This is a genomic window from Streptomyces sp. Wb2n-11 (assembly GCF_001049855.1).
In the GTDB taxonomy this organism is placed as follows: domain Bacteria; phylum Actinomycetota; class Actinomycetes; order Streptomycetales; family Streptomycetaceae; genus Streptomyces; species Streptomyces altiplanensis.
Map to the genome: position 1 here is coordinate 1 of NZ_CVPB01000001.1, position 57,671 is coordinate 57,671.

Annotated in this window: 14 protein-coding genes and 4 pseudogenes (1 of these 18 running past the window's edge); 4 read left to right on the forward strand and 14 right to left on the reverse strand. The window is 73.0% G+C overall.

Annotation, left to right across the window (positions count from 1 at the left end; all coding sequences use genetic code 11):
* Positions 1–74: 74 nt before the first annotated feature.
* The 6 genes and pseudogenes from BN1555_RS00005 to BN1555_RS00030 form a co-directional block, all read right to left on the reverse strand.
* The gene (locus BN1555_RS00005) at positions 75–224 is read right to left on the reverse strand and encodes a hotdog family protein (protein ID WP_176709888.1); all 150 of its coding nucleotides are present in this window, start codon (positions 222–224) and stop codon (positions 75–77) included.
* A gap of 226 nt (positions 225–450) precedes the next feature.
* Complete coding sequence (locus BN1555_RS37715; RefSeq protein WP_107081045.1) at positions 451–1,185, reverse strand: acyltransferase domain-containing protein; 735 nt, start codon at positions 1,183–1,185, stop codon at positions 451–453.
* A gap of 430 nt (positions 1,186–1,615) precedes the next feature.
* Positions 1,616–3,047 (reverse strand): annotated as a pseudogene (locus tag BN1555_RS41410) (beta-ketoacyl synthase N-terminal-like domain-containing protein).
* A 59-nt stretch (positions 3,048–3,106) separates the two neighbouring features.
* Positions 3,107–14,446: a type I polyketide synthase gene (locus BN1555_RS00020; protein WP_093796780.1), complete on the reverse strand. Its 11,340-nt coding sequence runs from the start codon at positions 14,444–14,446 to the stop codon at positions 3,107–3,109.
* An 89-nt stretch (positions 14,447–14,535) separates the two neighbouring features.
* Complete coding sequence (locus tag BN1555_RS39795) at positions 14,536–24,096, reverse strand: type I polyketide synthase (RefSeq protein WP_255305785.1); 9,561 nt, start codon at positions 24,094–24,096, stop codon at positions 14,536–14,538.
* Between the two features lie 43 nt (positions 24,097–24,139).
* Positions 24,140–28,264, reverse strand: a complete 4,125-nt coding sequence (locus BN1555_RS00030; protein ID WP_255305786.1) for a type I polyketide synthase — start codon at positions 28,262–28,264, stop codon at positions 24,140–24,142.
* Positions 28,265–28,473: 209 nt separating this feature from the next.
* On the opposite strand from BN1555_RS00030, the gene BN1555_RS00035 reads away from it, so the two are divergent.
* The 4 genes from BN1555_RS00035 (at position 28,474) to BN1555_RS00050 (ending at position 32,430) form a co-directional block, all read left to right on the forward strand.
* On the forward strand, positions 28,474–29,877 hold the full coding sequence (locus tag BN1555_RS00035) for a glycosyltransferase (RefSeq protein ID WP_093796784.1): 1,404 nt from the start codon (positions 28,474–28,476) through the stop codon (positions 29,875–29,877).
* Positions 29,878–29,889: 12 nt separating this feature from the next.
* Positions 29,890–30,945 carry a DegT/DnrJ/EryC1/StrS family aminotransferase gene (locus BN1555_RS00040; RefSeq protein ID WP_093796786.1) on the forward strand — a complete coding sequence of 352 codons (1,056 nt, stop codon included), beginning with the start codon at positions 29,890–29,892 and terminating at the stop codon, positions 30,943–30,945.
* 30 nt (positions 30,946–30,975) lie between these two features.
* Positions 30,976–32,151, forward strand: coding sequence for a cytochrome P450 (locus BN1555_RS00045; RefSeq protein ID WP_093796788.1), 1,176 nt, complete (start codon positions 30,976–30,978; stop codon positions 32,149–32,151).
* An 84-nt stretch (positions 32,152–32,235) separates the two neighbouring features.
* Positions 32,236–32,430: a ferredoxin gene (locus tag BN1555_RS00050; protein WP_093796790.1), complete on the forward strand. Its 195-nt coding sequence runs from the start codon at positions 32,236–32,238 to the stop codon at positions 32,428–32,430.
* A gap of 91 nt (positions 32,431–32,521) precedes the next feature.
* Here the strand turns inward: BN1555_RS00050 and BN1555_RS00055 are convergent, their stop codons facing one another.
* From BN1555_RS00055 to BN1555_RS00070, 8 genes and pseudogenes are all read right to left on the reverse strand, one after another.
* Positions 32,522–33,706 carry a cytochrome P450 gene (locus BN1555_RS00055; RefSeq protein WP_093796792.1) on the reverse strand — a complete coding sequence of 395 codons (1,185 nt, stop codon included), beginning with the start codon at positions 33,704–33,706 and terminating at the stop codon, positions 32,522–32,524.
* Between the two features lie 112 nt (positions 33,707–33,818).
* Entirely contained in the window at positions 33,819–39,980 is a 6,162-nt protein-coding gene (locus BN1555_RS00060) for a type I polyketide synthase (protein ID WP_107081046.1), read from the reverse strand.
* 50 nt (positions 39,981–40,030) lie between these two features.
* Positions 40,031–42,850: a type I polyketide synthase gene (locus tag BN1555_RS41415; RefSeq protein WP_369689019.1), complete on the reverse strand. Its 2,820-nt coding sequence runs from the start codon at positions 42,848–42,850 to the stop codon at positions 40,031–40,033.
* A gap of 12 nt (positions 42,851–42,862) precedes the next feature.
* Positions 42,863–51,204 (reverse strand): annotated as a pseudogene (locus tag BN1555_RS00065) (type I polyketide synthase); the annotation flags it as partial.
* 86 nt (positions 51,205–51,290) lie between these two features.
* Positions 51,291–51,713, reverse strand: a pseudogene (locus tag BN1555_RS38700) (zinc-binding dehydrogenase); the annotation flags it as partial.
* Between the two features lie 26 nt (positions 51,714–51,739).
* A complete protein-coding gene (locus tag BN1555_RS41420; protein WP_369689020.1) occupies positions 51,740–52,222 on the reverse strand; it encodes an alcohol dehydrogenase catalytic domain-containing protein in 483 nt (160 codons plus the stop codon).
* A pseudogene (locus tag BN1555_RS38710) lies at positions 52,202–56,423 on the reverse strand (type I polyketide synthase); the annotation flags it as partial. The pseudogene BN1555_RS38710 and the gene BN1555_RS41420, both read right to left, overlap by 21 nt.
* Before the next feature lie 7 nt (positions 56,424–56,430).
* Positions 56,431–57,671 carry the 3' end of a type I polyketide synthase gene (locus tag BN1555_RS00070; protein ID WP_093796797.1) on the reverse strand. The gene runs 27,223 nt beyond the window's last position, so 1,241 of the gene's 28,464 nt are visible here — the last part of the coding sequence; its start codon lies off the right edge, out of view; it ends in the stop codon at positions 56,431–56,433.

Here is a 57,671-nt window from a genome sequence, read left to right on the forward strand (position 1 = left end):
GGACCGCGCCGTGTTCCGGAAGAGCGAGCGGCGCAGCCAGCGTCAGCTCCTCGACGTGATCGCAGCCGACCTCGTCACCGGCCCGGATCGCCAGCTTCCAGCAAAGCCGTGCCCGGCACCAAGGACCCGGCCATCACCGCATGATCGGCCAGCCACGGATGCGACTGCACCCCCAGACGACTGGTGAAAAGCAGCACACCGTCGTCCTCAGCCAGCTCCACCACACCATTCAGCAGAGGATGACCGCCGACACCAGCCCGACCGCCACCGCATCATCAGCACCACCCCGCAGACTCCGAGGCCAGAACACCTGACGCTCGAAGGCGTACGTCGGAACATCCCACCCGCGACGCCCCGGTCCCCGCGAAGAACCGCCCCAGTCCACCACCGCACCACACACCATGCAACTGGGACACAGCCGCGACAACCGACAACTCCTCAGGCCGATTCTTACGGAGGACGGGCACGGTGACGGCCTCGTCCGGTACCGACTTCGCGTGCCATGGCGGAGAGGACCCCGTCCGGACCCAGCTCCAGGAACGTCGTCACGCCCTGTTCCGCGAGGGTGCGGATGCCGTCGGCGAAGCGCACGGCCTCACGGACGTGACGCACCCAGTACCCGGCCGAGCACAGCTCCTCGGCCGACGCCACACCACCGGTCAGGTTCGGACCACCGGAATGACCGGCTCGGCGTACGACAGGCTCTCCGCGACCGCCCGGAACTCCTCCAGCATCGGATCCATCAACGGCGAATGGAACGCGTGCGAGACCCGCAGCCAGGTGGCCTTGCGGCTGTTCCTCCAGCCGCGCCGCGACCTCCAGGACCACGTCCTCGTGACCGGAGATCAACCACCGACGACGGGCCGTTGACCGCCGCGATCGAAACCTGGCCCTCCGCTCGACCAGCAGCGGCAGGACCTCGTCTCCGTCGCCTGCACCGCGACCATCGCTCCACCGGACGGCAACGCCTGCATCAACCGGCCCGCGCCACCACCAGACGGACCGCGTCCTCCAGCGAGAACACCCCGCCACATGCGCCGCCGCGATTTCACCGATGGAGTGTCCGGCCACGAAGTCGGGCCTGATCTCCCACGACTCCACCAGACGGAACAACGCCACCTCGATGGCGAACAACGCGGCTGGGTGAAACCCGTCTCGTTCAGCAGGTCGACGTCCTCGCCCCACATCACCTCACGCAGCGGGAGCCCCAGCAGCGGTCCAGTACAGCGAGTACCGAATCCAACGCCTCCGCGAACACCGGGAACCGGCCGTACAACTCCCGGCCCATCCCCAACCGCTGCGAACCTGACCCGAGAACAACACGCCGAACGGCCACCGACCACCACACCCGACACCACCGACGCATCGGCTCGCCGACCGCCAGTGCTGCCAGCGCGCGCATCGTCTCGGCACGCTCGCCGGTCGGTAACCACGCGCGGTGCTCGAACTTCGACCGGCCCGTCGCCAGCGAGTACCCGACATCCACCGGCCCAGCTCCGGCCGACCCTCCATCGAGGCCAGCAGCTTGGCGGCCTGGCCACGCAGCGCCTCCGGCGTCCTGCCGGACAGCACCCACGGCACCACACCAGCTCCACCGCAGGAGCCTCGGACCCCGTCACCACCGTTCCCTGGATGACGTTCGCCGGCTGCTCCAGGATGACGTGCGCGTTCGTACCGCTGATCCCGAACGACGACACACCCGCACGCCGGACACGACCGGCCTCCGGCCACGGCGTCGACTCGGTCAGCAGCTCCACCGCGCCCGCCGACCAGTCCACATGCGAGGACGGGGCGTCGACGTGCAGCGTCGTCTGCGGCAGCACACCGTGGCGCATCGCCATGACCATCTTGATGACACCCGCCACACCCGCGGCCGCCTGCGTGTGGCCGATGTTCGACTTCACCGAACCCAGCAGCAGCGGACGCTCCGGATCGCGATCGCGCCCATACGTCGCAGCAGCGCCTGCGCCTCGATCGGGTCACCGAGCGTGGTACCGGTGCCGTGCGCCTCGACCACGTCCACGTCCTCGGCCGACAGCCCGCCACTGGCCAGCGCCTGGCGGATCACCCGCTGCTGCGACGGGCCGTTGGGCGCCGTCAGACCATTGGACGCACCGTCCTGGTTGACCGCACTGCCCCGCACCACGGCCAGGATCTCGTGACCGTTGCGCAACGCGTCCGACCGCCGCTCCAGGAGGAGCATGCCGATGCCCTCGGACCAGCCGACGCCGTCGGCGGACTCGGAGAACGGCTTGGAGCGTCCGTCGGGGCCAGGCCCCGCTGACGGGAGAATTCCACGAAGGTGTCGGGGACCGACATCACGGTGACGCCGCCGGCCAGCGCCAGCGAGCACTCACCGCTGCGCAGGGCCTGCGCGGCCAGGTGCATCGCGACCAGCGACGACGAGCACGCGGTGTCCACCGTCACCGCCGGGCCTTCGAAACCGAAGGTGTACGAGACCCGGCCGGAGGCGACGCTCAGCGCGCTGCCCTGGCCCTGGAAGCCCTCGAATTCCTTGCCGCTCAAGTTGGTGTTGTAGCCGCCGTACATCACACCGGCGAACACGGCGGTCTGGCTCTCGCGCAGCGACACCGGGTCGATGCCCGCCCGCTCGATCGCCTCCCACGACGCTTCGAGCAGCAACCGCTGCTGCGAGTCCGTCGCCATCGCCTCACGCGGCGACATCCCGAAGAACTCCGGGTCGAACTCGCCCGCGTCGTGCAGGAATCCGCCCTGCCGCGTGTAGGACGTGCCCATGTGCTCGGGGTCGGGGTTGTAGAGCCGTCGACGTCCCAGCCGCGGTTGTCCGGGAAGTCCGTGACGACGTCGGCGCCTTCGGTGACCACGCGCCACAGATCTTCCGGCGAGCCGATGCCGCCGGGGAAGCGGCAGCTCATGCCCACGATGACCACCGGATCGTCGTCCAGCATGGCCTGGGAGAGCGCCGGTACGGCCGTCGTCGCGTCGGTGTCTGCGGCCTCCGGACCGACGAGTCCGTCGAGCAGGTGGTCCGCCAGTGCCTCGACGGTCGGGTAGTCGAAGACCATCGTCGCGGGCAGCCGCAGTCCGGTCGTCGTGTTCAGCCGGTTGCGCAGTTCCACCGCTGTCAGCGAGTCGAAGCCCAGGTCGCGGAAGGCCCGTTTCGGGTCGACCCGTCGCCGCTCGTGTGGCCGAGCACGAGGGCCGCCTGGTCCCGTACCAGGGTGAGCAGCGTCTCGTACCGTTCGGCACGCTCAAGCTTGCTGAGTCGCTCGGCGAGGCCCGCGTCCGTACGCGTTCCAGGACCCGGGACCGCCGTACGTCGCACGCCCGGCCGGACCAGGCCGCGCAGCAGCGGCGTGACGGCGCCCTGGGCGCGCAGTACGGACAGGTCCAGCCGTACGGGTGCAACCGCGGCCTGGCCGGTGGCCAGCGCGGCGTCGAACAGTGCGATGCCCTGGTCGACCGAGAGCAGGGGCATGCCCGCCTCGGCGGCCCGGCGAAGATCGGCTTCGCCGAGACCGCTCGTCATGCCGGCGCCCTGGTTCCAGGCGCCCCAGGCGAGCGAGACTCCCGGCAGGCCCTCGGCCTGCCGGTGGGCGGCGAGCGCGTCCAGGAAGGCGTTGCCCGCCGCGTAGTTGGCCTGCCCCGCGCCACCGATGACTCCGGAGACCGAGGAGTAGAGGACGAAGGCGGCGAGGTCGAGGTCCCGGGTCAGCTCGTGCAGGTTCCACGCAGCGTCCACCTTCGGACGCAACACCCCCGCCAACCGCTCCGCACTCAACGAACCGATCACACCGTCATCCAGCACACCCGCCGTATGCACCACCGCCGTCAACGGAAACTCAACCGGCACCGACGCCAACAAGCCGGCCAGCGCCTCACGATCAGCCACATCACACGCCGCCACCTCAACCCGCGCACCCAACGCCCGCAACTCATCCGCCAGCTCAACCGCCCCCGGCGCCTCCACCCCACGCCGACTGGTCAACACCAAATGCCGCACCCCACGCTCCGCCACCAAATGACGCGCCAGCACCCCACCCAGACCACCCGTACCACCCGTCACCAACACCGTGCCCCGCGCATCCCACACCCGCGGCATCGACAACACGATCTTGCCCACATGCCGCGCCAGACTCATGAACCGAAACGCCTCCCGCGCCCGGCGCACATCCCACACCCGCACCGGCAACGGCTCCAAAACCCCGCGCCCGAACCACTCCACCACCACAGCCAGCATCCGCTGGATCCCCACCGGATCCACCCAGCCCAAGTCGAACGCCCGGTACTCCACCCCCACCGGAACATCCCCCGCCGCCCGCACATCGGTCTTGCCCATCTCCAGGAAACGCCCACCCGCACCCACCAAACGCAACGACGCATCCACGAACTCACCCGCCAACGAGTTCAGGACAACATCCACACCCCCACCACTGACACCCCGGAACGCCGCCTCGAACTCCGTCGACCGCGACGACGCAATGTGATCGTCCGCCACCCCCAACGACCGCAGCACATCCCACTTGCCCTCACTCGCCGTCGCGAAGACCTCCGCACCCAGATGACGCGCCACCTGAACCGCCGCCATACCCACACCACCCGCACCGGCATGGATCAGCACCTTCTCCCCCGGCCGCACCCCACCCAACTCCACCAACGCGTGATACGCCGTCAAGAACACCAACGGCACCGACGCCGCAACCTCCCACGACCACCCCTCGGGCAGTCGGGCGAGCAGCCGGGCGTCGCCGACCACGAGGGAGCCGAAGCCACCGGACACCAGGCCCATGACCGAGTCGCCGGGCGTCAGCCCGGTCACCTCGGGGCCCACTTCGGTCACCACGCCCGCGGCCTCGCGCCCCATGCGCCCGGCGTCGCCGGGGTACATGTCGAGCGCCTTGAGGACGTCGCGGAAGTTGACACCGGCGGCGCGGACCTCGATCCGCACCTCGTGTCCGGTCAGCGGCTCAAGGACCTCGGGGAAGGGCGCCAGGGTCAGCCCGTCCAGGCTGCCCTTCGTCTCGCTGTCCAGCCGCCACGGCACTCCGGCCGGCGGCACGAGCCCTGTTCCGGACTCCAGCCGGGCGAGGCGGCCCGCTCGAATTCCGTTGTCGCGGATGACCAGTTGGGGCTCGTCGGCGGTCAGTGCCTGGGCCATTTGCACGAAGGCGTCCTCGGCGACACCGAGGTCCACCAAGCCGAAGCAGCCGGGGTTCTCCGTCTGCGCGGACCGCACGAGGCCCCAGACCGAAGCGGCGGCGACGTCCGTGACGTCCTCGTCGCCGGACGCCATCGCGCCACGGGTGACGAACACCAGCCGCGAGCCGACGAACCGCTCATCGGCAAGCCACTGCTGAGTGAACGTCAGGGCTTCGGAGGTCAGAGCGTGAGCCGACTCCACGACACCGTCCCGGACCGTGCCGGTGACGCTCACCAGTACGGTGCCCGGCACCGGGGCGTCACAGGCCGTCAGGGATGCCAGATCGGCGTACGTCTCGACGCTCGACCCCACTCCCGTGAGCCCGTCGGCCAGCCCGAACGGGTCGGGTCCCACCAGTGCGACGGCTTCGGGCACCTCGGCACCCGACTGCACGGAAACCCAGTCGAGGCCGAACAGCGCGTCCCTGGCCAGCGCGGCGTCCGCGCTCAGCTCTTCGTTCGACACCGCGCGTACGAGCAGGGAGTCGACCGAGGCAACCGGCGCCCCGGACAGGTCGGTCACAGAGATCGACACCGCGTCCCGGCCGTCGACCGGAGCGATCCGCACCCGCAGCGCGGCAGCACCCGACGCGACGAGCGACACGCCCTCCCACGAGAACGGCAGACCACCACCGCTTTCGCCGCTTGCCTCACCGGCGAGCAGAGAAGCGTGCAGTGCCGAGTCCAGCAGAGCCGGGTGCAGACCGAACGCGGCCGCATCCCCCTGCGCACTCTCCGGCAGACCCACCTCGGCGAAAACCTCGCCGTCGCGCCGCCAGACGGCCCGCAGACCCTGGAACACCGGACCATAAGCAAAGCCCAGCTCCGCGAACCGCTCATAGCAGCCCTCGACCTCCAGCGCCTCCGCGCCCGCAGGCGGCCACACCGTCGCATCGAAGTCATCAACGGACGCCCGGCCACCGGCCGTCAGCACACCCGAGGCATGCTGCGTCCACGGCTGCTCGTCGGCGCCGTCGAGCCGGGAGTGCACGGTGACCGGATGCCGGTCCGTGTCGTCCGAGGCCCCGATGCGCACCTGCACCTGGACCGCGCCGTCTTCCGGCAGCACCATGGGGGCCGCGAGCGTGAGCTCCTCGACCCGGTCGCAGCCGACCTCGTCACCGGCGCGGAACGCCAGCTCCAGCAGCGCGGTGCCCGGCACCAGGACCCGGCCCATGACCGCGTGATCGGCGAGCCAGGGGTGCGACTGGACGGACAGCCGTCCCGTCACCAACGCGCCCTCGCGCTCAGCGAGTTCGACGGTCGCTCCAAGCAAGGGGTGCCCGGCCGCTTCCAGCCCGGCGGCGCGTACGTCACCGGCGGCGTCGGCCTGCGAACCGGCCGGCCAGATCCACTGGTGCTGGAAGGGGTACGTGGGCAGGTCGACCCGCGACGCATCCGTTCCGGCGAACACGGCGAGCCAGTCCACGGGAACACCCCGGGTGTGCAGCTGAGCAAGGGCCGCGAGGGCTGCGGGCTCCTCGGCCCGGTCCTTGCGCAGTGCCGGTACGGTCACGGCTCCCTCGGACACGGACTCCTGCGCCATGGCGGAGAGCACCCCGTCCGGACCCAGCTCCAGGAACGTCATCACGCCCCGGTCGGCGAGGGTCTGCACACCGTCGGCGAAGCGCACGGCCTCGCGGACGTGGCGCACCCAGTACTCGGCCGAGCACAGCTCCTCGGCCGACGCCACACCACCGGTCAGGTTCGACACCACCGGAATGACCGGCTCGGCGTACGACAGGCCCTCCGCGACCGTGCGGAACTCCTCCAGCATCGGATCCATCAACGGCGAATGGAAGGCGTGCGACACGCGCAGACGCGTCGTCTTACGGCCCAGCTCCACGAGCTGGGCAGCAACCTTCAAGACCGCCTGCTCGCCTCCGGAAACCACCACCGACGACGGCCCGTTGACGGCCGCGATCGACACACCGTCGACCAGCAGCGGCAGAACCTCGACCTCCGTCGCCTGCACCGCGACCATCGCTCCACCGGACGGCAACGCCTGCATCAACCGCGCCCGCGCCACCACCAGACGGACCGCATCCTCCAGCGAGAACACCCCCGCCACATGCGCCGCCGCGATCTCACCGATCGAATGACCCGCCACGAAGTCCGGGGACACACCCCACGACTCCACCAGCCGGAACAACGCCACCTCGATGGCGAACAACGCCGGCTGAGTGAAACCCGTCTCGTTCAGCAGCTCCGCGTCCCCGCCCCACATCACCTCACTCAACGGGCGCCCCAGCAGCGGATCCAGTACAGCGAGCACCGAATCCAGCGCCTCCGCGAACACCGGGAACCGGCCGTACAACTCCCGACCCATCCCCAACCGCTGCGAACCCTGACCCGAGAACAACACCGCCGAACGGCCACCGACCACCACACCCGACACCACCGACGCATCAGGAACACCGGACGCCAAGGCCGTCAGTGCGCGCACAGTGCCGGCGGAGTCACCCGCCAGGACCACCGCACGGTGGTCGAACAGCGACCGGCTCGTCACCAGCGAATACCCGACATCCACCGGGCGGGGCGCCGTCTCCCCGTCCACCACCGACAGCAGCCGCGCCGCCTGGGCCGCCAGCGCCTCCGACGTCCTGCCGGACAGCACCCACGGCACCATGCCCGCCTCGTGCACCGTGGGCGCGCCTTCGGTGACCACGGACCCGCGGATGACGTTCGGCGACTGCTCCAGGATGACGTGCGCGTTCGTACCGCTGATCCCGAACGACGACACACCCGCACGCCGGACACGACCGGCCTCCGGCCACGGCGTCGACTCGGTCAGCAGCTCCACCGCGCCCGCCGACCAGTCCACATGCGAGGACGGGGCGTCGACGTGCAGCGTCTGCGGCAGCACACCGTGGCGCATCGCCATGACCATCTTGATGACACCCGCCACACCGGCCGCAGCCTGCGTGTGGCCGATGTTCGACTTCACCGAACCCAGCAGCAACGGACGCTCCGGATCGCGATCGCGCCCATACGTCGCCAACAGCGCCTGCGCCTCGATCGGATCACCCAGCGTGGTACCGGTGCCGTGCGCCTCGACCACGTCCACGTCCTCGGCCGACAGCCCGCCACTGGCCAGCGCCTGGCGGATCACCCGCTGCTGCGACGGGCCGTTGGGCGCCGTCAGACCATTGGACGCACCGTCCTGGTTGACCGCACTGCCCCGCACCACGGCCAGGATCTCGTGGCCGTTGCGCCGTGCGTCGGAGAGGCGCTCCAGCACGATCATGCCGACGCCTTCCGACCAGGCGACGCCGTCGGCCGACTCGGAGAACGCCTTGGACCGGCCGTCGGGGGCCAGGCCGCGTGCGCGGGAGAACTCGACGAAGGTGCTCGGGGTGGACATGACGGTGACACCGCCGGCCAGGGCCAGCGAGCACTCACCGCTCCGCAGGGCCTGGGCGGCGAGGTGCATGCCGACCAGGGAGGAGGAGCACGCCGTGTCCACCGTCACCGCCGGACCCTCCAGGCCAAGGGTGTACGACACCCTGCCGGAGGCCACGCTCGGTGCGCTGCCGTTGCCCCGGAAGGCTTCGTACTCCTCGCCCGTGAGCAGCGGCCCGTAGTCGTTGTACATGACACCGGCGAATACGCCGGTGGCGCTGCCCTTGAGCGTGGCCGGGTCGATCCCGGCCCGCTCGATCGCCTCCCACGAGGTCTCCAGCAGCAGCCGCTGCTGGGAGTCCGTCGCCATCGCCTCGCGGGGCGACATTCCGAAGAACGCCGGGTCGAAGTCGCCCGCCGTGTGCAGGAATCCGCCTTCGCGGACGTGGGTCCGGCCGGGGTGGTCGGGGTCCGGGTCGTAGAGGCCGTCGAGGTCCCAGCCTCGGTTGGCGGGGAAGCCGGAGATGGCGTCGCCGCCCTCCGTGACGAGTCGCCAGAGGTCCTCGGGCGAGGTCACTCCGCCCGGGTAGCGGCAGGCCATCCCGACGATCGCGATCGGGTCGTCGCCGCCCGGGGGCAGGGCGACGGCAGTCGGCGCCGCCGGTGCCTCTTCCGCGGCGCCGAGCAGTTCGTCGCGCATGTGGTCGGCGAGGGCGCTCGGGGTCGGGTAGTCGAAGACCATGGTCGCGGGGAGCCGCAGGCCGGTCACGGTGTTGAGGCCGTTGCGCAGTTCGACGGCGGTCAGGGAGTCGAAGCCCAGGTCCTGGAACTGGCGGGACGCCTCGACGTCCGTCGCGTCGGCGTGTCCCAGTACCCGGGCGATCTGGCCACGGACCAGGTCGAGGAGGACGTCGCGGCGTTCGGCGGCGTTCAGTCCGGCGAGGCGCTCGGTGAGGCCGCCGGCGGTCTGGGAGATCTGGGCGGCGGCGCGGCGGCCCAGGGAGCGGATGAGACCGCGCAGCAGGGGCGGGATGTCGCCCTGGGCGCGCAGGACGGGCAGGTCGAGACGTACGGGTGCGAGGGCCGCGACGTCCGAGCCGAGGGCGGCGTCGAACAGCGCCAGGCCCTGAGGGACGGTCAGGGGCGGCATGCCGGAGCGCGCGATGCGCTCGACGTCGATGTCGGTGAGTGTGCCGGTCATGCCGACGCTCTGGGTCCAGGGGCCCCAGGCGAGGGAGTGGCCCGGCAGTCCGTGCTTCTGCCGGTGGGTGGCGAGGGCGTCCAGGAAGGCGTTGCCTGCCGCGTAGTTGGCCTGTCCGGGGCTGCCGAGGGTGGCCGCGACGGAGGAGAAGAGGACGAACGCGGCCAGGTCGAGGTCCCGCGTCAGTTCGTGGAGGTGCCATGCGGCGTCGGCCTTCGGGCGTAGCACACCGTCGAGCCGCTGCGGGGTGAGCGAGCCGATCACGCCGTCGTCGACGACTCCGGCGGTGTGTACCACGGCGGTGAGCGGGTGGTCGGCGGGGACGGTCTCGAGCAGGTCCGCGAGTGCGGTCCGGTCGGTGACGTCGCAGGGTGCGACGGTCACCCGGGCGCCCTGTGCGGTGAGTTCGGCCCGGAGTTCGTCGGCGCCTTCGGCGGCGAGGCCGCGGCGGCTGACGAGCAGCAGGTGGCGTACGCCGTGCTCGGTGACCAGGTGGCGGGCGAGTACGCCGCCGAGGCCGCCGGTGCCGCCGGTGATGAGGACGGTGCCGTCGGTGTCCCAGGCGGGCCGCCCGGTGGGGGCCTGGACGCGGGTCAGGCGGGCGGCGAGGAGCTGTGTGCCGCGTACCGCGAGGTCGGGCTCCTCGGCCGCGGCCGCGAGTGCGGAGCGCAGGAGGGCCGGCACGGCCTCCAGGGGGAGTGAGGCCGTGCCGGGGTCGATGTCCAGGAGGCCGAGGCGTCCCGGGTTCTCGGTCCTGGCGGTTCGTACGAGGCCGTGGACCGAGGCGGCTGCGAGGTCGTCGCCGGTGTGTGCGCCCCGGGTGACGAAGATCAGGCGGGCGTCGGCGAAGCGGTCCTCGTCGAGCCAGTGGTGGAGGTGTCCGAGGACGGTGGCGCCCAGGGTGTGGGTGGCCGCCACGACGCCGTCGTCCGTGGTGCCGGGTTCGCCGTTCGCGGCGATGAGGACCACGGCGGGGACGGGCTGGTCCGAGGCGGCGAGTTCGTCCAGGCCGGGGTGGGCCGTCACCGGGAGTCCCGCGGTGCGCAGGTGGGCGGCCAGGCCGAGGGGGTCGGGGCCGATCACGGCGACCGTGTCGGGTGCGGCGGTGGCCGGGTTCTTCGTCTCGGTCCAGTCCACGCGGAACAGTGAGTCGCGGTGGACGGGGCCGGTGTCGTCGAGGTCGGCGGTGGGGACCGTGCGGGAGACGAGGGAGTCCACGGACAGGACCGGGCCGCCCGCGGTGTCGTAGATCGCGATGGAGACGGTGTCGTCGCCCGCGGGGGCGAGGCGGGCGCGTACCGCCGTGGCGCCGGAGGCGGTCAGTGACACGCCCTCCCACGCGAACGGCAGGCCGCCGCGGCTGATGGCGCCGAGGTCGGTGAAGGCGGCCGCGTGCTGGGCGGCGTCGAGCAGGGCCGGGTGCAGGCCGAAGGCGCTCGCGTCGGTGCCGGAGTCCTCGGGGAGCGTGACGTCGGCGTACACCTCGTCGCCGAGCCGCCAGGCGGCGCGCAGTCCGCGGAAGGAGGGGCCGTAGTCGAAGCCGAGTGCGGCGAGCCGGTCGTAGCAGCCGTCGAGGTCGACGGGGTCGGCGCCGGGGGGCGGCCACACGGTGGCGTCGAAGCCGGGGCCGGGGGCCGGCGCGCCGGGTGCGACGAATCCGCTGGCGTGCTGGGACCAGGGGAGGTCGAAGCCGTCCTCGGCGCGGGAGTAGATGCCGAGCGGGCGGCGTCCGGCGGCGTCGGCCGCGCCCACGCGTACCTGGAGCTGGACGGCGCCGTGTTCGGGGAGGGCCAGGGGCGCGGCGAGGGCGAGTTCCTCGACGCGATCGCAGTCGACCTCGTCGCCGGCGCGGATGGCCAGTTCGACGAAGGCGGTGCCGGGCAGCAGGGCGCGGCCGCGTACGCCGTGGTCGGCGAGCCAGGGGTGGGTCCGCAGGGACAGCCTGCTGGTGAACAGCGCGCCCTCGCCGTCGGCGAGTTCGACGGCGGCGCCGAGCAGGGGGTGTCCGGCGGAGCCCAGGCCGGCGGCGCGCATGTCGCCGGAGGCGTCGAGGGCGGCGGCGGGCCAGAAGCGGCGGCGCTGGAACGGGTAGGTGGGCAGGTCGACGCGCTGGGCGCCGGAGCCTTCGTAGAGGCCGGACCAGCGGACGGTGGCGCCGCGTACGTGCACCCGTGCGAGGGCGGTGACCGCGGTGAGTTCCTCCGGGCGGTCCTTGCGCAGCAGCGGCACGATCTGCGCCTGCTCGGTCAGCGAGTCCTGGGCCATGGCGGAGAGCACTCCGTCGGGGCCCAGCTCCAGCAGGGTGGTGACGCCGCGTTCGGTGAGGGTGTGGACGCCGTCGGCGAACCGTACGGCTTCGCGCACGTGCCGTACCCAGTAGGCGGCGGAGCACAGTTCCTCGACGTCGGCGATCCGGCCGGTCACGTTCGACACGACGGGGATGCGGGGCTCGGCGTAGGCCAGGCTCTGCGCGACGGCGCGGAACTCGTCGAGCATCGGGTCCATGAGCGGCGAGTGGAAGGCGTGCGAGACGCGCAGGCGCGTCGTCTTGCGGCCCTGCGCCTCGAAGTGCGCGGCGATGTCCTGTACGGCGCTCTCGTCGCCGGAGATCACCACGGAGGTGGGTCCGTTGACGGCGGCGATGGAGACCCGCTCGGTGAGCAGCGGAGTGATCTCGTCCTCGGTGGCACGGACGGCGGTCATGACGCCGCCGGCGGGCAGGGCGGCCATCAGTGAGGCGCGGGCGGCGACGAGGCGGCAGGCGTCCTCCAGGGAGAAGACGCCCGCCACGTGGGCGGCGGCTATCTCGCCGATGGAGTGACCTCCGACGAAGTCGGGCGTGAGGCCGAGGGAGGTGACGAGGCGGTACAGGGCGACCTCGACGGCGAAGAGCGCGGGCTGGGTCCAGCCGGTCTCGTCGAGCGGTCCGGGGTCGGTTCCCCAGACGATGTCGCGCAGCGGGCGGTCGAGGTGGGGGTCGAGTGCGTCGGCTGCGGCGTCGAAGGCCTGGGCGAACACCGGGAATCTGGCGTGGAGTTCGTGTCCCATGCCCAGGCGCTGGGAGCCCTGGCCGGAGAACAGGACGGCGAGCAGGCCCTCGTCGGCCACGCCCTCGGCGATCTGCGTGGGTTCGGGGGCGCCGGGCAGCAGGACGGAGCGGTACTCGAAGGCGGAGCGGCCGGCGGCGAGGGAGTGACCGATGTCGACGGGCCGTACTCCGGGGTTGCGCTCGATGAAGGAGAGCAGCCGGGTGCGCTGCTCGGCCAGGGCGGCGGCGGACCGGCCCGAGAGGACCCAGGGGGTGACGGCGGGGGTGGCGGTGTCGTCGGCGGGGGCGGTCTCGGGGAGGGCCGGAGCCTGTTCGAGGATGACGTGGGCGTTGGTTCCGCTGACGCCGAACGAGGAGACGGCGGCGCGCCGGGCGCGGCCCGTCTCGGGCCACCGGACGGGCTGGTCGAGGAGTTCGACCGAGCCGGTCGTCCAGTCCACGTCGTGGGAGGGTTCGCCCGCGTGCAGACTGCGCGGCATCAGGCCGTGCCGCAACGCCATGATCATCTTGATGACGCCGGCGGCGCCGGAGGCGGCCATCGTGTGGCCGATGTTCGACTTGACCGATCCCAGCCGCAGGGGGTGCTCGCGGTCCTGTCCGTAGGTGGCCAGCAGCGCCTGGGCCTCGATGGGGTCGCCGAGCGTGGTGCCCGTACCGTGCGCCTCGACGAGGTCGACGTCGGCGGGTGTCAGCCGGGCGTTCTCCAGGGCCGCGCGAATGACGCGGCGCTGGGAGGGGCCGTGGGGTGCGGACAGGCCGTTGGAGGCGCCGTCCTGGTTGATCGAGCTGCCGCGCAGCACGGCCAGCACGGGGTGTCCGGCGCGCTGGGCGTCGGAGAGCCGCTCCAGTACGAGGACGGCCGCGCCCTCGCCCCAGCCGGTGCCGTCGGCGTCCTGGGAGAAGGACTTGCAACGGCCGTCGGCGGCCATTCCGCTCTGGGCGGTGAAGGAGACGAAGGGGCCGGGCGTCGCCATCACGGAGGCACCGCCCGCCAGGGCCATGCTGCATTCGCCGTTGCGCAGGGACTGCGCCGCCCAGTGCAGGGCGACCAGGGAGGAGGAGCAGGCGGTGTCGACGGTGACGGCGGGGCCCTCGGCCCCGAGGGTGTAGGAGAGCCGTCCCGAGATGACGCTCGCGGCGTGCCCGGTGGTCGAGAACTGCTCCGCGTCCTCGCTGGAGGCGTTGATGACCGCAGCGTAGTCCTGCCCGGCGGTGCCGACGAACACGCCGGCCCGGCTGCCGCGCAGGGTCAGCGGGTCGATGCCGGCGCGCTCCAGGGCCTCCCAGGCGACCTCCAGCAGCAGTCGCTGCTGGGGGTCCATGGCGACGGCCTCACGGGGTGAGATCCCGAAGAACCCGGGGTCGAAGTCCGCCATGTCGTAGAGGAAGGCGCCCTCGCGGGCGAGGCTGTGGCCGGGGCCGTCCCCGGCGAGGCGCTCCAGGTCCCAGCCCCGGTCGGCGGGGAAGTCCCCCATGACGTCGCGGCCCTCGGTGACCAGGTCCCACAGGTCCTCGGGGGAGGTCACACCGCCGGGGTAGCGGCAGCCGATTCCGACGACGGCGATGGGCTCCTCGGCGGCCGCCACCAGCTGCTGGTTCTGCTGACGGAGCCGCTCGATCTCCTTCAGCGACGACCGCAGGGCCTCGACGTACTTGTTGGGGGACGTGCTCATCGAACTCTCCAGGTCTCTTTCGGTTTGCAGATGCCGCACAGTCGGTGACGTCCGTCCGGCGCGGCCGGGCGGATGTCACCGGGGGGCCGCTACATGTCGGTGACGAGCCGCAGCAGGCTTTCGGCATCCATGTCGTCGAGGTCCTCGATCGGGTCCTCGCCGTCGAGAGGCCCGGTGGTCGCCTCGGCGGCGTCGGCGGTGGCGAGTTTGAGCACCATGTCCAGAAGTCCTGCTTTTCGGAGTCTGCTGATGGGAACGGAGGCGAGCACGTGGCGGATCTCGGCGTCGGGATCGTCGGCCCGGTCGTCGACGGTGTGCCCGGGGGCGGCGCCGAAGAGCAGGGAGCCGATGTGCCGGGCGAGGGCGGCCGGGGTGGGGTGGTCGAAGGCCAAGGCCGCCGGCAGCGGCAGGCCCAGGGCCGCCCGCAGCCGGTTGCGCAGCTCGACGGCCGTCACCGAGTCGAAGCCGACGTCGCGGAACGCTCGGGTGGCGGGGATGGCGTCGGTCGCGTCGTGACCCAGGGTCGCGGACGCTTCGGCGCGTACCGCCTCCAGCAGGGCCCGTTCGCGTTCGGCGGTGGGCAGGGCGTCGAGCCGCTTCCTGAGGGGCGGGGTGGCGGAGCCGTCGTCGGCGGGTGCTTCCTCGCCCGCCGACAGGGCCCGGCCGGCCTCGGGGATGCCGGCGAGCAGCGGGCTGGGCCGGGTCGCGGTGAAGCTGGGGGTGAAGCGTTCCCAGTCCATCAGCGTCACGGTGAGCGCCGTGTCGTCGTCCTCCAGCATCTGCTGGAGCGCCGCGATGGCCAGCGGCGGCTCCATCGGCATGACGCCCTGGCGCCGCAGCCGCTCGTGGACCTCGTCGGCCGTGGCCATGCCGACCGCGGCCCAGGTGCCCCAGGCGACGGAGGCGGCGGTCAGGCCCTCGGTCCTGCGGTGCTCGGCCAGGGCGTCGAGGAACGCGTTGGCCGCCGCGTAGCCGGGCTGGCCGCCACTGCCCCAGGTGGCCGCGCCCGACGAGAACAGCACGAACGCGTCCAGGTCGAGGTCGCGGGTCAGTTCGTGCAGGTGCAGGGCGGCGGTGAGCTTGGACCGCATCAGGGCGTCCAGCTGTTCCAGGGTCAGCGATTCCACGGAGGCGTCGCCGTCGGCGACGCCGGCGGCGTGGAAGACCGAGGCGAGGGGGAACTCGGCGGGGATCGCGGCCAGTACGCCGGTCAGCGCGTCGCGGTCGGCGGCGTCGCAGGCGGCGATGGTGACGCGGGCGCCGAGACCCTCCAGTTCGGCGCGGAGCGCGGCCGCGCCGGGCGCGTCCTCGCCGCGGCGGCTGGTCAGCACCACGTGTCCGGCGCCGCGCTCGATCATCCAGCGGGCGACCCGGCCGCCGATCCCGCCGGTGCCGCCGGTGATCAGGGCGGTGCCCCGGCCCTGCCAGCGGCGCTCAGGGCTGTCCGCGGTGGGCGCCGCGTGGGTGAGGCGGCGGCCGTAGATCCCGGTCGGGCGGACCGCGATCTGGTCCTCCCCGTCCAGGCCCGCCAGTACGGCGGTCAGCCGGGCTCCGGATCGGGCGTCCAGGGTCTCCGGGAGGTCGACGAGACCGCCCCAGCGGTCCGGGTGCTCCAGCGCGATCACCCGGCCCAGGCCCCACAGGGCGCCTTGCACGGGCCGGGTGAGACGGTCGTCCCTGCCCACGGACACCGCACCGCGGGTGGCGCACCACAGGGGGGCGCGCAGTTCCGCGTCGCCCAGGGCCTGGACGAGGGTGAGCGTCAGGGCCAGTCCCGCGGGTACGGACGTGTGGTTCGGGTGGCGCTCCTCGACGGGCGCAAGCAGGGACAGTACGCCGGTGAACTCCGTTCCGTCGGCGGTCAGTTCCTTGAGGCGCTTGGCCCAGGCGGCGCGGCCTGCGCCGTCGCTGCCCTCCGCCTCCAGCCGGACCGTGTCCGGGCCGAGCAGGGCCAGTACGGCGGTGATCCAGGCGCCGTCGGCCCGGTCCGCCGGTACCACGGCGAGCCAGCGGCCCGCGGGTGCGGTGGTGCCGGGCTCGTTCAGCCGGGTCCAGTCGACCCGGTAGCGCCAGGCGTTGACGGCCGAGCGCTCCCGCGACTTGGCGCGCCACGCCGACAGGGTGGGCAGTACGTCGCCGAGCGAGGAGCGTGCTCCGCCCTCGGCGACACCGAGTTCGTCGGCCAGGGACTCCAGGTCTTCGCTCTCGACGAGGTCCCAGAAGGCGCTGTCCGTGGCGCCGCCGTCACCGGGGGCCGCGGCGCCGGCCGTGGCCGCCGCGGGCTCGGGCCAGTACTTGCGGTGCTGGAAGGCGTAGGTCGGCAGGTCGACGGGGACGGCGGCGCCGGCCGGGAACGCCGTGCGCCAGTCCACGGCGGTGCCGTGCGCGTGGGCCTCGGCGAGGGAGGCCAGGAAGCGCCGGAGGTCGCCCTCGTCGCGGCGCAGGGTGCCCAGCACCACGGCGGAGTCGGCGACGGCCTCCTCCACCGTCTCCTGGGTCTCCTGGATCGGGGCGGCCAGCACCGGGTGCGGGCTCATCTCGATGAAGACGCGGTGTCCGTCCGCGAGGAGCGCGCGGGTGGCCTCCTCCATCCGTACGGTCGTGCGCAGGTTGGTGTACCAGTACGCGCCGTCGAAGGCGGCGTCCGTCAGCCGGGCGCCGGTGACCGTCGAGTAGAACGGAACGCGCGGGCTCGCGGAGACGACCGGAGCCAGGACGCGTGAGAGGTCGTCGCGCACGGCTTCGACGTGGGCGCTGTGCGAGGCGTAGTCCACGGACACCTTGCGGGCGCGGACGCCCTGCTGTCCGCAGGCGGCGAGCAGTTCGTCCAGCGCCCCGGCGTCGCCGGAGACGACGACCGACGAGGGCCCGTTGACGGCCGCCACGGACAGCAGCTCGCCCCAGGGCTCCAGCAGGGCGCTCACCCGCTCGACCGGCGCGGCCACCGACATCATGCCGCCGAGCCCGGAGAGGCGGGGCAGCGCCTGGCTGCGCAGGGCCACGACCGCGGCGGCGTCCGCCAGGGTCAGCGCGCCGGCCACGTACGCGGCGGCGATCTCGCCCTGCGAATGGCCGACGACGGCCGACGGCTCGACTCCGTACGAGCGCCAGAGCGCGCTCAGCGCCACCATCATGGAGAACAGCGCGGGCTGGACGACGTCCACCCGTTCGAGCAGCGTCGGGTCTCCTTCGCCGGCCAGTACCTCGTGCAGGGACCAGTCGATGTACGGGGCGAGCGCGTCGGCGCACTCGTCCACGGCGGTGCGGAACACCTCGGAGTGGGCGAGCAGTTCGCGGCCCATCCCCCACCACTGGGAGCCCTGGCCGGGGAAGACGAACACCGGTCCCCTGGCGCCCTCGCCGACGGCGCCCTGTACGACGCCTGCCGCGGCGCGTCCCGCGGCCAGTGCTTCGAGGGAGCGCAAGAAGTCGTCGCGGGTGCGGCCGATGACGACCGCCCGGTGGTCGAAGGACGCGCGGGTGGTCGCCAGCGACCAGCCCACTCGTGCGGGCGACAGGCCGGGGTCGGCGTCGGCGAGGGCGAGCAGCCGGGCCGCCTGGTCGCGCAGCGCCGCCCCGGACTTGGCGGAGACCGGCCACGGCACGACCTGCTCGTCCGCGGGGTCCTGCGCGGCGTCGGCGTCCGCCGTCCCGATTTCGGCGAGGGGCGCCTGCTCCAGGATCAGGTGGGCGTTGGTGCCGCTGATCCCGAAGGACGACACTCCGGCGCGCCTGGGCCGGTCGGTGTCCGGCCACGGGGTCTGACCGGTCAGTAGTTCCACCGCGCCGGACGTCCAGTCGACGTGCGTGGAGGGGGTGCCGGTGTGCAGGGTTCCGGGCAGGACGCCCTCGTGCATGGCCATGACCATCTTGATGACGCCGGCGACTCCGGCGGCGGCCTGGGTGTGACCGATGTTGGACTTCAGCGAGCCGAGCCACAGCGGGCGCTCGGGGTCGCGGCCCTGGCCGTACGTGGCGAGCACGGCCTGCGCCTCGATGGGGTCGCCGAGCCTGGTGCCGGTGCCGTGCGCCTCCACCGTGTCCACGTCCGCGCCGGTGATCGCCGCGTTGGCGAGGGCCTGGCGGATGACCTGCTGCTGGGCGGGCCCGTTGGGGGCGGTGAGCCCGTTGGACGCGCCGTCCTGGTTGATCGCCGAGCCGCGGATCACCGCGAGGACGCGGTGGCCGTTGCGCCGGGCGTCCGACAAACGCTCCAGCAGGACCAGACCGACGCCCTCCGCCAGGGTCATGCCGTCTGCGGCGTCGGAGAACGGCTTGCAGCGGCCGTCGAGCGCGAGCGCCCGCTGCCTGCTGAAGCCCACGAAGGCGTGCGGGGTGCCCATCACGGCCGCGCCGCCCGCCAGCGCGAGGGTGCTCTCGCCGCTGCGCAGCGACTGGCAGGCCAGGTGCATGGCGACCAGCGAGGACGAGCAGGCGGTGTCGACGGTGACGGCCGGGCCCTCGAACCCGTACAGGTACGACACGCGGCCGGACAGCACACTGGCCGCCGTGCCGGTGACCATGTGCACCTCGGAGCCCTCGGCGCCGTTGTGCGCGGTTGTCGCGTAGTCCTGGTGGCTGGCGCCGATGAAGGTGCCCGCAGTGGTGCCCCGCAGCGAGTCCAGGTCGATCCCGGCCCGCTCGAAGGCCTCCCAGGAGGTCTCCAGCAGCAGGCGCTGCTGCGGGTCCATCGACACGGCCTCACGCGGCGAGATGCCGAAGAACGCGGGGTCGAAGTCCGCGGCGTCGTGCAGGAATCCGCCCTGGGTGGAGTACGTCCGGCCCTGCCGGTCGGGGTCGGGGTCGTAGAGCCCCTGGGCGTCCCAGTTCCGGTCGGCGGGGAATTCGGAGATCACGTCCACGCCGTCCAGGGCGAGGCGGATCAGCTCCTCCGGGGTGTTCGCGCCGCCGGGGTAGCGGCAGCTCATGCCGATGATGGCGATCGGGTCGTCGTCGGCCCCCGCGGACGTGGTGCGGGCCGCCGAGGCGGGTTCGGGGCCGCTGCCCAGGGCCGCGCCCTTGAGGAACCTGGCGAGTGCGACGGGGTTGGGGAAGTCGAAGACCAGGGTCGAGGGCAGGGTGAGTCCGGTGGCCGCGACGATGCGGTTGCGCAGGTCGACGGCGGTGACCGAGTCGAAGCCGATGTCGCGGAAGGCGCGCCGCTCGGGGAAGGACTCCGCGGAGGCGTGGCCCAGGACGGCGGCCGCCTCGGTGCGCACGAGGGTGAGCAGCAGGCGTTCCTGTTCGGCGTCCGTCAGGTCGTGCAGCCGCGCGGCGAGGTCGCTCGCCGCGGGCAGGCCGGCGGCCTGCTGCGGGGCCGGGGCCAGCTGGCGGGCGACCTCGGGCACCTCGTCGAACAGGCGTGTGGGGCGGCCGGTGGTGAAGATGGGGTAGTACGTGTCCCAGTCGATGTCGGTGAGCCCGATGACGGTCTCGTCGTCGTCGAGGACCCTGCCCAGGGCGCTGAGCGCCTGCTGCGGGTCCAGGTAGGCCAGGCCGCTGCGGCGGATGTGGTGCGGGTCGGCGAGCTCGCGTTCGATGTCGTCGGGCCACTTGCCCCAGTGCACCGAGGTGGTGCGCAGACCGCGGGCGCGGCGGTTGACCGCGAGCGCCGAGAGGTAGGCGTTGCCCGCCACGTAGGCGGCGTGGTGGCCGCTGCCCCACATGCCGGCGGTGGACGAGTACAGGACGAAGTCGTCGAGCTCGTCGTGGTCGAGGAGTTCGTCGAGGTGCTGGGCGCCGGTGACCTTGGCGTGCACGACGTCGGAGAACGACTCCGTCGTGGTCTCGGCCAGGGTGTACAGCTCGATGACGGCCGCGGTGTGGATGACCGTGCGTACGGTGCGGCCCTCGGCCTTGAGGTCCGCGAGGAGCGCGGCGACGGCGTCGCGGTCGGTCACGTCGCAAGCGACGGCCTCGGCCTCGGTGCCCGAAGCGGTCAGTTCCGCGACCAGTTCGGCCGCGCCGGGGGCGTCCGCGCCCCGGCGGCTGGCGAGCACCACATGGCCGGCGCCCCGGCCGGCGAGCCAGCGGGCGAGGTCGGGGGCGAGGGTGCCGGAGCCGCCGGTGACCAGGGTCGTACCGCGTGGGGTCCACGTGCGGGAAGGGCCCTGTCCGCCGGACTTGGCGCGGACGATGCGGCGGGCGAAGACTCCGGAGGGGCGGACGGCGAGCTGGTCCTCGTCGCCGAGCGCGCCCGCGAGGGCGGAGACCACGTGTCCGGCCGCCCGCCGGTCCAGTGCCGGCGGCAGGTCGATGACGCCGCCCCAGCGGTGCGGGTGCTCCAGCGCCGTGGTCCAGCCGACGCCGGCGATCTGGGCCTGTACCGGGTGGGTCAGGGCGTCGGACCGGCCGGTGGACACGGCGTCCCGGGTGAGGAACCACAGGGGCGCGGTCACGCCGGCGTCGCCGAGGGCCTGGACGAGCGAGACGGTCAGGGCGAGGCCGAGGGTGAGGCCGGGGTGGCGCTCGCCGCGCTCCTCGGCGGCGGCGAGTGTGGAGACGATGCCGGTGAACTCGCCGGCGGAGGACAGCAGCTCGGCGAGGACCGCGCGGTCGGTGTGCGCGTCGTCGAGGACCAGCCGGGTCACTTCGGCGCCTGCCGCGGTCAGCAGGCCGGTGGTCTCGCTGTCGTCGGTGCCGTCGGCGGACACCACGAGCCAGGTGCCCGTCAGTGACCGCTGGGAGACCTTGGCCAGCGGCGTCCAGGTCACCCGGTAGCGCCAGGAGTCGGTCCTGGAGGATTCGTTGCGCGACTTGCGCCAGGAGGACAGGGCGGGCAGCACGGCGGCCAGCGCGTCCTCGTCCGTCCGCAGGGTCGAGGCCAGGGTGCTGAGGTCCTCCCCCTCGACGGCCGCCCAGAACTGGGCGTCGGCGGGGTCGGCCGTCGTATCGGCCCGGTCGCTCACGGCGGGGATGTTCCAGAAGCGTTCGTGCTGGAAGGCGTAGGTGGGCAGATCGACGCGTCGGGCGTCGGTGCCCGTGAAGAGCGCGGCCCAGTCGACGTCGACGCCGCGCACGTGGACCTCGGCGGCGGAGAGCAGGAAGCGCGCGAGTCCGCCGCGCCCGCGGCGCAGCGTGCCGGTGGCGACGGCCGGCTCGCCGTACGCCTCGGTCATGTCCTGTACCGACATGGTCAGGGTGGGGTGCGAGCTGACCTCGACAAACGCGCGGTGCCCGCCGGCGAGCAGGTCGCCGATCGCTGCGGCGAACCGCACGGTTTGCCGCAGGTTCGTGAACCAGTAGGCCGCGTCCATCGTTTCGGTGTCCAGCCAGTCGCCGGTCACCGTGGAGAAGAACGGGACGTCGCTGGTGCGCGGGGCGACCGGTGCGAGGACGTCGAGGAGTTCGTCGTGGAGGTTCTCGACCTGCGCGGAGTGCGAGGCGTAGTCCACCGCGACGCGCCGCACCCGGATGTCCTCGGCCGTCAGCAGCGCCGAGAGTTCGTCGAGCGCGCCGGGTTCGCCGGAGACGACGACCGAGCGCGGTCCGTTGACGGCGGCGACCGACACCCGGCCCTGCCAGTCTGTCAGCCGGCTCTCCACCTCGTCGACGGGGAGCGGTATCGACATCATCCCGCCGTGGCCGGCCAGGGTGCGGCCGATCGCGCGGCTGCGCAGGGCGACCACCCGGGCACCGTCTTCCAGGGAGAGCGCGCCGGAGACGACGGCCGCGGCGATCTCGCCCTGCGAGTGGCCGACGACCGCGTCGGGCTCCACCCCGTGGGCGCGCCACAGGGCGGCGAGGGAGACCATGACGGCGAAGGACGCGGGCTGTACGACGTCGACGCGCTCCAGGGACGGCGCTCCGTCGGCGCCGCGCAGCACATCCTCCAGGGACCAGTCCACGAACGCGCCGAGTGCCGTGGCGCATTCGGCGATCCGCTCGGCGAAGACCGGGGATTCGACCAGCAGTTGGGCTCCCATGCCCACCCACTGAGAGCCCTGGCCGGGGAAGACGAACACCGTCCTGCCCTCGACGTCGGCCACGCCACGGACGAGATCCGCCCAGGGCTGGCCGGTGCTCAGCGCGGTGGTTCCGGCGAGGAGTCCGTCGTGGTCGGCGCCGACCACGACGGCCCGGTTCTCCAGGAGCGCGCGCGAGGCGACCAGGGAGTGGCCGACGTCGGCCGGCCGGGCCGGCGGGGCGGTCTCCAGGTGCGCCACGAGGGCGGCCGCCTGGTCGCGTACCGCCGCCTCACCGCGGCCGGACAGGATCCAGGGCACCGCTGCGGCGGCGAAGGGCGCCGCGGCGGGCTCGTCCGTCTCGGCCGGTTCCGGGGCCTGCTCCAGCAGGGCGTGGGCGTTGGTGCCGCTGATGCCGAACGAGGACACCGCGCACCGGCGCGGCCTGTCCGACTCGGGCCAGGTCACGGAGTCGGTCAGAAGGCGTACCGCGCCCGAGGACCAGTCGACGTGCGAGGAGGGCGTCTGCGCGTGCAGGGTCGCGGGCAGCACGCCGTTGCGCATGGCCATGACCATCTTGATGACGCCGGCGACTCCGGCGGCGGCCTGGGTGTGACCGATGTTGGACTTCAGCGAGCCGAGCCACAGCGGGCGCTCGGGGTCGCGGTCCTGGCCGTACGTGGCCAGCAGGGCCTGCGCCTCGATGGGGTCGCCGAGCCTGGTGCCGGTGCCGTGCGCCTCCACGGCGTCGATGTCGGCGCCGGTGAGTCCTGCGGTGGCGAGGGCCTGGCGGACCACGCGTTCCTGGGAGGGGCCGTTGGGCGCGGTCAGCCCGTTGGACGCGCCGTCCTGGTTGACCGCCGAGCCGCGCAGCACGGCGAGGACCTGGTGTCCGTTGCGCCGGGCGTCCGAGAGGCGTTCCGCGACGAGTACGCCGACGCCCTCGCCCCAGCCCGTGCCGTCGGCCTCGTCGGAGAAGGCCTTGCAGCGGCCGTCGCCGGCCAGGCCGCCCTGCTTGCTGAACTCCACGAAGACCGAGGGTTCGCTGAGTATGGTGACGCCGCCGACGACGGCCAGCGAGGACTCGCCGTTGCGCAGCGACTGCGCCGCCACGTGCAGCGCGACCAGTGAGGAGGAGCAGGCGGTGTCGACGGTGATGGCGGGGCCTTCGAGCCCCAGGGTGTAGGCGATGCGTCCCGACAGCACGCTGGCGGCGGTGCCGGTCAGGGCGTGTCCCTGGAGTTCACCGGCGGCGGCCGCCGAGGGCGCGCCCCAGTGGTAGGCGCCGACGAACACCCCGGCCCGGCTGCCGCGCAGCGCGGTGGGGGCGATCCCCGACCGCTCCAGGGCCTCCCAGGTCACTTCCAGCAGCAGTCGCTGCTGGGGGTCCATGGCCAGCGCCTCGCGCGGGGAGATGCCGAAGAAACCGGCGTCGAACTCGGGTGCCTCGTAGAGGAATCCGCCTTCGTGGGTGGCGCTGTTTCCTTCGCCCGTCCCGGTGAGCCGGTCGAGATCCCAGCCGCGGCCCGCGGGGAATCCCGATATGGCGTCGCCGCCGGATTCGACGAGTTCCCACAGGGCTTCCGGGGAGCGGACTCCGCCGGGCAGCCTGCAGCTCATTCCGACAATGGCGATGGGCTCATTGTCCTTGAGTTCCAGTTCTCCGATGCGCTGACGCGCACGGCGGAGATCGGAAGTGACTCGCCTCAGGTAGTCGACGACTTTGTCCTGCTGATCTTCTGGCACCGGTCCGTCCTCATCATCGGGTCGCGAACGAAAGCAGCAATTCTTATGTGGTTTCGAACTCTTCATCGATGATGTCGAGCAGTCTGTCGACCGACACCGTGTCGATGTCCTCGCCCGAAGCACTCGGCGCGGAGGGTGTGGATTGCCGGAGGGTGGAGATGAGTTTCTCCAGACGGCCGGCGATCATTTGGCGTTCGGAACCGTCCGACGTCGCCTGGACGGCGGCCTCGAACCTGGCGATCTCGTCCTCGGCGGATCCCGTCGCCGGAGCGGCGGGTGCGGCGAGGACCGTGGCGAGACGCCCGGCGATCCGTGCGGGGGTCGGGAAGTTGAAGACGAGGGTGCTGGGCAGCGGCCGGCCGGCGAGTGCGCCGAGCCGGTCGCAGAGCTCGACGCCCGCGAGGGAGTCGAAGCCCATCTCCTTGAAGGCCTGGTGGGCGCCGATGGCGTCCGGGCTGCCGTGGCCGAGCACCGCGGCGGCCTCCGACCGTACGAGATCGAGCAGATGGCGCTCCCGCTTGGCCTCGGGCAGCCGCTCCAGCTGCTCGGACAGGCTGGGCGCCCGGTCGTCCCGCACGACCGGTCCGGCCGCGGGCGGCCGAGTCGTGCGGGTGGTGACGGAGTCCGCCGCCGCCATGGGCCGTGGGATGGGCGGGACGGGGGGAAACTCGTGGGCCGACAGCGGGCGGACCCGCAGGGTCTCGGCGGTGAGCACCGGGGCTCCGGAGAAGTCTGCGGCCGCGAGCCGCAGCTCGGTGCCCGGCCCGTCCTCGCAGGGGGCGATCCGCACCCGCAGTGCGGTGGCTCCGCCGGCGTGCAGGGACACTCCGCGCCAGCGCTCGGGAAGGCTGCCGTCCTCCGTCATGACGGCGTGCCGCGCCGCGTCCAGCAGGGCGGGGTGGAGCCCGTACGCGGCCGCGTCGGACGCCTCGGCGGGCAGGGCGACCTCGGCGAAGGTCTCCTCGCCCCGGCGCCACAGGGCGCGCAGCCCCCGGAAGACCGGGCCGTACTCGAAGCCCTGGTCGGCGAGGCGTTTGTAGTACCCCTCCAGCTCCACCGGCTCGGCGTCCCGCGGCGGCCAGACGTCCGTGCCGGAGCCGAGGTCCGCGCAGACCGGCGGTCCCTGGTGAGCGGGGACGAGGACGCCTGTCGCGTGCCGGGTCCACGGCTCGTCGACGGCGCCCTGTGGCCTGGAGTGGAGGGTGACGGCGCGCCGTCCGAGGCCGTCCGCCGCGCCGAGGCGCACTTGCAGGCGTACGGAGCCGTGCTCGGTCAGGACCAGCGGTGCGGTGGGGATCAGTTCCTCAACCCGGTCGCAGCCGGCCTCGTCGCCCGCCCGGATGACCAGCTCCAGCAGGGCCGTTCCCGCCAGGGCGATCCGTCCCGCGATGACGTGCTGGGCGAGCCAGGGGTGGGTGCGGGTGCAGAGCTCTCCGGTGAACACCAGGCCCTCGCCGTCGGCGAGTTCCAGGGTGCCGCCGAGCAGCGGGTGCCCGGTGGCGCCCGTCCCCTGGTTCCCGGCGCCCGCGGGCGGGGCCGGCCAGTAGCGCTCGTGCTGGAAGGCGTAGGTCGGCAGGTCGACCCGCCGGGCGGCCGTGTCCGCGAAGAAGGCCGTCCAGTCGACGGGGACCCCGACGGCGTGCAGCCGGCCCAGGGTGGCGACGAGGGCGTCCTCCTCGGGCCGGCCCTTGCGCAGCGCGGGGACGACGGCCATGGGGCGGGCGGTCCCGCCGAGGCTCTCCGTGGCCATGGCGCTCAGCGCGCTGCCGGGGCCCAGCTCCAGCAGGACGTCCATGTTCTCCTCGCCGAGCGCGGTGACGCCGTCGGCGAAGCGCACGGCCTGGCGCACATGGCCCACCCAGTAGTCGGGGGTGCACAGCAGTGCGCCGGCCGGTGCGCCGGTGAGGTTCGAGATGACCGGGACGGCCGGCTCGTGGAAGGTGAGCGTCTCCACGACGCCGCGGAAGTCCGCCAGCATCGGGTCCATCAGCGGCGAGTGGAAGGCATGGGACACCGGCAGCCGGCTGGTCTTGCGCCCCTGGTCCGCGAAGTGCGCGGCGATCTCCATGGCCGCGCTCTCCTCACCCGCGATCACCACGGACGCGGGTCCGTTGACCGCGGCGACCGAGACCCGGTCGGTGCGGCCGGCCAGCAGCGGCAGGACCTCGTCCTCGGCCGCCTGCACGGCGATCATCGCGCCGCCCGCGGGCAGGGCCTGCATCAGTGCGGCGCGGGCGGTGACCAGCCGGCAGGCGTCGGCCAGCGAGAGCACGCCCGCGACATGGGCCGCGGTGATCTCGCCGACCGAGTGGCCGCCCACCACGGCGGGGCGGACGCCCAGGGACTCCACCAGCCGGAACAGCGCCGTCTCGACGGCGAACAGCGCGGGCTGGGTCCAGCCCGTACGGTCCAGCTCCTTCGGGTCGTCGCCCCACATGACGTCGCGCAGCGGGCGCTCGAGGTGCCGGTCCAGTTCGTCCACCACCGCGTCCAGGGCGCGCGCGAAGGCCGGGAAGCGCGCGTGGAGTTCGCGTCCCATGCCCAGGCGCTGGCTGCCCTGGCCGGGGAAGAGGATCGCCACGGCGCCGTCGCCGGCCCCGTCGCGGGCGATCTCGGTCACGTCCTGTCCGTGGGCGAGCAGGACCGCCCGGTGCCGGAGCGCGGCGCGGCCCGTCGCCAGGGAATAGCCGATGTCGAGGGCGGTCGCACCGGGGGTGGCGGCCACGAAGTCGTCGAGCCGGGCCAGCTGGTCGGTCAGCGCCGCCTCGGTCCGGGCCGACACGAGCCAGGGCACCACCGCGGGCTCGGGAGCCGACGGGGGCTGCTCCGTCTCGTCCGGGGCCTGCTCGACGATGACGTGCGCGTTGGTGCCGCTGATGCCGAAGGACGACACACCGGCGCGCCGCGGCCGTCCTGCGGGGTGCCACGGGGTCTGTTCGGTCAGCAGCTCGACGGCGCCGTCCGTCCAGTCGACGTGGGAGGTGGGTTCGCCGACGTGCAGGGTCCGGGGCATCACTCCGTGGCGCAGGGCCATCACCGTCTTGATGAATCCCGCGATCCCGGCCGCCGCTTGGGCGTGCCCGATGTTCGACTTGAGGGAGCCCAGCCGCAGCGGGTGGCCGGGCGGCCGGTCCTGTCCGTACGTCGCCAGCAGTGCCTGCGCCTCGATCGGGTCGCCGAGCTTGGTGCCGGTGCCGTGGGCCTCGACCATGTCGACGTCGGCGGCGCGGAGTCCCGCGTCGGCCAGTGCCTGGCGGATCACCCGCTCCTGCGACCGGCCGCTCGGAGAGGTCAGGCCGTTGGAGGCGCCGTCCTGGTTGGTGGCGCTGCCGCGCAGGACGGCGAGCACCCGGTGGCCGCGGGCCCGCGCGTCGGAGAGCCGTTCCAGTACGACGATGCCGGCCCCCTCGGCCCAGGCCGTGCCGTCCGCGTCGTCGGAGAACGCCTTGCAGCGTCCGTCGGGGGCCAGCCCGCCCTGGCGGGAGTAGCCGACGAATCCCACGGGGGTGGACATCACCGTGACACCGCCGGCCAGCGCCATCGAGCACTCCCCCGCGCGCAGCGAGCGCGCCGCCCAGTGCAGGGCGACCAGCGAGGAGGAGGAAGCGGTGTCGACGGTGACCGCGGGACCTTCGAGGCCGAGGGTGTAGGCGAGCCGCCCGGAGGCGACGGCCGGTGACAGGCCGGTCATGGCGTGGCCCGCGAGGTCTTCCGGGGACCGCTGGGTGACGGCGGCGTAGTCCTGGCCGTTGGTGCCGACGAACACGCCGGTCCGGCTGCCGTTCAGGCCGTGGGGGTCGATCCCCGCGCGTTCGACGGCCTCCCACGCGGTTTCCAGCACCAGCCGCTGCTGCGGGTCGGTGGAGATCGCCTCGCGCGGCGACATGCCGAAGAACGCGGCGTCGAAGTCGGCCGCCCCGTGAAGGAACCCGCCTTCGCGCGTCACGCTGCGGTCCGGTCCTTCGCCGGCCAGCGCGTCCAGGTCCCAGCCGCGGTCCGCGGGGAAGCCGGATATCGCGTCACGGCCCGCGAGGACCAGGTCCCACAGCTCCTCGGGGGAGCGCACTCCCCCCGGATAGCGGCATGCCATCCCGACGACCACTACCGGGTCTTGGTCGGCTCCGATCGTCATGACGTTGCACACCCCTAGGAAGTCGGGCCCGGACACCTCTTCGTTCCAGATCGTAGGTGCGTCAACGCTGTACTTTTCCCTAAGGAATTCCGGGGCCCGGCACGGAAGACTAGGGATTCTCCGGAGCGTGGTGTGAGACCAAGTAACTGCTCCGCTTCAACGCGCGGCGCGGCCACCCGGCGACCGGCCGTGTGGGTACCTGTGGCGCCTGCCGTTGGGGCTGTCACTTCCGGAGGGTGTTGTCCATGGGCTCGATTCGGCGGCCTGTCCTGTTCGTCAGCTATGCCGAAAGCGGTCTCCTGAACCCGTTGCTCGTACTCGCGGAGGAATTGTCCCGCCGCGGTGTCGAGGACCTGTGGTTCGCGACCGACGAAAAAGGACGCTCGGATATCGACGCGGCCACCGTGAAAACGCCCGTGGAGTTTGCGTCGCTCGGTGATGTGGTGCCGCAGATGTCGGCCGTCACCTGGGACGACGAGACCTACCGCGAGGTGACGCAGCGCTCGCGTTTCAAGGCGCACCGCGCGGTCATCAAGCACTCCTTCGCACCGGCGTCGCGGGTGGACAAGTACAAGCGCCTCGAAGCCATTGTCGACGAGGTGCAGCCGGCCCTGATGGTCATCGAGTCCATGTGCCAGTTCGGGTACGAGCTGGCCATCACGAAGGGGATTCCCTTTGTGCTCGGCGTCCCGTTCGTGCCGAGCAATGTCCTGACGTCGCACGTCCCGTTCGCCAAGTCGTACACCCCGAGCGGCTTCCCGGTGCCGCACTCCGGGCTGCCGCTGGACATGACGTTCGCGCAGCGGGTGGAGAACCAGCTGTTCAGGCTGCGGACGCTGGGGATGTTCATGACCCCCTCGATGCGCAAGGTGGTCGAGGAGGACAACCGGATCCGCGGAGAGCTGGGGATCTCGCCCGAGGCGCGCCAGATGATGGCCAGGATCGATCACGCCGAGATGGTGCTGTGCTACTCGGTGCCCGAACTGGACTACCCCTTCCCGGTGCCGGAGAAGATGCGGCTGGTGGGCGCCATGGTGCCGCCGCTGCCGCAGGCCCCCGACGACGGCGGTCTCTCCGACTGGCTCGACGCCCAGCAGTCCGTGGTCTACATGGGTTTCGGCACGATCACCCGGCTGACGCGCGAGCAGGTCGGCGCGCTGGTGGATGTGGCACGGCGGCTGGCGGGCGGCCACTCCGTGCTGTGGAAACTCCCCAAGGAGCAGCAGGAGTTGCTGCCGCCGCGCGAGGAACTGCCGGACAACCTGCGGATCGAGAACTGGGTGCCCTCCCAGCTCGACGTCCTGGCCCATCCGAAGGTCGCCGTCTTCTTCACCCACGCGGGCGGCAACGGATACCACGAGGGCCTGTACTTCGGCAAGCCGCTGGTGGTGCGCCCCCTGTGGGTCGACTGCGACGACCAGGCGGTGCGGGGCCAGGACTTCGGGGTCAGCCTGACCCTCGACCACCCGCAGACCGTCGACGCCGACGACGTCGTCGACAAACTCACCCGGGTGCTCACGGACAGCACGTTCCGTGAGCGCGCCGAACACTTCTCGAAGCTGCTGCGCGCCGCGGGCGGCCGGGCCGCCGCCGCGGATCTCCTGCTCGGCCTTCCCGCCCTGTCCGAACCCGCTCTCGCCAACGACTGATCGAAGGATCCGATGTCATACACACAGCCCGTGTCCAAGCCCTGGCTCGGCGGGCGTGAACTCGAATACGTGACGGACGCCGTCAGCGGCGGCTGGATCTCTTCGCAGGGACCGTACGTCAAGAAGTTCGAGACCGCGTTCGCCGAGTACAACGGGAGCGCGCACGGTGTCGCGTGCTCCTCCGGGACGACGGCGCTGACCCTGGCGCTGCGCGCGCTCGGTGTCGGCCCCGGCGACGAGGTGATCGTCCCCGAGTTCACGATGATCGCCTCGGCCTGGGCGGTGTCCTACACGGGCGCCACCCCCGTCTTCGTGGACTGCGGGGACGATCTCAACATCGATGTCTCACGCATCGAGGAGAAGATCACCCCCCGCACCAAAGTGATCATGCCGGTGCACATCTACGGCCGCCGGTGCGACATGGACCCGATCATGGATCTGGCGCATCAGTACGGCCTGCGCGTGGTGGAGGACTCCGCCGAGGCGCACGGCGTGCGGCCGGTCGCCGACATCGCCTGTTTCTCGCTCTTCGCCAACAAGATCATCACCGCTGGGGAGGGCGGGATCTGTCTCACCGACGACCCGTACCTCGCCGAACAGATGGCCCATCTGCGGGCGATGGCGTTCACCAAGGACCACAGCTTCCTGCACAAGAAGCTGGCCTACAACTTCCGTATGACGAGCATGCAGGCGGCCGTCGCACTGGCGCAGACCGAGCAGCTCGACTCCATCCTGGCCACCCGCCGGGAGATAGAGCGCCGTTACGACGAGGGCCTGAGCGGCATCGACGGGATCACCCTGATGCCGCCGCGCGACGTGCTGTGGATGTACGACCTGCGCGCCGGCCGCCGCGACGAGCTGATGGACTTCCTCAAGGACGAGGGCGTCGAGACGCGGCTGTTCTTCAAGCCGATGAGCCGCCAGCCCGGATATCTCGACCCCGTCTGGCCCTCGCTCAACGCGAACCGCTTCAGCGAGGACGGCTTCTACCTGCCGACCCACACCGGACTGACCCCGGACGACCAGGAGTTCATCGTCGGGAGGGTCCGCAAGTTCTACGCCGCCTGAGCCGTGTCCGACCCCAGGGAAATTGAGAAGATGACAACTGTCGACAGGTGCCCGGTCGCCTTCCCGCTGCGGCAGCCCGGCCAGTCGTTCCCACCGCCCCAGTATCTGGAATTCCGTGAGCAGGAAGGGCTGGTGAGCACCACCCTGCCCTCCGGGGAGCTCGTGTGGCTGGTGACCCGGCACGAGGACGTCCGCGCGGTGCTCACCGATCCGCGGATCAGCTCCAACCCCTCGCACCCCGGCTTTCCCCGTGCGGCCAAGACCGGCGGTGTGCCGTCCCAGGACGAGGTGCCCGGCTGGTTCGTGGCCCTGGACCCGCCGGAGCACGGGCGGTTCCGCAAGACGCTGATCCCCGAGTTCACGGTCCGCAAGGTCAGGGAGATGCGGCCGGCCATCCAGCAGATCGTGGACGAGCGCATCGACGCGATGCTCGCTGCGGGTGACACCGCCGATCTGATCGCGGACTTCGCGTTGTCCGTGCCGTCCCTGGTGATCTCCAGTCTGCTCGGCGTGCCCAACGCCGACCGGGACTTCTTCGAGACCAGGACCCGGGTCCTGGTCACGCTCACCTCCACCGACGAACAGCGGCAGGCGGCCTCGAAGGCACTGCTGCGCTATCTCAACCGGCTCATCGCCGTCAAGCAGAAGCGGCCGGGCGACGATCTGATCAGCCAGCTGCTGGCCGACGGGACACTCAGCAAGCAGGAGCTGTCCGGCGTGTCGATGCTGCTGCTGATCGCCGGGCACGAGACGACGGCGAACAACATCGGGCTCGGGGTCGTCACCCTGCTGTCCAACCCGCAGTGGATCGGCGACGAGCGGGCGGTCGAGGAGCTGCTGCGCTACTACTCGGTGGCCGACCTGGTCGCCTTCCGGGTGGCCGTGGAGGATGTGGAGATCGGCGGGCAGCTGATCCGGGCCGGCGAGGGCATCATCCCGCTGGTCGCCGCCGCCAACCACGACGGGACCGTCTTCGAGCGCCCCGACGAGTTCGACCCCAGCCGCTCCGCCCGCTCGCACGTGGCGTTCGGGTACGGCGTGCACCAGTGCCTCGGCCAGAACCTCGTCAGGGTCGAGATGGACATCGCCTACCGGACGCTGTTCGAGCGGATCCCCACGCTGGAACTGGCCGTTCCGGTGACGGAGCTGCCGATCAAGTACGACGGGGTGCTGTACGGGCTGCACTCCCTGCCCGTCCGCTGGTAGACGCGCCACCGCAGCACGAGACGACCGGGCCGCCCGCGACGGGCGGCCCGGTCGCGACCGCAGGCAACCGACGGAGGAATGACAGTGCGCATCAGCGTGGACACCGATCGCTGTGTGGGGGCCGGACAGTGTGTCCTGTCGGCTCCCGACGTCTTCGACCAGGACGACATGGGCATCGTCCTGGTCCTGGCGGAGCCGGCGGACGAGCCGGCCCGGGAGGCGGCGCGGCAGGCGGGGGTGATCTGCCCGTCCCAGGCGATCACCGTGAGCGAGAGCTGACCGGCCGCCGCGCCGCAACGGGCCGTGCCCCCCACCAGCTTGAGTTCTAGTGGTGGGGGGCACAGCCCGTTGCGGCGCGGCGGGGGCGGCGCTACCAGGTGACCGGTACCTCGGTGAGCCCGGCCGAGAGCCTTCCGCCCAGCACCTGGAGCTCCTCGATGGGACGCGCGAGGCGCAGTCCGGGCAGCCGGGTGAAGAGCAGGGTGTACGCCGTCTGGAGCTGCATGCGCGCGAGCGGGGCGCCGATGCAGTGCCACATCCCGTGACCGAACGTCAGGTGGGTGTTGGGCGAGCGGGTGATGTCGAACACCTCGGGGTCGTCGAAGACCTGGGTGTCGAAGTTGGAGAGGGTGAAGTCGAGCAGCACCAGCTCCCCGAAGCGGATGGTGACGCCGCCGATCTCGACGTCCTCGGTGGCGTAGCGCGGCAGGACCGAGCCGCCGGCCTTCGCCGACCGCAGGATCTCCTCCACGGCGCCCGCCATCGCCTTCGGGTCCGCCATGGCCGCGGCGAGCTGCTCGGGGTGGAGCCCGAACAGCACCACGCCGAGGTCGATGTGGCTGGCGACGGCCTCCAGTCCGGCGAACAGCACCCCGGCCGCGATGGGCCCGATGCGCGCGTCCGAGGGCTCCTTCACGCACAGCCGTGAGATCACGTCGTCGCCGGGGTCGGCCCGCTTGCGGCCCGCGAGTTCCACCAGATAGCCGAAGAGGTCCTGCTGCCCGTCCTGGACGGTGTCCGGGTCGTCCAGTCCGCCCATCTGCGAGAGCAGGGTGACGAGCAGCTCGCGGTCCTCGGCGGGCACACCGATGAGCTCGCCGAGGACGGCCAGCGAGAACGGCATCGAGAAGCCGCCGTGCAGGTCCGCCGGAGGGCCCTGCGCGATGAAGTTCTCCAGCAGGGCTTCGGCGATGGCCTCGACCCTCGGCATCATGTTGAGCACGCGCCGGGCGGAGAAGTTCGGGGTGAGCATGGCGCGGGTCTCGCTGTGCAGCTTGTGCGCCACTTCGGCGTCGTCGCTGACGAGCATGTCCAGGAACGGGTTGTGGACGTAGCGCGGGGCGTTCGCCGGGTCGGGGTGCGCGCGGGCCAGCCGCTCGTCGCGGAGCAGCTCCTTGAGCTCGGCGTGGCGTGTCACCAGCCATCCCTCGTCACCGGCGGGGGTGCGCACCCGGCAGACGGAGCCGCTGGTCTGGAGCTCGCGCAGCAGCGGGCTCAGCCGCAGGACGGTGGGCGGCACTCCCTTGAGGGACGGCAGCTCCTGGGACGTGGTCATGGGGGGGGTTCTCCTCTGGACGGTGGTGCGGGTGTGCTCGTCGGTCCCGGCCGCGCGGGCGGGTGCGCCGGGAGCGGGCGGCGGGGTGTCCCGCCGCCCGCCCCCGGACTGGTCACGCCTCGGTGGCGGGCAGGCCGCCGAGCCACTCCTCGATGGTCCGCGCCGTCAGCGCGGAGTGCTCCTTGGCGAGGGACAGGTGGTCGGCGTCGATCTCACGGATGTCGTCCGCGGGCACGCCCGCGGTGTCGAACAGGAAGCCGTCCAGCGACTGCGTGCACCGCACGAGCATCGTCGGCGCGGTGGTGGGCACCGTCTCGATGTCGGTCATCGCCATGAACCAGTGCGCCATCGCGGAGAGCCTGGCGCTGTTCAGCGTCACCGACGGCGAGTCGATGTCGGCCAGGTAGTACCGGGTGGTCCGGTCGAGGTCCTTCCCCTCGCCCGGCTGGTAGCGGATGCTCGCGGTGTCCAGCAGGACGACCGCCTCGGGCTTGATGCCCCAGGTCGCCTCCAGCACGCCGGCGGCCAGATAGGCGAGCGAGCCGCCCGTCGAGTGCCCCACCAGGACGAAGGGCTCACCGTCGCTGGCGTGCAGGGCGCTCTCCGCCACGATGCGGGCCGCGGCCTCGCTGGTGGCCGGCAGCAGCTCGCCGGGGGCGAAGCCCATGAGCGGCAGCGCCGAGACGTGCCGCTTGCCGCGGAAGTGCGCCGCGATGCGCGCGTACTGGTGCACGCCACCGGTGGCGCCGGGGGCGCTGACGAAGACCAGCCGGGGGTTGGCCGGGCCGTCCGCGAGGACGACCGGGAGGGAGAGCTCCTCCAGGTCGGCGGGGGTCTCGAAGGTCGGCCGGGTGTTGGCGACGGCCTTGAGCATGCGCATGCCCTCCACCATCTTCCCGGCCTTGACCGCCGCGTAGAACAGCCCCTCCAGCGTCTCGTCCGTGTTCTGCGGCCGGCTCGCGGCGGCGGGCGTGGAGCCGCCGGGTGAGCCGGGGACGAGCTGACCGGCCAGTTCGCCGTGGAGCATCCGGGCGAGCTTCACCGGGGTCGCGTGGTCGAACACCACCGAGCTCGGCAGCCGCAGGCCCAGCGCCTCGCCGAGCTGGTTGCGCAGTCCGACGGAGACCAGTGAGTCGAACCCCAGCTCCAGGAAACCGCGTTCGGGGTCCACACCACTGGGGTCGGGGTGCCCGAGCAGCGCGGCGGAGTACCCCACGACCAGTTCGACGAGCAGGCTCTCCTGCTCGGCGGGCTTGAGGTGGCGCAGCCGTTCGCGCAGGGTGACCGGTGAGCGGCCGGCCGCGGCGGCGGAGCGGCGGGCGCGCGGGACCAGCTCCCGCCACAGCGCCGGCAGGGCCTGCTGCTCGCGCAGTCCGGTGACGTTGATCCGGGTGGGCACCACCGTGGCGCGGTCGCGGACGAGCGCGGCGTCGAAGAGCGCGAGGCCCTGGTCGATGGCCAGCGGCGGCATGCCGCCCCGGGCCATGCGCTCGAGGTCGGTGGCGCTGACATGACTGGTCATGCCGCTGCCCCGGCCCCAGGGGCCCCAGGCCAGGGAGACCGCGGGCAGGCCCTGGTCCCTGCGGTGCTGGGCGAGCGCGTCCAGGTAGGCGTTGGCCGCTGCGTAGTTGCCCTGTCCGGGGCCGCCCAGCACGCCGGAGACCGAGGAGTACAGAACGAACCCGGCGAGATCCAGCTCATGGGTGGCCTCGTGGAGATGCCAGGCCGCGTCCACCTTCGGCCGCAGGACGCGCTCCATCAGCTCCGGGGTGAGCGAGCCGGTCATCGCGTCACCGAGCACACCGGCGGTGTGGACGACGGCGGTCAGCGGATGCGCCGCGTCCACCCCGGCCAGCAGCGCGGTCACCGCGGCCCGGTCCGCCAGGTCGCAGGAGACCACGGTGGCCTCGGCGCCCAGCTCGGCCAGGGAGGCGACCAGCTCGCTCGCGCCGGGAGCCTGCGGTCCGCTCCTGCTGGCCAGCAGGAGGCGGCGTACGCCGTGCCCGGCGGCCAGGTGACGGGCCAGTTCGCCGCCGAGGCCGCCGGTTCCGCCGGTGATCAGTACGGTGCCCTCGGGGTCCCAGGCGCGTGCCGCGCCCCGGGTCTCGTGGGTCCCCTCGGTGTCGGGCAGCCGGATGAGGCGGCCGGCCCTGATCGAGTGGTCGCGCACCACCAGCTGCTGCTCGTCGAGGGTGAGCAGTCCGGGCAGGACGCCCACCGACAGGAAGGCGTCGTCCATGTCGACCAGCAGGAAGCTGCCGGGGTTCTCCGTCTGCGCCGACCGTACGAGGCCCCAGACCGCGGCGGCGGCCACGTCCCGGATCTCCTCGCCGTCGAGGGCGACGGCGCCGCGGGTGACGAACACCAGCCGCGCGCCGGCCAGTCGCGGCTCGTCCAGCCACTCCTGGAGCAGGCCCAGGACGCGGGAGGTGAGGGCGCGTACCGACTCGGGTCCGGGGACCTGCGGGTCGCCCACCACGGGCACCAGGAAGACGTCCGGGGCGACACCGCTGTCGCCGACCGCGCCGGTCAGGGACTCGGCGTAGGCGCTGACGGTCTCGTCGGCGCGGTGCATCGCGTAGCCCAGGTCGAGTTCGTCGTCGCCGACGACCGCCCAGCGGGTGCCGGTGGCGGCCTCCGGTGTGGCGACGGGCACCCAGTCGAGCGCGAGGAACGCGCCCTTCTCGATGCCGCCCGCCGCGGGCGTGGCCGCCGGGCGCTGTCCGCCGGGCGCGTCCAGGGTCAGCGTGTCGACGGAGAGCACCGGGGCGCCCGTCGCGTCGGCCGCGGTCAGTGCCACCTCGCCGGGGCCGGTCGCGGTGATCCGCACGCGCAGGGCGGAGGCCGCCGTGGCGTGCAGGGTCAGTCCGTTCCAGGACACGGGGACGACCGGGGCCGCGAGGCCGTCGGCGTCCAGGCAGCACGCCGCGCGGACCGCGGCGTCCAGCAGTGCGGGGTGAATCCCGTAAGCGTCGGCGTCCTCGGCGGACGTGGGCAGCGTCACCTCGGCGAAGATCTCGCCCTCGCGCCGCCAGACACCCGACAGCCCACGGAAAGCGGGCCCGTAGTCCAGTCCGGCGCCGGACAGGCGCTCGTAGAGGGTGTCGACGTCGACCGGTTCGGCGCCGCTCGGGGGCCAGTCGGCGGTGTCGAGTCCGCCGGGCTCACCGGCCGGTTCGCCGGTCGCCAGCACGCCTCGGGCGTGGGCCGTCCAGGGCTCGGTGTCCCCTTCGGCGGGACGCGAGTGCACGGTCAGCGTGCGGCGGCCCGCCTCGTCCGGCGATCCCACCCGCACCTGCACGGTGAGGCCTTCGCGCTCGGGCGGCGCGAGGGGGGCGAGCAGGGTCAGTTCCTCGACGCGGTCCTGGCCTGCCTGGTCTCCGGCGCGTACGGCGAGTTCCGCGAGGGCCGTGCCCGGCAGGACGATCCGGCCGTCGACCCGGTGGTCGGCGAGCCACGGGTGGGACTGCGCGGACAGTCTGCCGGTGAGCAGGATCTCGTCGGAGTCGGCGATCGTGACCGCGGCGCCGAGCAACGGGTGCCCGGCGGCGATCAGACCGAGGCCCGAGGCGTCACCGGTGGCGGCGCGGACGGTGGGCCAGTACCGGCGGCGCTGGAACGCGTACGTCGGAAGCTCGACGGGGCGCGCGCCCGTACCGGCGAACAGCGCGGCCCAGTCGACGGCGACTCCGCGCGTGAACAGTCCGGCGAGGGCGGTAACGGCCGAGGTCTCCTCGGAGGCGTCCTTGCGCAGGACGGGCAGCGCCGCCACGGCCGGGTCCTGGACGGACTCCGGTACGAGGGCGGAGAGCACCGCGTCCGGGCCCAGCTCGAGGAACGTGCGCACGCCGCGGTCGGCCAGGGTCCGCACCCCGTCGCCGAACCGTACGGCCTCGCGGACGTGGCGCACCCAGTAGCCGGCGTCGGTCAGCGCACCGGCAGCGGCCACTTCCCCGGTGAGGTTGGACACCACGGGGACGGACGGCTCACCGTACGTCAGGGTCTCGGCCACGGCGCGGAACGCGTCGAGCACGGGCTCCATGAGCGGCGAGTGGAAGGCGTGGCTGACCGCGAGCCGGGTGGTCCTGCGCCCCTGCGACGCCAGCCGGTCCGCGAGGGCGAGCACCGCGGCCTCGTCGCCGGAGACGACGACGGCGTCCGGGCCGTTGACCGCGGCGACGGACACCCCGTCGGTCAGCAGCGGCAGGACCTCGTCCTCGGTGGCACGTACGGCGGCCATCGCGCCGCCGACGGGCAGCTCGCGCATCAGGCGGGCCCGCGCGGCGACCAGCCGGCAGGCGTCCTCCAGCGAGAACACCCCGGCCACGTGCGCGGCCGTGATCTCGCCGACGGAGTGCCCGGCCAGGAAGTCCGGCCTGACGCCCCAGGAGCGGACCAGCCTGTACAGCGCGACCTCGACGGCGAACAGGGCGGGCTGGGCGAATCCGGTGTCGTTCAGCGCGTCCGGGTCCGTACCCCACATGACCTCGCGCAGCGGACGGTCCAGCTCCTTGTCCAGACGCTCCAGTACGTCGTCCAGGGCCTCGGCGAAGACGGGGAAGCGCGCGTGCAGTTCGCGGCCCATGCCGATGCGCTGGGAGCCCTGGCCGGAGAACAGCACGGCCACGGCGCCCTTGCCGGACACTCCGCGGGCCGCCTCGACCAGTGCGCCGTCCTCGTCCGTGAAGGCCAGGAGCACGGCACGGTGCTCGAACGCGGAGCGGGTGGTGGCGAGGGAGAAGCCGATGCCGAGCGGGTCGTGGCCCGGTACCCCGGCCAGCGCGCGGACCTGCTCCAGCTGGGCGTCGAGCGCGGCCTCGCCGCGGCCCGACACGGGCCAGGGCACGGTCCTGGGCGTGAGCTCCGGCGCCGGGGCGGGCTCGTCGGCGTCCTCGGCGGGCGGGGCCTGCTCCAGCAGCACATGCGCGTTGGTGCCGCTGATGCCGAACGACGACACTCCCGCGCGGCGCACCCGCTCGCCCTGCGGCCACGGGACCGGCTCGGTCAGCAGCCGTACGTCACCGGCCGACCAGTCGACGTGCGAGGACGGCGCGTCCACGTGCAGGGTCTGGGGCAGCACCCCTTCGCGCAGCGCGAGCACCATTTTCATTACGCCCGCGACGCCCGCGGCCGCCTGGGTGTGGCCGATGTTGGACTTGACCGTGCCGAGCCACAACGGGCGCTGCTCCTCGCGGTCCTGGCCGTAGGTGGCCAGCAGGGCGCCCGCCTCGATGGGGTCGCCCAGGGTGGTGCCCGTGCCGTGCGCCTCGACGGCGTCGACATCGGCCGGGGAGAGGCCCGCGCCGGCCAGGGCCTGGCGGATGACGCGTTGCTGGGAGGGCCCGTTGGGTGCGCTCAGGCCGTTGGACGCGCCGTCCTGGTTGACCGCGCTGCCGCGCAGCACCGCCAGGACCGGGTGTCCGTTGCGCCGGGCGTCGGACAGCCGCTCGACGAGCAGCATGCCTGCGCCCTCGGACCAGGCGGTGCCGTCCGCCGAGTCGGAGAACGCCTTGCAGCGTCCGTCGGCGGCAAGCCCGCCCTGGACACTGAATCCGACGAAGCTGGAGGAGGTCGCCATCACGGTGACGCCGCCGGCCAGCGCCAGCGAGCATTCGCCGTTGCGGACGGCCTGCGCGGCGAGGTGCAGGGTCACCAGCGAGGACGAGCAGGCCGTGTCGAGGGTGACCGCCGGGCCCTCCAGGCCCAGGACGAAGGACAGCCGGCCCGACATGACGCTGGCCGCCAGTCCGTTGCCCGCGTAGCCGCCCATGTCGTCGCGCGAGGCGAGCACCAGGTGGGCGTAGTCCTGGGAGTTGGTTCCGACGAAGACGCCGGTCCTGCTGCCGCGCAGCGTGCCCGGGTCGATGCCCGAACGCTCGATGGCCTCCCAGGACACCTCCAGGAGCAGCCGCTGCTGCGGGTCCATGGCGAGGGCCTCGCGCGGGGATATCCCGAAGAAGTCGGGGTCGAAGCGCGACGCCTCATGCAGGAAGCCGCCCTCCTGGGTGGCGCTGCGCCCCTCGCCGTCGCCGGCGAGGGCGTCCAGGTCCCAGCCCCGGTCGTCCGGGAACCCGGAGGTCGCGCTCCGGCCGGAGGAGAGCAGCTCCCAGAAGTCCTCGGGAGACCGGACCCCGCCGGGGAACCTGCACCCCATTCCGACGATCGCCACCGGTTCGTGACGGCCGGATTCGGCTTCCTGGAGCCGCTGGCGGGTCTGGTGCAGATCCGTCGTGACCCACTTCAGGTATTCGACGAGTTTCTTTTCGTCCGGCATCGTCCGTGAACCTTCCTCAGATGTTGGCATGCGCGGGGAGTGGGCCCCTGTCAGGAGTCCGTTGACCGGCCGAGTTCGTTGTCGATGAAGGCGAGGATCTCGTCGGCGCTGGCGGCCTCGATCCGTTCGGTGACGACGGCCCCGCCGGTCTCGGGGGCGGACTCGTCCCACCTCGCGAGCAGGCGGCGCAGCCTCCCGGCGACTCCGGTCCTGGTGACCTCGTCGATCTCGCCCTCGGTGAGCGCCGCCTCCAGCCGGCCGAGCGCGGTCAGCGGCGAGGCGTCCTCGCCGGGGGTGTCCGCGCCGAACAGGGCCGAGGCGAGGTGCCGGGCGACGGCGAGCGGCGTGGGGTGGTCGAACACGAGGGTGGAGGGGAGCCGTACGCCGGTGGACGCGGCCAGCCTGGTGCGCAGCTCCACCGCCATCAGCGAGTCGAAGCCCAGCCGGCTGAAGTCCCGGTCGGCAGGGACGGCGTCCGGGGAGGGGTGTCCCAGCACGGCGGCGGTGTCGGCCCGTACCAGCTCGACCAGCGCCGTCTCCCGGTCCTGCTCGTCCAGTGCGTTCAGACGATCGGCCAGGGAGGTGGCGCGGACGTGGGGCGCGGACGTGCGGCGGCCCGTGGTCATCAGTCCGCGCAGGATCGCGGGGACCTGGGCCGGCCGCGCCGCTCCGGCGGCCATCCGCACCGGGACGACCAGTGCCTCGTCGCGTGCCATGGCCGCGTCGAACAGGGCGAGGCCCTGCTCGGCCGAGAGCGCGGCGTGCTCCGAACGGGACATCCGCCGCAGGTCGGTTTCGCTCAGCGTGCTGGTCATGCCGCTGTCCTGCGCCCAGGGGCCCCAGGCCAGTGAGGCGGCGGGCAGGCCGAGCGCGGCGCGGTGCGCGGCCAGCGCGTCCAGGAACGCGTTGGCGGCGGCGTAGTTGCCCTGGCCCGGTCCCCCGGTGACCCCGGCGACCGAGGAGTACAGGACGAACGCGGCCGGCTCGTGGCCGAGGCTCAGTGTCGCCTCGTGCAGCCACCAGGCCGCGTCCGCCTTGGGGCGCAGGATCCGGTCCACCAGGTCGGGGGTGAGCGAGCCGATCGTGGCGTCGCCCAGCACGCCGGCGGTGTGCACCACCGCGGTGAGCGGGTGTTCGGCCGGCAGGCCGGACAGCAGTGCGTAGAGCTCCGTACGGTCGCCGACGTCGCAGGCCGCGACGGTCACCTCGGCGCCCAGGCCGGTCAGTTCGGCCCTCAGTTCCCGCGCGCCGGGTGCGTCGGGGCCGCGCCGGCCGGCCAGCAGCAGGTGCTTGATGCCGTGCGCGGTCACCAGGTGCCTGGCGAGCGCGCTGCCGAGGCCGCCGGTGCCGCCGGTGATCAGTACGGTGCCGTCGCGGTCCCAGGAGCCGATCCCGTCCGAGGCCGGGGCGGCGCCGCCGCCGGGCAGCCGGGACAGGCGGGCCACCCGTACGACGCCGTCGCGCACCGCGGCCTGGGACTCGCCGGCGTCCAGCAGGCCCGGCAGGGCGGTGAGGGCCGCGGTGAGCGCGTCGGGGTCGTCGAGGTCGAGCAGGAAAAAGCTGTCGGGCTCCTCCAGCTGGGCGGAGCGCACGAGTCCCCACACGGGGGCGGCGGTCAGGTCCCGCAGGTGCTCGGTGCCGACGGCGACCGCGCCCCGGGTGACGAACACCAGCCGCGCCGCGTCGGTCCGGGGGTCGGCGGACCAGGCGCGCAGCAGGTCGAGGGCGGCGACGGTCGTGGTCCGCAGCGCGTCCGGGACGCTCCCGGCGTCGCTCTGGTCCCCGGTGAGGGGGGCCAGTACGACCTCGGGGAACGGCCCTTCGGCCTCCAGCAGCGCGGCCAGTGATCCGGCGCGTGCGGCGGACGCCCCGTCCACCGGGTCCAGCGCGGCCGTCAGGCCCGCCGGGTCCGCGCCGACGACCGCCCAGCGCAGGGCGGCCGGGGAGGCGGGCGCCGGCCGTGCGGCCGGTGCCTCCCACACGACGCCGAGCAGCGGGGCGGGCTCCGTGACCGGTGCGGCCGTCGGTGCGGCGGCGACCGGGCGGACGGTCAGGCGTGCGGAGAGCACCGGTGCGCCCTGCACGTCGACGGCCGTCAGTGACACGGTGTCCTCGCCGGTGGCGGTCAGCCGGACCCGCAGCGCCGTGGCGGCGCCCGCGTGCAGGGTCAGTCCGTGCCAGGCGACGGCTTCGACTCCCCCGGCCCGTGCGTCGGCGTCCAGCAGTGCGGCCGCGCGGACAGCGGTGTCCAGCAGCGTCGGGTGCATCGTGAACGTCCCGTCGCCGCTTGCCTGCTCGGTGAGCGAGACCTCCGCGTACACCGCGCCGTCCAGCCGCCAGGCGGCCCCGGTCCCGGTCCGCTCGTCGGCGTCGTCGTGGCTGAACGGGACGGCTTCGGCGCCCGCGGGCGGCCAGACGGTGGTGTCGAACGGCGTGCCGGGCGTCCCCGCCGGGTCACCGGCGCTCAGCACTCCGGTGGCGTGGCGGGTCCAGGGCAGGGCCTCGGCGGACTCGGGGCGGGCGTGCACGTCCAGGGGACGGCGGCCCGTCTCGTCGGCGGCGCCCACCCGCACCTGGAGGTGCACCGCACCCTCGTCCGGTACGAACAGCCCGCTGTGCACGGTCAGTTCCTCGACCAGCGCGCAGCCGGCCTCGTCACCGGCGCGTACGGCCAGTTCGGCGAGGGCCGCCGCGGGCAGCGGCACGTGGCCTTCCGCGATCCGGTGGGCCGCCAGCCAGGGCAGCGCCGGGAGCGACAGCCGGCCGGTGAGGACCACGTCGTCGGAGCCGGCCACCGTCGTCGCGGCGCCCAGCAGCGGGTGTCCGGCGGACACCAGGCCGAGGCCGGAGGCGTCACCCCGCGCGGCCACCGACGCCCTGGGCCAGTAGCGCTCGCGCTGGAACGCGTAGGTCGGCAGTTCGGTCCGCCGTGCGCCGGTGCCGGAGAAGACCCCGGCCCAGTCGGCGGCGACGCCGTGGGTGTGGAGCTGGGCCAGTGCGGTGAGGGCGGTCGCCTCCTCGGGCCTGTCCTTGCGCAGGACGGGCACCGCCACGCTCTCGTCGGGAGCGCAGGCGCGGACCAGAGCGGACAGCACTCCGTCGGGGCCCAGCTCCAGGAAGGTGCCGACGCCCTCGCCGGTGAGGGCACGGACGCCGTCCGCGAAGCGGACCGCCTCGCGGACGTGCCGTACCCAGTAGTCGGCGGTGCCCAGTCGGCCGTCCGTGACCGGCGCGCCGGTCAGGTTCGACACGAGCGCGATGCGCGGCGGGTGGTAGGTGAGCGTCTCGGCGACCGCCCGGAACTCCGCCAGCATCGGGTCCATCAGGGGCGAGTGGAACGCGTGGCTCACCGGGAGTCGGCTCGTCCTGCGTCCCTGGGCCGTCAGTCGCTCGGCGGCCTTCAGCACCCGGTCCTCGTCGCCGGAGATCACCACGGCCGTGGGGCCATTGACGGCGGCGATCGCGACCCGGTCGCAGAGCAGCGGCGCGACCTCGTCCTCGGTCGCCTCGACGGCGACCATGGCGCCGCCCTCGGGCAGCGCGTCCATCAGCCGGGCGCGGGCGGCGACCAGGCGGGCCGCGTCCTCCAGCGAGAACATCCCGGCCACGTGCGCGGCGGCGATCTCACCGATGGAGTGTCCGGCCACGAAGTCCGGGGTCACACCCCACGACTCGACCAGCCGGAACAGCGCCACCTCGACCGCGAACAGGGCGGGCTGGGTGTACGCGGTGCGGTTGAGCAGTTTGGCGTCGTCGCCCCAGATCACCTCGCGCAGCGGGCGGGCCGACTCCGCGTCCAGGTGGGCCAGGGCGGAGTCGAGGGCGTCGGCGAACACCGGGAAGCGTGCGTACAGTTCGCGGCCCATGCCCAGCCGCTGGCTGCCCTGGCCGGAGAAGAGGACGGCCGTCGGGCGTTCCACGGCCACTCCCCTGGCCACGACCGGCGCGGACGCGTCCGCGCCGGTGGCCGGGGCCAGCAGCACGGCCCGGTGCTCGAAGGCCGACCGGCCCTCGAGCAGCGACAGTCCGATGTCGGCCGGGGACAGTTCGGGGCGGGCCGCCACGAAGGACCGCAGCCGCTCCAGCTGTGCGTCGAGCGCCTCTTCGCTCTTGGCCGCCACGAGCCAGGGGACGACCGTGGGCTCGGCCTCGGGAGCGGGCGGGGCCACCGCCGGTTCGGCGGGCGGGGCCACCGCCGGTTCGGCGGGCGGGGCCACCGCCGGTTCGGCGGGCGGGGCCACCGCCGGTTCGGCGGGCGGGGCCACCGCCGGTTCGGCGGGCGGGGCCTGCTCCAGGATGACGTGCGCGTTGGTGCCGCTGATGCCGAAGGACGACACACCGGCCCGGCGCGCGCGACCGGTCTGCGGCCACTCGCGCGGCTCGGTCAGCAGCTCGACGGCGCCCGAGGCCCAGTCGACCCGGGTCGAGGGCTCACTGACGTGCAGCGTCCGGGGCAGTGTGCCGTGCCGCAGCGCCAGCACTGTCTTCAGTACGCCGGCGACACCGGCGGCGGCCTGCGTGTGTCCGAGGTTGGACTTCACGGACCCGAGCAGCAGGGGCCGCTCGGCGTCCCGGCCGCGCCCGTAGGTGGCGAGGAGGGCTCCTGCCTCGATGGGGTCGCCCAGCGTGGTGCCGGTGCCGTGGGCCTCGACGGCGTCCACGTCGGCCGGGGTGAGGCCGCCTGCGGCCAGGGCTTGGCGGATCACCCGCTGCTGGGAGGGGCCGTTGGGGGCGGTGAGTCCGTTCGACGCGCCGTCCTGGTTGACGGCGGAGCCCCGCAGGACGGCCAGGATCTCGTGGCCGTTGCGCCGGGCGTCGGACATCCGCTCGACGACGATCACACCGACGCCCTCCGACCATCCGGTGCCGTCGGCCGAGTCGGAGAACGCCTTGCAGCGCCCGTCCGGGGCGAGTCCGCCCTGCCGGGTGAACCCGGCGAAGCTCGTCGCGGTCGACATCACGGTGACGCCGCCGACCAGCGCCATGGAGCACTCGTCGGCGCGCAGCGCCTGGGCGGCCCAGTGCAGCGCGACCAGCGAGGAGGAGCAGGCGGTGTCCACGGTGACGGCGGGGCCCTCGAATCCGAAGGCGTAGGAGAGCCTGCCGGAGATGACGCTGGCGGCCAGACCGGTCCCGGCGTGGCCCTCCACGTCCTCGTTCGCCCGGAGGATCAGGTTGGCGTAGTCCTGGCCGTTGGTGCCGACGAACACTCCCGTCCGGCTGCCGCGCAGCGCTGCGGGATCGGTCCCGGTCCGCTCGAACGCCTCCCAGGCGGTCTCCAGCAGCAGCCGTTGCTGGGGGTCCATGGCGAGGGCCTCACGCGGGGAGATGTCGAAGAAGCCGGGGTCGAAGTCGGCGGCCCCGTAGAGGAATCCGCCCTCACGTGTGGCGCTGCGGCCTTGGCCGGCGCCCGCGAGGACGTCGAGGTTCCAGCCGCGGTCCGTGGGGAACTCGGCGATCCCGTCGCGGCCCTCGGTGAGCAGCTGCCACAGGTCCTCGGGTGACTGCACCCCGCCGGGGAAGCGGCAGGCCATGCCGACGACCACGACCGGGTCGTCGGTGACGGCGGTGGGGGCGGTGTCGGTCGTGGCGGACGCCGGGTCGCTGTCGTCGCCGAGCAGTTCGGCGACGAGGTGGGCGGTCAGCGCGTGCGCCGTCGGGTAGTCGAACACCAGGCCGGCGGGGAGCGCCAGGCCGGTCGTCCGGGCGAGCCGGTTGCTCAGTTCGACGGCGGTCAGCGAGTCGAAGCCGAGGTCGCGGAAGGCCTTGTCACCCTTGATCGCTTCGGCTCCGGTGTGGCCGAGTGCCGCGGCGGCCTGGGTGCGGACGAGGTCGAGCAGTACGGCGGCCCGCTTGGCTCCGGTGGCCTCGCGCAGCTGCTCGCGCAGCCCGGAAGCGGCCGTCGCGCCCTCGCGGCGCGCCTCGTGCACTGCCGTCAGCGCCTTGCGCGCCTCGGGCAGGTCGGCGAGCAGCGGGCTGGGGCGCAGGCTGAGCAGGGCGTTCAGCAGCTGCGGTTGTTGCAGGTCGGCGATGACGACGGTCGGCTCGGGTTCCACGACGACGCGCAGCAGAGCCGAGACGGCCAGCTCGGGGTCGAGCGCGCCGGGGCCCTCCGCGGGGGTGGCGTGGCCGGGGCGGGCCGCCTGGCCCGCCATGCCGCCGCCGCCCCAGGCGCCCCAGGCGATCGAGGTCGCGGGCAGGCCGAGGGTGCGACGCCGCTCGGCCAGGGCGTCGAGAACGGCGTTGGCCGCCGCGTAGTTGGCCTGGCCGGGGTTGCCGACGGAGCCCGCCACGGAGGAGAACAGGGCGAACACCGACAGGTCGAGATCACGGGTCAGTTCGTCGAGCAGCAGGGCGGAGGCGACCTTGGAGCGGAACACCGTGTCGAACCGCTCGTCCGTCAGGCCGGCCAGCACCCCGTCGTCCAGTACGCCCGCCGTGTGCACCACACCGGTCAGCGGGTGGTCATCGGGGACGGCCGCCAGCACCCCGGTCAGGTCGCCGCGGTCGGCCGCGTCACCGGCGGTGAGGGTGACCCGGGCGCCGAGGGCGGTCAGTTCGTCGCGCAGTTCCCCGGCGCCGGGCGCGTCCGGGCCGCGACGGCTCAGCAGCACGAGATGCGGTACGCCCTCGCTCGCCAGCCGCCGCGCGACATGGGCGCCGAGTGCGCCCGTGCCACCGGTGACGAGCACCGTGCCGGAGGGCCGCCACCGCTCTTCGGCGTGGTCCGCACCCCCACCCCGCGGGGTGGGCGCGGCGACCATCCTGCGGCCGAACACGCCCGAGGCGCGGACCGCGACCTGGTCCTCGCCGTCCTGGCCGGTCAGTACGGCGAGGAAGCGGCGTACCGTCCGCTCGTCGAGTTCTTCGGGCAGGTCGACCAGTCCGCCCCAGCGCTGGGGCTGTTCGAGGGCCGCGACGCGGCCGAGGCCCCAGACCGCGGCCTGCGCCGGGCCGGTGAGCGGCTCGGAGCGGACGGTGGAGACGGCGCCGCGGGTGACGGCCCACAGGGGGGCCGTGATGCCCGCGTCACCGAGTGCCCGGGTGAGGGCGGCGGTGGCGATCAGGCCCGCCGGTACGCCGGAGGGGCCGGCCGACTCGTCGAGGGCGAGCAGCGACACCACTCCGGTGATCCTGTCCGGGGCGTCCGCGGCGGCCTCGGTGAGCCGCTCGACGAGACCGGTCGCGGCGGCGTCCACGCGTACGGCGGCCGGGCCGAGCGCGCTGATGAGCGAGGTCACCCACGCGTCGGCGATCGCGGTCTCGGGGGCCAGGACCAGCCAGGTCCCCGGCAGGGGTCCGGCGCCGCCGACCGTCAGCGGCTTCCAGCTCTGCCGGTAGCGCCACGCGTCCACGGCGGAGCGGGCCTTGCGGCGCGTGCGCCACGACGACAGGGCGGGCAGTACGGCGCCGAGTGAGGCTCCGTCCACGTCGAGCCCGGCCGCGAGGGACTCCAGGTCCTCCCGCTCCACCGCCGCCCAGAACTCCGCGTCGACCGGGTCCGTGCCGTCGGCGGGGGCCGCCGCGACGAGTTCGGGCCAGAACCGCTCGCGCTGGAAGGCGTAGGTCGGCAGGTCGGTCCGCCGGGCACCGGTGCCTGTGAAGAGCCCGGCCCAGTCGATGGCGCCGCCCGCGACGTGGAGCTGCGCCAGCGCGGTGACCAGTGCGGTTTCCTCGCCGCGGTCCTTGCGCAGCGCCGGGATCACCACGGCGGTGGCGGGCACGGACTCGCGGGTCATCGCGGAGAGCACGCCGTCGGGGCCCAGTTCCAGGAACGTGGTCACGCCCCGGTCGGCGAGTGCGCGGACGCCGTCGGCGAAGCGCACGGCCTCGCGGACATGACGTACCCAGTACGCGGCCGAGCACAGTTCGCCGGCGGCTGCCACGTCCCCGGTCAGGTTCGACACCACGGGGATGGTGGGCTCGGTGTACGACAGGCTCTCCGCGACCGTGCGGAACTCCTCCAGCATCGGGTCCGTCAGCGGCGAGTGGAAGGCGTGCGAGACCCGCAGCCAGGTGGCCTTGCGGCCGTCCCCCTCCAGTCGCGCCGCGACCTCCATGACCTCGTCCTCGTGGCCGGAGATCACCACCGACGAGGGGCCGTTGACCGCGGCGATGGACACCCCGCCGGCCAGCAGCGGCAAAACCTCGTCCTCCGTCGCCCGGACCGAGACCATCGCGCCGCCGGCCGGCAGTGCCTGCATCAGGCGCGCCCGCGCGGCCACCAGCGTGCAGGCGTCCTCCAGCGGGAACACTCCGGCCACGTGCGCGGCGGCGATCTCACCGATGGAGTGCCCGGCCACGAAGTCCGGGGTCACACCCCACGACTCGACCAGCCGGAACAGCGCCACCTCGACCGCGAACAGCGCGGGCTGGGTGAAGCCCGTCTCGTTGAGCAGATCGGCGTCGTCACCCCACATCACCGCCCCCAGCGGGCGGCCCGTCTCGCCTTCCAGCAGGTCGAGTACGGAGTCCAGCGCCTCGGCGAACACCGGGAAGCGGCCGTACAGCTCCCGGCCCATCCCCAGCCGCTGCGAACCCTGGCCCGAGAACAGCACCGCCGTCGTCTGCTCGGTGGCCAGGCCGCGGGCGATCTCCGGGATGCCCTCTCCGGTCGCCAGCAGCACCGCTCGGTGCTCGAAGAGGGAGCGGGCGGCCGCCAGCGAGTGGCCGACGTCGACCGCGGACCGCTGGGAGTGCTCCCGCGCGAAGTCCCGCAGCCGGCCGATCTGTCCGTCCAGCGCCGCCTCGCTCTTGGCCGATACGAGCCACGGCACGGCGTCAGGGGCGGCTTCGGGGGCCGCCGGTGCGTCGGTGTCCGGCTCTGGGTCCGCCTGTTCCAGGACGACGTGCGCGTTCGTTCCGCTGATGCCGAAGGACGAGACGCCGGCCCGGCGGGCGCGTCCGGTCTGCGGCCACGCGGTGTTGTCGGCCAACAGCTCCACGGCGCCCGCCGACCAGTCGACGTGCGTCGAGGGCTCGGTCAGGTGCAGCGTCCTCGGGAGCGTCCCGTGCCGCAGCGCCATCACCATCTTGACCAGACCCGCGGCGCCCGCCGCGGCCTGGGTGTGGCCGATGTTGGATTTCACGGAGCCCAGCAGCAGCGGCAGTTCCTGGTCGCGGTCCTGGCCGTAGGTGGCCAGCAGCGCCTGCGCCTCGATCGGGTCGCCGAGCGGTGTTCCGGTGCCGTGCGCCTCCACGGCGTCGACGTCGGCCGCAGACAGTCCGGCGTTGGCGAGCGCCTGACGGATCACGCGCTGCTGCGCGGGGCCGTTGGGCGCCGTCAGGCCGTTCGACGCGCCGTCCTGGTTGACGGCGCTGCCGCGTACGACCGCCAGCACCTTGTGCCCGTTGCGCCGTGCGTCCGACAGCCGCTCCAGGACCAGCACGGCCGCGCCCTCGGACCAGCCCGTGCCGTCGGCGGAGTCGGAGAAGGCCTTGCACCGGCCGTCGCCGGCCAGGCCGCCCATCCGGGAGAAGCCGGCGAAGTTCGCGGAGGTGGCCATCACCGTCACGCCGCCCGCGAGGGCGAGCGAGCACTCGCCGCTGCGCAGGGCCTGGGCCGCGAGGTGCAGGGAGACGAGGGACGACGAGCACGCGGTGTCGACCGACATGGCCGGGCCCTCCAGGCCCAGCGCGTAGGCCAGCCGGCCGGAGACGACGCTGACCGCGAGTCCGGTGGTGGCGTGGCCCGCCATGTCGTCCTTGGCCCGCATGACGAGGCCGACGTAGTCCTGGCCGCTGACGCCGACGAAGACGCCGGTCCGGCTGCCGCGCAGGGTGGCCGGGTCGATGCCGGCGCGTTCGGCGGCCTCCCAGGAGACTTCGAGCAGGACGCGCTGCTGCGGGTCCATGGCGACGGCCTCGCGCGGGGAGATGCCGAAGAATCCGGCGTCGAAGTCCGCGACGTCGCGGAGGAATCCGCCCTGGCCCTCGGTCGCGCCGATGGTGGTGTCGGCCTGCCAGCCACGGTCCTCGGGGAAGCCGGAGATGGCGTCGCCGCCGGAGAGCACCAGGTCCCAGAGCCCTTCGGGCGATTCCACGCCGCCGGGGAAGCGGCAGCCCATGCCGACGATCGCGATGGGATCGTCGGCGGCGTCGGAGGGGGCGCGCGATTCGCGTACGGCGGCCGTCGCGGCGGTGTCGTCGCCTGCCAGCTCGTCGAGCAGGTACGCGGCGAGCCGCGCCGGTGTGGGGTAGTCGAAGATCAGGGTGGCGGGCAGGGTGAGTCCGGTGACGCCGGCCAGCCGGTTGCGCAGTTCGACGGCGGTCAGCGAGTCGAAGCCCAGCTGGCGGAACTCGCGTTCCACGGCGATGGCCTCGGGCGAGGAGTGCGCGAGCACGACCGCCGCCTCGGCGCGGACGAGGTCGGTGAGCAGCCGGGGCCGCTCCTCCTCGCGCAGCGCGGCGAGCCGCTCGACGAGTCCCGCGCGGGACACCGCGGAGGCCCCGCCCTTGGCGGCGCGGCGGCCACTGCGCACAAGGCCCCGCAGGAGCGCGGGGACGCCGGCCGCGGCCGGGATCGTACCGCCGGAGACGGCCAGCGGGACGATCAGGGCCTCGTCGCTCGTGGCCGCGGCGTCGAACAGCGCGAGGCCCCGTTCCACCGCGATCAGCGGCATTCCGGAGTCGTTGCTGACGCGGCGCAGGTCGTGGTCGTCCAGCGCGGCGGTCATGCCCACGCCCTGTTCCCAGGCGCCCCAGGCCAGTGAGAGGCCGGGCAGATCCAGGGCGCGGCGGTGGGCGGCCAGGGCGTCGAGGAAGGTGTTGCCCGCGGCGTAGTTGGCCTGTCCGGGGCTGCCCATGACGCCTGCGGTGGACGAGTAGAGGACGAAGGCGGCGAGGTCGAGGTCCCGGGTCAGCTCGTGCAGGTTCCACGCAGCGTCCACCTTCGGACGCAACACCCCCGCCAACCGCTCCGCACTCAACGAACCGATCACACCGTCATCCAGCACACCCGCCGTATGCACCACCGCCGTCAACGGAAACTCAACCGGCACCGACGCCAACAAGCCGGCCAGCGCCTCACGATCAGCCACATCACACGCCGCCACCTCAACCCGCGCACCCAACGCCCGCAACTCATCCGCCAGCTCAACCGCCCCGGCGCCTCCACCCCACGCCGACTGGTCAACACCAAATGCCGCACCCCACGCTCCGCCACCAAATGACGCGCCAGCACCCCACCCAGACCACCCGTACCACCCGTCACCAACACCGTGCCCGCGCATCCCACACCCGCGGCATCGACAACACGATCTTGCCCACATGCCGCGCCAGACTCATGAACCGAAACGCCTCCCGCGCCCGGCGCACATCCCACACCCGCACCGGCAACGGCTCCAAAACCCCGCGCCCGAACCACTCCACCACCACAGCCAGCATCCGCTGGATCCCCACCGGATCCACCCAGCCCAAGTCGAACGCCCGGTACTCCACCCCCACCGGAACATCCCCCGCCGCCCGCACATCGGTCTTGCCCATCTCCAGGAAACGCCCACCCGCACCCACCAAACGCAACGACGCATCCACGAACTCACCCGCCAACGAGTTCAGGACAACATCCACACCCCCACCACTGACACCCCGGAACGCCGCCTCGAACTCCGTCGACCGCGACGACGCAATGTGATCGTCCGCCACCCCCAACGACCGCAGCACATCCCACTTGCCCTCACTCGCCGTCGCGAAGACCTCCGCACCCAGATGACGCGCCACCTGAACCGCCGCCATACCCACACCACCCGCACCGGCATGGATCAGCACCTTCTCCCCGGCCGCACCCCACCCAACTCCACCAACGCGTGATACGCCGTCAAGAACACCAACGGCACCGACGCCGCAACCTCCCACGACCACCCCTCGGGGACGGGGGTCATCATGCGTTCGTCGCCCACCACATGGGTGCCGAAGCCGCCGAAGAGCATGCCCATGACCCGGTCGCCGACGTTGAGTCCGGTGACGTCGGGTCCGGTCTCGACCACGACGCCGGCCGCCTCGGAGCCGAACAGTCCGGCCTCGCCGGGGTACATGCCGAGGGCGTTGAGGACGTCGCGGAAGTTGACACCGGCGGCGCGGACCTCGATCCGCACCTGGTGACCGGTCAGCGGCTCAAGAACTTCGGGGAAGGGCGCCAGGGTCAGCCCGTCCAGGCTGCCCTTGGCACGGCTGTCCAGCCGCCAGGGTCCGCCCGCCGGGGGCACCAGGCCCGTGCCGGACTCCAGTCGGGCGAGCCGGCCCACCCGCAGCGCGCCCTCGCGCACCACGGCCTGCGGCTCGTCGGCGTCCACCAGGCCGGGCAGGCCGGGGAGTACGGACGCCGACTCGTCGGCGTCGTCGGCGTCCACGAGCAGGAACCGCCCGGGGTTCTCCGCCTGCGCGGAGCGCACCAGGCCCCACACCGAGGAGGCGGCCACGTCCGTGACGCCCCCGTGGGCGTCCTCGACGGCACCACGGGTGACGAACACCAGCCGTGATCCGGCGAACCGCTCATCGGCCAGCCACTCCTGCACCAACGTCAGGGTGTGGAGGGCGAGTTCGTTGGCCGACTGCGCGCCGCGCGCGTTGTCGCCCCGGAGGGGGCGACCACGATGGCGGGCATCGGCGCGTTCTCGCGGGCAGCCAGTTCGGCGAGGGTGGCCGCCGGGGCGCCGAGGCTGACGGTGCCGGTCGAGGTGAGGGCGGCGCCCAGACCCAGTTCGTCCGTGCCGAGCACCACCCAGGTGGTGTCCGCGGACACCTTCTCCGGAGTGCCGGGCACCCAGTCGACGCGGAAGAGCGAGTTCAGTTCGTCACGACGGCCGGTGTCGGCGGGCTGAGGTCCGGCTGCCCGCAGGACCAGCGAGTCCACGGAGATCACCGGTTCGCCCTGTACGTCGACCGCGGCGAGCTGCACGGAGTCCTGGCCGTTGCTGGTCACCCGGACGCGCAGGGTGGAGGCACCGGAGGCGTGCAGGGACACCCCGTTCCAGGCGAAGGGCAGAAGGCTGCGGTCGTCGCCGTCCGCGCTGGCGAAGACCGTGCTGTGCAGGACGGAGTCGAGCAGCGCCGGGTGCACGCCGAAATCTCCGGCGTCGCTGACCGCGCGGTCGAGGGCGACCTCGGCGAAGATCTCCGCACCCCGGCGCCAGACCGCGCGCAGACCGCGGAAGACCGGGCCGTAGTCGAGTCCGTTGCTCGCGTAGCGGTCGTAGAGCCCTTCGATGTCCACCACGGTCGCGCCCTTGGGCGGCCACACGGCTCCGTCGAAGTCGAGCACCTGCTCGCCGTTGCCGATCCGCCCGGAGGCGTGCAGTGTCCACTCGTCGTCGCGCGCGTCGGCGGGGCGGGTGTAGAAGCGCAGTTCGCGACGGCCCTCCTCGTCCGCGCCTCCGATGGAGATCTGCACCTGGACGGCGCCCGTGCGCGGCAGGATGAGGGGGGCGGCCAGCATCAGTTCTTCGACGCGGTCGCAGCCGGCCTGGTCGGCGGCCCTGATGGCGAGTTCGAGGAAGCCCGTGCCGGGGAAGAAGACCATCCCACTGACGACGTGGTCGGCCAGCCAGGGGTGGGTGGCCAGCGAGAGGGTGCCCGTCAGCAGAAGCTCGTCGGAGCCGGCCACGGACATGGCGGCGCCGAGCAGCGGGTGGTTGGCGGAGGTGAGTCCGAGTCCGGTCGCGTCGGCCGGCTGGAAGGTCATCTTCGGCCAGAAGCGCTCGTGCTGGAAGGCGTACGTCGGCAGGTCCACCGGCTGGGCGCCGGTGCCCGCGAAGAACGCGGCCCACTCCACCCGCACGCCGTGGACGTGCAGTTGGGCGAGTGCGGTGACGAGCGTGACCTCCTCGTCACGCCCCCTGCGCAGTGCCGGTACGGTCACGGCTCCCTCGGACACGGACTCCTGCGCCATGGCGGAGAGCACCCCGTCCGGACCCAGCTCCAGGAACGTCATCACGCCCCGGTCGGCGAGGGTCTGCACACCGTCGGCGAAGCGCACGGCCTCACGGACGTGGCGCACCCAGTACCCGGCCGAGCACAGCTCCTCGGCCGACGCCACACCACCGGTCAGGTTGGAGACCACCGGAATGACCGGCTCGGCGTACGACAGGCCCTCCGCGACCGCCCGGAACTCCTCCAGCATCGGATCCATCAACGGCGAATGGAACGCGTGCGACACCCGCAGACGCGTCGTCTTACGGCCCAGCTCCGCCAGCCGCACCGCGACCTCCAGGACCGCCTGCTCGTCACCGGAAACCACCACCGACGACGGCCCGTTGACCGCCGCGATCGACACACCGTCGACCAGCAGCGGCAGAACCTCGACCTCCGTCGCCTGCACCGCGACCATCGCTCCACCGGACGGCAACGCCTGCATCAACCGCGCCCGCGCCGCCACCAGACGGACCGCGTCCTCCAGCGAGAACACCCCCGCCACATGCGCGGCGGCGATCTCACCGATCGAATGACCCGCCACGAAGTCCGGGGACACACCCCACGACTCCACCAGACGGAACAACGCCACCTCGATGGCGAACAACGCCGGCTGAGTGAAACCCGTCTCGTTCAGCAGGTCGACGTCCCCGCCCCACATCACCTCACGCAACGAACGGCCCAACTCACCGTCCAGCAAAGCGAGCACCGAATCCAGCGCCTCCGCGAACACCGGGAACCGGCCGTACAACTCCCGGCCCATCCCCAACCGCTGCGAACCCTGACCCGAGAACAACACCGCACTCTTCGTGCGTCCCGAGACCAGGCCCTCCACCGCGCCGGGAGCCGTGCCGTTCTTGAGCCAGGCCGCCAGTGCCGCGCGCCCTGAGCCGCTGTCCTCGTCCGCGACGACCGCGAAACGGTGCTCCAGGCTCGCCCTGGACGTCGCCAGGGAGAGCGCGGTGTCCACCGCGCGCAGTCCGGGCTCGCGCTCCAGCCTGCTCAGGAGCGCGGCCGCCTGGTCGCGCAGCGCTTCGGCGGTCCGGCCCGAGACGACCCACGGCACCGCGCTCGCGCGGCGCGCGGGAGCGGTCTCCTCCGTCGCCTTGGCGGGGGGCGCGTCGGCGCTGGGCGCCTGCTCGACGATCACATGGGCGTTGGTGCCGCTGACCCCGAACGAGGAGACGCCGGAGCGGCGCGGGCGACCGGAGTCCGGCCACTCGCGGGCCTCGGTGAGCAGTTCGACCTTGCCCGCGGACCAGTCGACGTGCGTGGACGGCTCGTCCGCGTGCAGGGTCTTCGGCACGACGCCGTGCCGCATCGCCATGACCATCTTGATGATGCCGGCGACGCCGGAAGCGGCCTGTGTGTGGCCGATGTTGGACTTCACGGAACCGAGCAGCAGCGGGCGTTCCCGGTCCTGGCCGTAGCCCGCGAGCAGGCTCTGCGCCTCGATGGGGTCGCCCAGCGGCGTACCGGTGCCGTGGGCCTCCACGGCGTCCACGTCGGCCGGGCCGAGGTTGGCGTTGGCGAGCGCCTGGCGGATCACCCGCTGCTGCGAGGGACCGTTGGGCGCGGTGAAGCCGTTGGAGGCGCCGTCCTGGTTGACCGCGGAGCCCCGGATCACGGCGAGGACGGGGTGTCCGTTGCGCTGCGCGTCGGACAGGCGCTCCAGCATCAGGACGCCCGCGCCCTCGGACCAGCCGGTGCCGTCGGCGGACTCGGAGAACGCCTTGCAGCGGCCGTCCCTGGCGAGACCGCCCTGCCGGCTGAACTCGATGAGCGAGCCGGGGTGGACATCACGTTGACGCCACCGGCGAGCGCCAGTCCGCATTCGCCGTTGCGCAGCGACTGCACGGCCAGGTGGAGCGCGACGAGGGAGGACGAGCACGCGGTGTCGACGGTGATGGCCGGGCCCTCGAGGCCGAGCGCGTACGACAGGCGGCCGGAGACGGCGCTGGCGGCGATGCCGGTGCCGACGTCGCCGGTCGCGTCGTCCAGCGACCTGACCAGGAGGTAGGCGTAGTCCTGCCCGTTGGTGCCGATGAAGGCGCCGGTACGGGTGCCGCGCAGCCGGGTGGCATCCATACCGGACCGCTCGATGGCCTCCCAGGTGGTCTCCAGCAGCAGCCGCTGCTGGGGGTCCATGGTGACGGCCTCGCGGGGCGAGATGCCGAAGAAGCCCGGGTCGAAGTCGGGTACGCAGCTGAGGAATCCGCCCTGCTGGCTGACGGAGGTGTCGCGCTCGTCGGTGGTGCTGTCGCGCAGGGCGTCCAGGTCCCATCCACGGTCGGTGGGGAAACCGGAGATGGCGTCGGTGCCGGAGGCGACGAGCTCCCAGAGGTCCTCCGGGGAGTAGACCTCACCGGGGAACCGGCAGCTCATTCCCACGATGGCGATGGGTTCCCGGGCCGCGGCGACGAACATTCTGTTCTGTCGCCGCAGTCGCTCGGACTCCTTCATCGCGGCGCGGAGTGCTTCCACGACGCCGGCGGCGGGTGCGTTCTCGGTAGGGGCGTTCATCGTCTGCTCCATCACTCTCGCGCTACAGGTCGGACTGGCCGTTGAGCGCGGCCCGTACCAGGTCTGCCACTGCCATCGAGTCGATGGACTCGTCGGACGTGTCGTCTTCCGCCGGGGCGCTTTCGCCCCGTCCTGCCAGCTGGAGCAACGGTTCCAGCACACCGATGTCCCGCAGTTGTGCCAGCGGCACCGAGGCCAGCAGGGCCCGGATCTCCGCTTCTTCGCTGTCGGTCCCCGCCGCGTTCTCGGGCATCAGCTGTCCGAGCACGTGTTCGGCGAGGGAGCTGGGGGTGGGGTGGTCGAAAACGAGCGTCGCGGAGAGGCTCAGGCCGGTGGCCTTGTTGAGCTGGTTGCGCAGCTCGACTGCTCCGAGTGAGTCGACTCCGAGGTCCCGGAAGGACTTCTCGGCGCCGACGGCGTCCGTGTCCGGGTAGCTGAGCACCTGAGCGGCCTGGGTGCGGACCAGGTCCACGACGGTTTCGAGGCGCCGGTTCGCCGAGAGGGCGGCGAGCCGGTACCGCAGCCCGGTCTCGGCCGCGCTGTCCACGGGCGCCGCCGTGGCGGCGACCATGCTGTCGTATCCGGGGAACTCCCGGAGCAGGGCGCTGGGCCTGGCCGTGCCGAAGGCCGCGACGAAGCGGTCCAGCGCGACCTCCGCGACGACCGCGGTCGGCTCGGGTTCCATGACCAGCCTGAGCATGGTCTCGCAGGCCAGTTCCGGGTCCATTGCGCCGACTCCGGCGCGCTTGGCGGCCTCGTCGGCCCCGGCTCCTTCTGCCATTCCGCCACCTCCCCAGGCTCCCCAGGCGACCGAGGTCGCCGGGAGGCCCTGTGTCCTGCGCCGTTCGGCGAGGGCGTCCAGGACCGAGTTGGCCGCCGCGTAGTTGGCCTGGCCGAGGTTGCCCACGGCCGCCGAGGCGGATGAGAAGAGCACGAACGCCGTGAGGTCCGATCCACGGGTCAGTTCGTCGAGCAGGAGGGCCGAGGTGACCTTCGAGCGGAAGACCGCCTCGAACCGCTCCGGGGTGAGCCGGTCGAGCACTCCGTCGTCCAGCACACCGGCGGCGTGGATCACTCCGGTGAGCGGGTGCTCGGCCGGGATGTCCGCGAGTACGGCGGCCAGTTGGGCGCGGTCCGCGACATCGCAGGCCGCGACGGTGACCGTGGTGCCGAGCCCGTCGAGCTGGGCCCGCAGTGCGTCGGCGCCCGGCGCCGCAGGGCCGCTGCGGCTGAGCAGTACCAGGTGCTGGACGCCGTCCTTGG

Bases quoted from the DNA above. Each gene is read 5' to 3' on its own strand.
- BN1555_RS00020 (WP_093796780.1), bottom strand. From the start codon at position 14,446: ATGAGCACGTCCCCCAACAAGTACGTCGAGGCCCTGCGGTCGTCGCTG.
- BN1555_RS00035 (WP_093796784.1), top strand. From the start codon at position 28,474: ATGGGCTCGATTCGGCGGCCTGTCCTGTTCGTCAGCTATGCCGAAAGC.
- BN1555_RS00040 (WP_093796786.1), top strand. From the start codon at position 29,890: ATGTCATACACACAGCCCGTGTCCAAGCCCTGGCTCGGCGGGCGTGAA.
- BN1555_RS00045 (WP_093796788.1), top strand. From the start codon at position 30,976: ATGACAACTGTCGACAGGTGCCCGGTCGCCTTCCCGCTGCGGCAGCCC.
- BN1555_RS00055 (WP_093796792.1), bottom strand. From the start codon at position 33,706: ATGACCACGTCCCAGGAGCTGCCGTCCCTCAAGGGAGTGCCGCCCACC.
- BN1555_RS00060 (WP_107081046.1), bottom strand. From the start codon at position 39,980: ATGCCGGACGAAAAGAAACTCGTCGAATACCTGAAGTGGGTCACGACG.